This is a genomic window from Amycolatopsis sp. NPDC049159 (assembly GCF_040648295.1).
GTDB lineage: Bacteria > Actinomycetota > Actinomycetes > Mycobacteriales > Pseudonocardiaceae > Amycolatopsis > Amycolatopsis pretoriensis_A.
The window spans coordinates 530,097-586,554 of record NZ_JBEZDL010000002.1 but is presented as its reverse complement, the minus strand read 5'-3'; the positions used below and the strand labels follow the sequence as shown (position 1 = coordinate 586,554).

Annotated in this window: 55 protein-coding genes (2 of these 55 only partly in view); 24 read left to right on the top strand and 31 right to left on the bottom strand. The window is 72.1% G+C overall.

Annotated features, from left to right (window positions below):
* Positions 1-294: the 5' portion of a sigma-70 family RNA polymerase sigma factor gene (locus AB0B33_RS05970; RefSeq protein WP_281506174.1), read on the bottom strand. 219 nt of this gene lie to the left of the window's left edge; the window shows 294 of its 513 coding nt (coding positions 1-294); it begins with the start codon at positions 292-294; the stop codon falls past the left edge of the window.
* A 5-nt stretch (positions 295-299) separates the two neighbouring features.
* Positions 300-668: a hypothetical protein gene (locus tag AB0B33_RS05965; RefSeq protein ID WP_360767376.1), complete on the bottom strand. Its 369-nt coding sequence runs from the start codon at positions 666-668 to the stop codon at positions 300-302.
* Positions 669-773: 105 nt separating this feature from the next.
* On the opposite strand from AB0B33_RS05965, the gene AB0B33_RS05960 reads away from it, so the two are divergent.
* Positions 774-1,208 carry a Rieske (2Fe-2S) protein gene (locus AB0B33_RS05960; RefSeq protein ID WP_247011671.1) on the top strand — a complete coding sequence of 145 codons (435 nt, stop codon included), beginning with the start codon at positions 774-776 and terminating at the stop codon, positions 1,206-1,208.
* Between the two features lie 72 nt (positions 1,209-1,280).
* On the opposite strand, the gene AB0B33_RS05955 is transcribed toward AB0B33_RS05960, so the two are convergent.
* Positions 1,281-1,736: a PTS glucose transporter subunit IIA gene (locus AB0B33_RS05955; protein WP_360767373.1), complete on the bottom strand. Its 456-nt coding sequence runs from the start codon at positions 1,734-1,736 to the stop codon at positions 1,281-1,283.
* Positions 1,733-1,972 carry a glucose PTS transporter subunit EIIB gene (locus tag AB0B33_RS05950; protein ID WP_247011672.1) on the bottom strand — a complete coding sequence of 80 codons (240 nt, stop codon included), beginning with the start codon at positions 1,970-1,972 and terminating at the stop codon, positions 1,733-1,735. Before AB0B33_RS05950 ends, AB0B33_RS05955 begins: the two co-directional genes overlap by 4 nt.
* Positions 1,973-2,216: 244 nt before the next feature.
* On the opposite strand from AB0B33_RS05950, the gene AB0B33_RS05945 reads away from it, so the two are divergent.
* The 5 genes from AB0B33_RS05945 (at position 2,217) to AB0B33_RS05925 (ending at position 6,910) form a co-directional block, all read left to right on the top strand.
* On the top strand, positions 2,217-3,005 hold the full coding sequence (locus tag AB0B33_RS05945; RefSeq protein WP_247011673.1) for a GntR family transcriptional regulator: 789 nt from the start codon (positions 2,217-2,219) through the stop codon (positions 3,003-3,005).
* Positions 3,002-4,237 carry a PTS transporter subunit EIIC gene (locus AB0B33_RS05940; RefSeq protein ID WP_360767368.1) on the top strand — a complete coding sequence of 412 codons (1,236 nt, stop codon included), beginning with the start codon at positions 3,002-3,004 and terminating at the stop codon, positions 4,235-4,237. The genes AB0B33_RS05945 and AB0B33_RS05940 overlap by 4 nt, the downstream gene beginning before the upstream one ends.
* A gap of 39 nt (positions 4,238-4,276) precedes the next feature.
* On the top strand, positions 4,277-4,543 hold the full coding sequence (locus tag AB0B33_RS05935) for an HPr family phosphocarrier protein (protein ID WP_013224593.1): 267 nt from the start codon (positions 4,277-4,279) through the stop codon (positions 4,541-4,543).
* Positions 4,544-4,619: 76 nt separating this feature from the next.
* On the top strand, positions 4,620-5,435 hold the full coding sequence (locus AB0B33_RS05930; RefSeq protein WP_360767365.1) for a serine hydrolase domain-containing protein: 816 nt from the start codon (positions 4,620-4,622) through the stop codon (positions 5,433-5,435).
* Positions 5,432-6,910: an alpha/beta hydrolase gene (locus AB0B33_RS05925; RefSeq protein ID WP_360767362.1), complete on the top strand. Its 1,479-nt coding sequence runs from the start codon at positions 5,432-5,434 to the stop codon at positions 6,908-6,910. Before AB0B33_RS05930 ends, AB0B33_RS05925 begins: the two co-directional genes overlap by 4 nt.
* Positions 6,911-7,211: 301 nt before the next feature.
* On the opposite strand, the gene AB0B33_RS05920 is transcribed toward AB0B33_RS05925, so the two are convergent.
* Positions 7,212-8,144: a D-2-hydroxyacid dehydrogenase family protein gene (locus AB0B33_RS05920; protein ID WP_360767359.1), complete on the bottom strand. Its 933-nt coding sequence runs from the start codon at positions 8,142-8,144 to the stop codon at positions 7,212-7,214.
* Between the two features lie 182 nt (positions 8,145-8,326).
* On the opposite strand from AB0B33_RS05920, the gene AB0B33_RS05915 reads away from it, so the two are divergent.
* From AB0B33_RS05915 to AB0B33_RS05905, 3 genes are all read left to right on the top strand, one after another.
* Entirely contained in the window at positions 8,327-8,731 is a 405-nt protein-coding gene (locus AB0B33_RS05915; protein WP_360767356.1) for a hypothetical protein, read from the top strand.
* A gap of 25 nt (positions 8,732-8,756) precedes the next feature.
* Complete coding sequence (locus tag AB0B33_RS05910; RefSeq protein WP_360767353.1) at positions 8,757-9,416, top strand: TetR family transcriptional regulator; 660 nt, start codon at positions 8,757-8,759, stop codon at positions 9,414-9,416.
* Positions 9,417-9,478: 62 nt separating this feature from the next.
* A complete protein-coding gene (locus AB0B33_RS05905) occupies positions 9,479-12,160 on the top strand; it encodes an NACHT domain-containing protein (RefSeq protein ID WP_360767351.1) in 2,682 nt (893 codons plus the stop codon).
* Here AB0B33_RS05905 and AB0B33_RS05900 read toward each other — a convergent pair.
* From AB0B33_RS05900 to AB0B33_RS05870, 7 genes are all read right to left on the bottom strand, one after another.
* Complete coding sequence (locus AB0B33_RS05900; protein WP_360767348.1) at positions 12,105-13,391, bottom strand: GrpB family protein; 1,287 nt, start codon at positions 13,389-13,391, stop codon at positions 12,105-12,107. The two genes, AB0B33_RS05905 and AB0B33_RS05900, sit on opposite strands and share 56 nt — an antisense overlap.
* Positions 13,392-13,433: 42 nt before the next feature.
* Positions 13,434-14,288: a shikimate dehydrogenase gene (locus AB0B33_RS05895; protein WP_360767345.1), complete on the bottom strand. Its 855-nt coding sequence runs from the start codon at positions 14,286-14,288 to the stop codon at positions 13,434-13,436.
* Positions 14,278-16,611, bottom strand: coding sequence for an endolytic transglycosylase MltG (gene mltG, locus AB0B33_RS05890; RefSeq protein WP_360767342.1), 2,334 nt, complete (start codon positions 16,609-16,611; stop codon positions 14,278-14,280). The genes AB0B33_RS05895 and mltG overlap by 11 nt, the downstream gene beginning before the upstream one ends.
* Entirely contained in the window at positions 16,608-17,036 is a 429-nt protein-coding gene (ruvX, locus tag AB0B33_RS05885; RefSeq protein ID WP_315863291.1) for a Holliday junction resolvase RuvX, read from the bottom strand. Before ruvX ends, mltG begins: the two co-directional genes overlap by 4 nt.
* A gap of 64 nt (positions 17,037-17,100) precedes the next feature.
* Positions 17,101-19,761: an alanine--tRNA ligase gene (gene alaS, locus AB0B33_RS05880; RefSeq protein ID WP_360767339.1), complete on the bottom strand. Its 2,661-nt coding sequence runs from the start codon at positions 19,759-19,761 to the stop codon at positions 17,101-17,103.
* A 74-nt stretch (positions 19,762-19,835) separates the two neighbouring features.
* On the bottom strand, positions 19,836-20,141 hold the full coding sequence (locus AB0B33_RS05875; RefSeq protein WP_360767337.1) for a hypothetical protein: 306 nt from the start codon (positions 20,139-20,141) through the stop codon (positions 19,836-19,838).
* Positions 20,138-20,524, bottom strand: coding sequence for a DUF948 domain-containing protein (locus AB0B33_RS05870; RefSeq protein ID WP_247011689.1), 387 nt, complete (start codon positions 20,522-20,524; stop codon positions 20,138-20,140). Before AB0B33_RS05870 ends, AB0B33_RS05875 begins: the two co-directional genes overlap by 4 nt.
* 129 nt (positions 20,525-20,653) lie before the next feature.
* On the opposite strand from AB0B33_RS05870, the gene AB0B33_RS05865 reads away from it, so the two are divergent.
* Positions 20,654-21,532, top strand: a complete 879-nt coding sequence (locus AB0B33_RS05865; protein ID WP_360767333.1) for a hypothetical protein — start codon at positions 20,654-20,656, stop codon at positions 21,530-21,532.
* Here the strand turns inward: AB0B33_RS05865 and AB0B33_RS05860 are convergent.
* From AB0B33_RS05860 to AB0B33_RS05850, 3 genes are all read right to left on the bottom strand, one after another.
* The gene (locus tag AB0B33_RS05860; protein ID WP_360767330.1) at positions 21,529-22,374 is read right to left on the bottom strand and encodes an NAD(P)-dependent oxidoreductase; all 846 of its coding nucleotides are present in this window, start codon (positions 22,372-22,374) and stop codon (positions 21,529-21,531) included. The genes AB0B33_RS05865 and AB0B33_RS05860 overlap by 4 nt on opposite strands.
* Positions 22,375-22,400: 26 nt before the next feature.
* Complete coding sequence (locus tag AB0B33_RS05855; RefSeq protein WP_247011692.1) at positions 22,401-22,778, bottom strand: VOC family protein; 378 nt, start codon at positions 22,776-22,778, stop codon at positions 22,401-22,403.
* Positions 22,779-22,907: 129 nt separating this feature from the next.
* Complete coding sequence (locus AB0B33_RS05850) at positions 22,908-24,284, bottom strand: replication-associated recombination protein A (RefSeq protein WP_247011693.1); 1,377 nt, start codon at positions 24,282-24,284, stop codon at positions 22,908-22,910.
* Positions 24,285-24,425: 141 nt separating this feature from the next.
* Here AB0B33_RS05850 and AB0B33_RS05845 point away from each other — a divergent pair, with 141 nt between their 5' ends.
* The 3 genes from AB0B33_RS05845 to AB0B33_RS05835 all read left to right on the top strand — a co-directional run bounded on the left by AB0B33_RS05845 (position 24,426) and on the right by AB0B33_RS05835 (position 27,159).
* A complete protein-coding gene (locus AB0B33_RS05845; RefSeq protein ID WP_360767327.1) occupies positions 24,426-25,160 on the top strand; it encodes a TetR/AcrR family transcriptional regulator in 735 nt (244 codons plus the stop codon).
* Positions 25,157-26,368, top strand: coding sequence for a cytochrome P450 (locus AB0B33_RS05840; RefSeq protein ID WP_360767324.1), 1,212 nt, complete (start codon positions 25,157-25,159; stop codon positions 26,366-26,368). Before AB0B33_RS05845 ends, AB0B33_RS05840 begins: the two co-directional genes overlap by 4 nt.
* A gap of 62 nt (positions 26,369-26,430) precedes the next feature.
* The gene (locus AB0B33_RS05835) at positions 26,431-27,159 is read left to right on the top strand and encodes a metallophosphoesterase family protein (RefSeq protein WP_247011697.1); all 729 of its coding nucleotides are present in this window, start codon (positions 26,431-26,433) and stop codon (positions 27,157-27,159) included.
* On the opposite strand, the gene AB0B33_RS05830 is transcribed toward AB0B33_RS05835, so the two are convergent.
* The 11 genes from AB0B33_RS05830 to AB0B33_RS05780 form a co-directional block, all read right to left on the bottom strand.
* Complete coding sequence (locus tag AB0B33_RS05830; protein ID WP_360767476.1) at positions 27,131-27,985, bottom strand: SGNH/GDSL hydrolase family protein; 855 nt, start codon at positions 27,983-27,985, stop codon at positions 27,131-27,133. The genes AB0B33_RS05835 and AB0B33_RS05830 overlap by 29 nt on opposite strands.
* 179 nt (positions 27,986-28,164) lie before the next feature.
* Positions 28,165-29,349: a phosphotransferase gene (locus AB0B33_RS05825; RefSeq protein ID WP_360767321.1), complete on the bottom strand. Its 1,185-nt coding sequence runs from the start codon at positions 29,347-29,349 to the stop codon at positions 28,165-28,167.
* Positions 29,350-29,428: 79 nt separating this feature from the next.
* On the bottom strand, positions 29,429-30,376 hold the full coding sequence (locus AB0B33_RS05820) for a DUF389 domain-containing protein (RefSeq protein ID WP_247011699.1): 948 nt from the start codon (positions 30,374-30,376) through the stop codon (positions 29,429-29,431).
* Positions 30,376-32,151, bottom strand: a complete 1,776-nt coding sequence (gene aspS / locus AB0B33_RS05815; protein ID WP_360767316.1) for an aspartate--tRNA ligase — start codon at positions 32,149-32,151, stop codon at positions 30,376-30,378. The genes AB0B33_RS05820 and aspS overlap by 1 nt, the downstream gene beginning before the upstream one ends.
* Before the next feature lie 120 nt (positions 32,152-32,271).
* The gene (merB, locus tag AB0B33_RS05810) at positions 32,272-32,874 is read right to left on the bottom strand and encodes an organomercurial lyase (protein WP_247011701.1); all 603 of its coding nucleotides are present in this window, start codon (positions 32,872-32,874) and stop codon (positions 32,272-32,274) included.
* Positions 32,875-33,040: 166 nt separating this feature from the next.
* Positions 33,041-34,936, bottom strand: a complete 1,896-nt coding sequence (locus tag AB0B33_RS05805; protein ID WP_360767313.1) for an intein-containing Rv2578c family radical SAM protein — start codon at positions 34,934-34,936, stop codon at positions 33,041-33,043.
* 346 nt (positions 34,937-35,282) lie between these two features.
* Positions 35,283-36,695, bottom strand: a complete 1,413-nt coding sequence (gene sthA, locus AB0B33_RS05800) for a Si-specific NAD(P)(+) transhydrogenase (protein WP_360767310.1) — start codon at positions 36,693-36,695, stop codon at positions 35,283-35,285.
* Between the two features lie 66 nt (positions 36,696-36,761).
* On the bottom strand, positions 36,762-38,066 hold the full coding sequence (locus AB0B33_RS05795; protein WP_360767473.1) for a glutamine synthetase: 1,305 nt from the start codon (positions 38,064-38,066) through the stop codon (positions 36,762-36,764).
* On the bottom strand, positions 38,063-39,793 hold the full coding sequence (locus AB0B33_RS05790) for an IucA/IucC family protein (protein ID WP_360767307.1): 1,731 nt from the start codon (positions 39,791-39,793) through the stop codon (positions 38,063-38,065). The genes AB0B33_RS05795 and AB0B33_RS05790 overlap by 4 nt, the downstream gene beginning before the upstream one ends.
* On the bottom strand, positions 39,790-41,067 hold the full coding sequence (locus AB0B33_RS05785) for a SidA/IucD/PvdA family monooxygenase (RefSeq protein WP_360767304.1): 1,278 nt from the start codon (positions 41,065-41,067) through the stop codon (positions 39,790-39,792). The genes AB0B33_RS05790 and AB0B33_RS05785 overlap by 4 nt, the downstream gene beginning before the upstream one ends.
* On the bottom strand, positions 41,064-42,812 hold the full coding sequence (locus AB0B33_RS05780; RefSeq protein WP_360767300.1) for an aminotransferase class V-fold PLP-dependent enzyme: 1,749 nt from the start codon (positions 42,810-42,812) through the stop codon (positions 41,064-41,066). The genes AB0B33_RS05785 and AB0B33_RS05780 overlap by 4 nt, the downstream gene beginning before the upstream one ends.
* Positions 42,813-42,955: 143 nt before the next feature.
* On the opposite strand from AB0B33_RS05780, the gene AB0B33_RS05775 reads away from it, so the two are divergent.
* The 3 genes from AB0B33_RS05775 to crcB are packed head-to-tail and all read left to right on the top strand — an operon-like array spanning position 42,956 to position 44,066.
* A complete protein-coding gene (locus tag AB0B33_RS05775; protein WP_360767297.1) occupies positions 42,956-43,363 on the top strand; it encodes a CrcB family protein in 408 nt (135 codons plus the stop codon).
* A complete protein-coding gene (locus tag AB0B33_RS05770) occupies positions 43,363-43,695 on the top strand; it encodes a DUF190 domain-containing protein (RefSeq protein ID WP_360767294.1) in 333 nt (110 codons plus the stop codon). The genes AB0B33_RS05775 and AB0B33_RS05770 overlap by 1 nt, the downstream gene beginning before the upstream one ends.
* A complete protein-coding gene (gene crcB, locus AB0B33_RS05765) occupies positions 43,692-44,066 on the top strand; it encodes a fluoride efflux transporter CrcB (protein ID WP_360767291.1) in 375 nt (124 codons plus the stop codon). Before AB0B33_RS05770 ends, crcB begins: the two co-directional genes overlap by 4 nt.
* Before the next feature lie 726 nt (positions 44,067-44,792).
* Here crcB and AB0B33_RS05760 read toward each other — a convergent pair.
* The 3 genes from AB0B33_RS05760 to AB0B33_RS05750 are packed head-to-tail and all read right to left on the bottom strand — an operon-like array spanning position 44,793 to position 48,717.
* Positions 44,793-45,743, bottom strand: coding sequence for an LLM class F420-dependent oxidoreductase (locus AB0B33_RS05760; RefSeq protein ID WP_247011712.1), 951 nt, complete (start codon positions 45,741-45,743; stop codon positions 44,793-44,795).
* Positions 45,740-47,845: a prolyl oligopeptidase family serine peptidase gene (locus AB0B33_RS05755; RefSeq protein ID WP_360767288.1), complete on the bottom strand. Its 2,106-nt coding sequence runs from the start codon at positions 47,843-47,845 to the stop codon at positions 45,740-45,742. Before AB0B33_RS05755 ends, AB0B33_RS05760 begins: the two co-directional genes overlap by 4 nt.
* Positions 47,846-47,865: 20 nt before the next feature.
* A complete protein-coding gene (locus tag AB0B33_RS05750) occupies positions 47,866-48,717 on the bottom strand; it encodes a PPK2 family polyphosphate kinase (RefSeq protein ID WP_247011716.1) in 852 nt (283 codons plus the stop codon).
* Between the two features lie 161 nt (positions 48,718-48,878).
* Here AB0B33_RS05750 and rocD point away from each other — a divergent pair, with 161 nt between their 5' ends.
* Both rocD and AB0B33_RS05740 read left to right on the top strand, forming a co-directional pair.
* On the top strand, positions 48,879-50,111 hold the full coding sequence (gene rocD, locus AB0B33_RS05745; protein ID WP_360767285.1) for an ornithine--oxo-acid transaminase: 1,233 nt from the start codon (positions 48,879-48,881) through the stop codon (positions 50,109-50,111).
* Between the two features lie 81 nt (positions 50,112-50,192).
* The gene (locus AB0B33_RS05740; protein WP_360767282.1) at positions 50,193-51,551 is read left to right on the top strand and encodes a DUF2252 domain-containing protein; all 1,359 of its coding nucleotides are present in this window, start codon (positions 50,193-50,195) and stop codon (positions 51,549-51,551) included.
* On the opposite strand, the gene AB0B33_RS05735 is transcribed toward AB0B33_RS05740, so the two are convergent.
* Positions 51,540-52,418 (bottom strand): FAD-dependent oxidoreductase, encoded by an 879-nt coding sequence (locus AB0B33_RS05735; RefSeq protein ID WP_360767279.1) that lies wholly within the window; start codon positions 52,416-52,418, stop codon positions 51,540-51,542. The genes AB0B33_RS05740 and AB0B33_RS05735 overlap by 12 nt on opposite strands.
* 133 nt (positions 52,419-52,551) lie before the next feature.
* Here AB0B33_RS05735 and AB0B33_RS05730 point away from each other — a divergent pair, with 133 nt between their 5' ends.
* Positions 52,552-53,118 (top strand): phosphatase PAP2 family protein, encoded by a 567-nt coding sequence (locus tag AB0B33_RS05730; protein WP_360767276.1) that lies wholly within the window; start codon positions 52,552-52,554, stop codon positions 53,116-53,118.
* Here the strand turns inward: AB0B33_RS05730 and zapE are convergent.
* Positions 53,072-54,091, bottom strand: a complete 1,020-nt coding sequence (gene zapE / locus AB0B33_RS05725) for a cell division protein ZapE (RefSeq protein ID WP_360767273.1) — start codon at positions 54,089-54,091, stop codon at positions 53,072-53,074. The genes AB0B33_RS05730 and zapE overlap by 47 nt on opposite strands.
* A gap of 89 nt (positions 54,092-54,180) precedes the next feature.
* On the opposite strand from zapE, the gene AB0B33_RS05720 reads away from it, so the two are divergent.
* The 5 genes from AB0B33_RS05720 to AB0B33_RS05700 all read left to right on the top strand — a co-directional run.
* Positions 54,181-54,918, top strand: a complete 738-nt coding sequence (locus AB0B33_RS05720; protein WP_360767270.1) for a pyrimidine reductase family protein — start codon at positions 54,181-54,183, stop codon at positions 54,916-54,918.
* Positions 54,915-55,463 (top strand): sigma-70 family RNA polymerase sigma factor, encoded by a 549-nt coding sequence (locus AB0B33_RS05715; protein WP_247011726.1) that lies wholly within the window; start codon positions 54,915-54,917, stop codon positions 55,461-55,463. Before AB0B33_RS05720 ends, AB0B33_RS05715 begins: the two co-directional genes overlap by 4 nt.
* Positions 55,463-55,876: a hypothetical protein gene (locus AB0B33_RS05710; protein ID WP_360767267.1), complete on the top strand. Its 414-nt coding sequence runs from the start codon at positions 55,463-55,465 to the stop codon at positions 55,874-55,876. The genes AB0B33_RS05715 and AB0B33_RS05710 overlap by 1 nt, the downstream gene beginning before the upstream one ends.
* A 90-nt stretch (positions 55,877-55,966) precedes the next feature.
* Positions 55,967-56,404, top strand: coding sequence for an Asp23/Gls24 family envelope stress response protein (locus tag AB0B33_RS05705; protein ID WP_360767264.1), 438 nt, complete (start codon positions 55,967-55,969; stop codon positions 56,402-56,404).
* Positions 56,401-56,458, top strand: partial view of a hypothetical protein gene (locus AB0B33_RS05700; protein WP_247011729.1) — the 5' portion only. 176 nt of this gene lie beyond the right edge of the window; the window shows 58 of its 234 coding nt (coding positions 1-58); it begins with the start codon at positions 56,401-56,403; its stop codon lies beyond the right edge, outside the window. Before AB0B33_RS05705 ends, AB0B33_RS05700 begins: the two co-directional genes overlap by 4 nt.

Here is a 56,458-nt window from a genome sequence, read left to right as displayed (position 1 = left end):
GTCGGCGACGGCGAGTTCCGGTGGCTCGTCCGTCACCACCTCCGACCGGGACGACGCCGAGCGCCAGCCGTCGATCGCGATGCGCCGCGCCACCGTGAACAGCCACGCGCGGGCCGACCCCTGGGACTGGTCCAGCACCGCCGTCGAGCGCCAGGCGCGCAGCAGCGTCTCCTGGACGACGTCTTCGGCGCGGATCCGGTCGCCGGAGGTCAGGTGGAGCGCGTAGGACCACAACGCGGCCGCGTGTTCCTCGTGCAGCGCGCGCATCAGCGCCTCTTCGGCGACTTCCCCCACGGAACTCAGGCCGCGACTCGGCGCCGGTCCTTCACGAACAGCAGCGCCAGGCCGCCCAGGATGCAGACCGCCTCCGTGATGACGCCCCAGTACTCGGGCTGGCTGTTGAACTGGTCGTGGTTGCCGGCGAAGCCGACGGTCGCGGCCAGCACGTACGCGCCCAGCGTCAGCACGCCGAACCCGAGCGCGCCCAGGGCCGGCAGCCAGTGCCGCCAGGCCAGCACCGCGATCGCGAGGACCAGGCCGCCGATCGCGTCCAGCAGGAACAGCGGGCCGACGATGCCCGGGTAGTCCTCGGTCCACAAGAAGTAGTGCACGCCCGCCGAGCCCAGCAACGCGGCCGCCACGACGATGCGCAGAACCCATCCCACCATGATCGTTCCTCCACTCCACACCCACTCGGCTACATACACGGAACAGGGGCCGATCCGGTTCACCGCGGATTGAACCGATGCGGTGTCGATCTCGTTGGTAAGGGCATGACTGCCGAACTGCACTCCCGCCGCACCGTCCTGACCACCGGTGCCGCCGTCGCCGGTGCCGCCGTCGGCGCCGTCGCGCTCACCGCCTGCTCCTCGGACGACGCCAAGTCCGGCACCGCGCAGGCGCCGATCGCCGCCGGAACACCACTGGTCGCGCTCGCCGACGTCCCCGTCGGGGAGGCGAAGGCGGCCAAGGCCCCGGACGGCTCCGACGTCATCGTGGCCCGGCCGTCCGAGTCGGCCGCCGCCGCGTTCAGCGCGATCTGCACGCACCAGGGCTGCACCGTCGCCCCCAAGGGCGCCGACCTGATCTGCCCCTGCCACGGCTCCGTCTTCAACGCGCTGACCGGGGAAGTCAAGCAGGGACCGGCGAACAAGCCGCTGCCGAGCGTGCCGGTCAAGGTGGAGAACGGGAAGGTCGTCACCGGCTGACGAGCCGGGGACGCCGAAGGGCCCTTGCGGACGAGCACCGTCCACAAGGGCCCTTCGCGTGACAGAAAGTCCTCAGGCGTCCCAGGCGAACAGCTTTTCGCCCGCCGCGACGTCGCGCTCGGCGTCCAAAGCGGACAGCACGTCCGCCGACGCGTCCAGCGCGACCACCGGGACGATCGCCGAGTAGCCCGCCGCGGTCACCGCTTCCGGGTCCCAGCTGACGACCGGCTGGCCGGCCCGCACCTGCTCGCCCTTGACGACGTGCAGCGTGAAGCCCTCGCCCTTCTCCTTGACCGTGTCGATGCCCAGGTGCACCAGCACGGCCTTGCCGTCCTCGGTCGCGATGACGTAGGCGTGCGGGTGCAGCGTGGCGACCGTGCCGTCGACCGGCGCCACCGCGTCCGAACGCCCGCCCGTGGGCTGCACGGCGATGCCCGGGCCCACCATGGCCTGCGCGAACACCGGGTCCGGGACCTCGGTGATCGGCACCACGCGCCCGGCGACCGGGCTGAGGACCTCGAGGCTCACAGCAGGTCCTCGATGTCGCTGGCGATCGTGTCCGCCTCCGGCCCGACGATCACCTGCAGGGCCGAGGACCCCATCTTGACGACGCCCATCGCGCCGGCCTTCTTCAGCGCCGCTTCGTCGACGAGGCTCATGTCCTCGACCTCGCAGCGCAGCCGCGTGATGCACCCCTCGACCTCGGTGAGATTGCCCGCGCCGCCGAGTGCCGCGAGGATCTTTTCGGGCCTGTCATCCGCCATCGCGGTCTCCTTGATCACTGTTTGTTCCCAACCTGACGCGAACCGCGTGTCCACCTGTACTACGCCGTTCGTCGGCATGCACCCCGCCGCGGGCCACGAACGGATAACGGTGGGTTGACACCCGTCCGCGCGGCGGAGCATCCTGCCCCATCAGATCATTGGTCTAGACCGGAACGTACCAATGTTCCGGGCCGGACGCGAGCACCGGTCCCCCGGTGACACGAGAACGAGGAGGGTGACGCCGATGAGCGCGGCCGCGCACGTCCCGCCACCCGACCGGGTCGTCAACGGGCCCACGCCCAAGCACGCCCAGCTGCGGGAAATCCTCCGCCGCACAGTGGAGCGGGAGCTCCCGCCGGGTGCGCCGATCCCGTCGGAACGCGAGCTGGCCCAGCGCTACGGCGTGTCGCGGCTCACGGTCAGATCGGCGATCGGCAAGCTGGTCGAAGAGGGTCTGCTCGCCCGGGTCCGCGGCAAGGGCACCTTCACCGCGGCCCGGCGGATGGAACTGCAGCTCTACCTCATGTCGTTCACCGACGACATGAGGCGGCGGGGGCTGACCCCGACGACCGAGGTGGTCTCGGCCGCCACCGAGGTCCCGCCCACCGCCTCGGCCCACGCCCTCGGCCTGGCCGAGGGCACTCCCGCGCACCACCTGGTGCGTTTGCGCCACGCCGACGGCGTTCCCCTGGCCGTCGAGCGGGGCTGGTACCACGCGGGCCGGGCTCCCGGCCTGCTCGAGCTCGACCTGACCCAGTCGCTCTACGCGCAGCTGGCCGAGACGTACGACGTGCGTCCCGACCAGGCGTGGCAGACGGTCTGGGCCGAAGGAGCGGATCGCGAGACGGCCCGGCTGCTCGGCATGCGCGCCGGCAGCCCGCTGCTCGTGTTCCGCAGGGTCTCCAGCGCGAACGGCGACCCGATCGAAGACATCACTTCCTGGTACCGGGGAGATCACTACCAGGTGACCATGCAGTTGGACCGGAACACCCCGGAACCCGGTCAACCACCCCACTATGGAGGATCCAGATGAGCTCCACCACCGCGGAGGGGGCGAAGAAGAGCGGCAGCGGTCTCGCCGGTCTTCAGCGCTTCGGCCGTAGCCTCATGCTCCCCATCGCCGTGCTCCCGGCGGCGGGCATCCTGCTGCGGTTCGGGCAGGACGACATGCTCGGCAAGGACGGCCTCGGCTGGAACAAGGTCGCCTCGGTGCTGGGCGCCGCGGGCGGCACGCTGTTCAACTGGCTGCCGCTGCTGTTCGCGGTCGGCATCGCGGTCGGCTTCGCCAAGAAGGGCGACGGCTCGACCGCCGTCGCGGCCGTCGTCGGCTTCTTCGTCTTCAGCTCCGTCGTCCAGGTCTTCGCCCCGCTGAGCGACCTGCCCGGCTACAAGGCGGGCGCGACCGAGCTGGCGCCGATCAAGTGGCCGTACTCGGTGCTCGCGGGTGTCGTGGTCGGCATCGTCGCGGCGCTGCTGTGGCAGAAGTACCACCGCATCAAGCTGCCCGCCTACCTGGCGTTCTTCGGCGGCCGCCGGTTCGTCCCGATCATCACCGCGGTGGTCATGGTGATCCTCGGCGTGCTCTTCGGCCTCGTCTTCCACTGGGTCGACCAGGGCATCCAGGCCGCCGGTGACGCGGTCACCGCCTCCCCGATCGTCGGTGGCGGCATCTACGGCGCGCTGAACCGCCTGCTCATCCCGGTCGGTCTGCACCAGCTGCTGAACGTCCCCGTCTGGTTCATCTTCGACGGCGGTGACATCAACAACTTCGTCGCCGGCAAGATGTCGGCCGGTGCGTTCACCACGGGCTTCTTCCCGATCTTCATGTTCGCGCTGCCCGCGGCCGCGCTCGCCATCTGGCAGACGGCCCGCCCGGCGCAGAAGAAGGTCGTCGGCGGTGTGATGATCGCCGGCGCGCTGACCTCGTTCCTCACCGGTGTGACCGAGCCGATCGAGTTCTCGTTCATGTTCGTCGCGTGGCCGCTGTACCTGTTCCACGCGATCATGACCGGCACCTCGCTGGCGATCTGCAACGCGCTGGGCATCCACCAGAGCTTCAACTTCTCGGCCGGCGCGATCGACTACCTGCTCAACTTCGGCGCCCCGGCGGCGCAGAAGCCGTGGCTGCTCATCCCGATCGGCCTCGTCTACGCGGTGATCTACTACTTCGTGTTCCGGTTCGCGATCATCAAGTTCAACCTGCGCACCCCGGGCCGCGAAGACGACTCGATCGAGGCCGACCTCGACCGCACCGCCGCCGCGTAACATCCGTATCGACGTAGTACCCCGTTAGAGAGGACGAACATGCCGGAGAAACGCGTCGCCGTGGCGAGCAAGGTGGGTCTGCACGCCAGGCCGGCCGCGCTGGTGGCGAAGGCGGCCGCGGCGCAACCCGTCGCGGTGCAGATCGCCAAGGCCGGCGGGAGCCCGGTGGCCGCCGGCAGCGTGCTCAACCTCATGACGCTCGCCGCCGGGTACGGCGACGAGGTCGTCATCAGCGCCGAGGGCGAAGGCGCCGAGGAGGCCGTCGAAGCGGTCGCCCAGCTCGTCGCCACCGACCTCGACGCCTGAGGCAGCGAAACCCGCGAAGGCCCCCGCACCGGTCCCCGACACCGGTGCGGGGGCCTTCGTTTCGTAGGGTGGGCGCATGGAGAGCCTGCGCCTGATCGACGAGTGGCCGGTGGACAACGCCGCGACGGCCGTGGTGTCCGCCGACGGGGCCGTGCAGGGCCGCCACGGCGACACCGCGCGGAAGTTCCCGCTGGCCTCGGTCAGCAAGCCGCTGACCGCCTACGCCGCGCTGATCGCGATCGAAGAGGGCGTCGTCGAGCTCGACACCCCGGCCGGGCCGGAGGGCTCGACCGTGCGGCACCTGCTCGCCCACACCTCCGGGCTCGCGTTCGACACGCACAAGGCGATGGCCGAGCCAGGCACGCGGCGGCTCTACTCCAACGCCGGGTTCGAGCAGCTGGCCGACGCGCTCGCCGAGCACTCCGGCATCCCCTTCGCGCAGTACCAGGCCGAAGCGCTGTTCGCCCCGCTCGGGATGACTTCGACCACCTTGACGGGTTCGCCCGCGTCGGGCGCGGTGTCCACAGTGGACGACCTGGTCGCCTTCGCCGCCGAGCTGCAGGCACCCGAGCTGCTCGACCCCGCGACCGTCGCCGAGGCCACGAACGTCGTCCTCCCCGGCCTGTCCGGCGTGCTGCCCGGCTTCGGGCACCAGAAGCCGAACGACTGGGGCCTCGGCTTCGAGATCCGTGACCACAAGAGCCCGCACTGGACCGGCGCGAACAGCTCGCCGCGGACCTTCGGGCACTTCGGCCAGTCGGGCACGTTCCTCTGGGTCGACCCGGCCGTGGGCGCGGCCTGCGTCGCCCTCACCGACCGCGCGTTCGGCCCGTGGGCGGCCGAGGTCTGGCCGCGCTACACCGACGCCGTGCTGGCGGAATTGGGCGCGTGAAGCGGGTCCTCCTCGCGGCCGTTCTGCTGGTGGCCGCCTGCAGCGCGCCCCAGGCCGCGCCGGTGCCAGCTCCCTCGCCTTCGCCGCAAACCGCTCCCCCGGCGCTGGGCACGAACGGCGCCGCCGTACCCGCGCTGCGCTGGACGCCGTGCCACGGGCCGTTCCAGTGCGCGGGCGCGGCCGTGCCGCTGAGCTACCGCGAGCCGAAGGGCGCCTCGATCACGCTCTCGGTGATCCGGCTGCCGGCGAGCGACCCCGGACGGCGGCTCGGCTCGCTGTTCTTCAACTTCGGCGGCCCGGGCGCGGACGGCGTCGGCGAGCTGACGCGCTTCGCCGCTCGCTACCCCGACGAGCTGCGCGCCCGCTTCGACCTGGTCAGCTTCGACCCGCGCGGGATCGGCGGCTCGTCACCGGTCAGCTGCCCCGGCGCCGACCACCTGCCGCCCGCCGGGTCGCCGCTGCGGCAGCCGGACGCGTTCTTCGCGGCGAGCGCGGCGACCGGCCGGGCCTGCGCCGCCTCGGGTGCCCTGCTGAGCCATTTGTCGACCGCGAACGTGGCGCGGGACCTGGAGCTGCTGCGCCAGGCCGTGGGCGACCCCGCGCTGAACTTCTACGGCTACTCCTACGGCACGTACCTGGGCGGGACGTACGCGAACCTGTTCCCGGACAAGGTGCGCGCGATGACCCTCGACGGCACGCTCGACCTCGTCGCGAACGCCACCGGGAAACCGGGCCAGGAGCAGCAGCCGGTGGACGTCCGAGCCGACGTCGCCGGGGCTCAGCAGCGGGAGCTGGACGAGTTCTTCGCGGTGTGCGCCGCCGCCGGGCCCCGGTGCGCGTTCTCCGCGGGCGACCCGAAGCAGCGGTTCGCCGGGATCTTCGCCCGCGCGTCCCGCGGCCAGGGCGTCGGCTCGCTGATGCGGACGGTCGACACCGCGCTCTACCAGTCGGGCCGGTGGAAGCGGCTGGCCCAGACCCTTTCCGCGATGCCGTCGGACCCGGGGCCCGCCGCGCCGGTGCTGGACCCGTACGTGCCGACGCACTCCGCCGGGTTCCTGGCCGTCCAGTGCGTCGACAGCGACAACCCTTCTTCGGTCGCCGATTACACCGCGCTGGCCGCTCGCGAGAGTGCGCGTCAGCCGTACTTCGGGCTGGGGTCGGTGTTTTCGATGGCCCAGTGCGTCGGCTGGCCGGCCCACGACGCCGATCGGTACACCGGGCCGTGGAACCGGGCGCGGAAGAACCCCGTGCTGGTGCTGAACAACCGGTTCGACCCGGCGACGCCGCTGCACAACGCGGAAGCGACGGCGGCGGAGCTGGGTGACGGGCGGGTGCTCGTCGTCGAGGGTTACGGCCACACGTCCCTCGACGCGCCCAGCGCGTGCGCCTCGGCGGCGGTCGTGCGGTACCTGACGGAGCTGAGCGCGCCGGCCGCCGGGACCACCTGCGCGCCGGACGCGGTCCCGTTCTCGTGAGCCGCTGACCGGAATCCGGTAGAACGCCCCGGGCCGAGGGGGCCGCCGGCCACCAGCGTCACGGCCGCGCCGGCCTTCGCGGAAGGGCAGTGGCCCGCGACGACCTCGTGAGTGGGAAACAGTGTTCCAACCCTGTTTCCCACTCACAACCCGGGCGCACGCGTCGTTCAGCCGAACGGACCCGCCGACAGGGTCTTTGGACCCTGCCGGGGGCGCCGCGCGGGTGGTGTCATGGTTCTCGTGCGGGCCCGCCGCCGGGCCGGTGCGGGGACCTCGGGCCCCGGCGGGCCGCACGCCAAAGCTAGTCCATCAGCCGGATCGGTTCCCCCGCCTGGTAAGCCGCGATGTCCTCGACCGCGTCGCCGTAGAAGATCTCGTAGGTCTCGCGCGCGACGAAGCCGAGGTGCGGCGTCAGGACGGCGTTGTCGAGTGTCCTCAGTGGATGGTCGGACGGGAACGGCTCGACGTCGTAGACGTCCAGCGCCGCGACCCGGATCTCGTTGCGCCGCAACGCGTCCACGAGCGCGTCCTCGTCGACGATCGGGCCGCGCGAGGTGTTCACCAGCATCGCGCTCGGCTTCATCGCGGCGAGTTCGGGCGCGCCGACGAGCCCGCGGGTGCGGTCGCTGAGCACCAGGTGGATCGACAGCACGTCCGACCGCGCGAACAGCTCCTCTTTCGACACCGCCGTGACGCCGTGCGGCTCCGCCTTCTCCGGCGTCAGGTTCTGGCTCCAGGCGATGGTCTCCATCCCGAACGCCTGCCCGATCTTCGCCGCACCGGCGCCGAGCCTGCCGAGGCCGAGCAGGCCGAGCGTCTTGCCGTGCAGCATGGTGCCGACGGTCGTCTGCCAGCCACCCTCCCGCATGGACCGGAACTCCCGCGGCAGGTTCCGCGCCGCGGCGAGGATCAGCGCCCAGGTGTGCTCGGCGGTCGGCTCCCCCAGGTAGCCGGTCTTGGACACGACGACGCCGTTGCGCCGCGCGGCCGGGACGTCGATGGCCGCGTTGCGCGGGCCGGTGCTGACCAGCAGCTTCAGGTCCGGCAGCCGGTTCAGGACCTCGGCCGGGAACCGGGTGCGCTCACGCATCGCGACGATCACTTCGAAGCCCTGCAGCTGCCCCACGACGTCGGTGAGGGGCTCGGTGAAGACCGTGATGTCGGCCTTCAGCGAGTCCCAGTCACCGAAGGTCAGGGCGACGTCCTGGTAGTCGTCGAGGATCGCGATGCGCATGACCTCACCGTAGTGGGACGACGACGTCCCCGCGGACCAAGCGGTGATCGGCGGCGTCGTTCAGCCGGGCCGGCCAGGTTGCCCGGGGTGACATCGCCGGAGTCGGCGTGACCCGACTCTCTTGAACGCGTTCAAAAAGCGCGCTACCGTCTTCCTGAACACGTTCAAAACTTGGAGGAACCATGGACCCCGTCGTCCTCGCATACGCGCTCTACCTGCTGATCAGCATCCCGCTGACCGTTCTCGTGGCCCGGACGCTGAGCAAGCACGGCCGCACCTTCCTGACCGAGGTCTTCGCCGACAGCCCGGGCCTCGCCACCGCCGTCAACCAGCTGCTGGTCGTCGGCTTCTACCTGATCAGCCTCGGGTTCGTGACACTGTTCCTGACCAGCCGGGCGACCGTGCTCAGCGCGCGCGAGGTGTTCGAGCTGCTCTCGGTGAAGGTCGGCGTGGTCGCGCTGATCCTCGGGGTGATGCACCTGACGAACGTGCTGATCTTCAACGGCATCCGCCGCCGCCACCTGGCCCCGAAGCCCGTGCCGGCGCCCCTCCCCTATCCGGGGATGCCGCCCTTCCCGCAGCACTGACGGAACCGGCGCTAACGTGCAGCCCGTGGCCAAGAGCGAGGAAACGCGGTCCCTGATCGTCACGACCGCGATGCGGCTGTTCACCGAGAACGGCTACGACCGCACGACGATGCGCGCTATCGCCGCCGAAGCGGGCGTCTCGGTCGGCAACGCGTACTACTACTTCTCGTCGAAGGAACAGCTGATCCAGGGCTTCTACGACGAGATCGCCCGGCAGCACCTCGAGACGGCCCGCCCCCTGCTGGCCGGCGAGCAGGCGTTCGCGGCGCGCCTGCGGGCGGTGCTGTTGTGCTGGCTGGACATCGCGGAGCCCTACCACCGCTTCGGCACGCAGTTCTTCGTCAACGCGGCCGACCCCGAGTCGCCGCTGAGCCCGTTCAGCGACGACTCGTCGGCCGCAAGGGAGGCGTCGATCGGCCTGATGCGCGAGGTCATCGACGGCTCGGACGTGAAGCTGGACCCGGAACTGCGGGCGCAGCTGCCGGAGTTGCTGTGGCTGTACCAGATGGGCGTGGTGCTGTTCTGGGTCCACGACCGGTCGGCGGGGACGAAGCGGAGCCGGATGCTGGTGGAGCGGAGTGTACCGCTGCTGGCGCGGGTGGCGGCACTGTCGCGGCTGCGGATCTTCCGGCCGGTGAGCCGGGAGATCGTGGACCTGATCCAGGAACTGTCTAAGCGGGAGTAACACTCCGCGGCCGGTGCGCGACCCTTTTCACGGCCTGTACGCCTGCGGAGAGGTGGCTCGCGGTGCCACTAAGTCTCACCCAGATCGTCAGCATCGCGTCGGGTCTCCTCGTCGCGCTCACCGGCTTTCTGTACCAGCGGCGCAAGTACCTCAAGTCGGTGACGCGTGATCTCGGGCTGGAGGCGTTTCCGCAGTACATCATCCGCGGAATCGGTTCACGGCTGGTACGCCGACTCCGACCGGCTGTCGCCGCCCGGCTCAGCCTGAGAGATTTCGCGCTGAACCGGCTGGCGGCGAGTTCGAACACGTTGCTGGTGCCCGCCGCAGTCCCGGTGAAGCTCGTGCTGGATGACATGTTCGTCCCGCTGACCGCTACCACTTCCGACCGAACCAGGATTTCCGCCGACGAGATCATCGAAGGCGACTATCCCCGAACCTTGCTCATCGGCGACCCCGGCTCAGGAAAATCGACCCTCGTGAAACGGATCTACCGTGACATCTGCCGGGCCGCGATCGCCGGTTCCGCGGTCGGGCCGACGCGTATCCCAGTCCTCGTGGAGCTGAAGAACCTTGCCGCGGCAGACTCGACCAGCAGCCTCGTCGAGTTTGTCGAACGTCAGGTGACCTCGATCAACGCCTACGCAGGCAAGGACCTCTTCGACTCCTTCCTCGGCACAGGCCGGGTCACCGTCCTTCTCGACGGCTTGGACGAAGTGAACACCAGCGACTTCTTGGCCGTGTCGAACGAAATCGTCAAACTCTGCGACCACTTGGCGAAGAAGCACCCCGCCAACCAGGTCGCCTTGACCACCCGGCGCCAACTCTACGTCAACCTCTCCCCCGACTTCGCCGACATGTTCGACGCACACCTGACCCTGGAGCCGTTCACCGCGGACGACACGTACGAATTCCTGAGCAAGTGGCCGTACCGCAGCGACCCGGATCGGCATCTCCCGCGCATCTTCGGCAACCTGGCATCCCAGCCCAATATTCGCAGCATGTGCGAGACACCACTCATCCTGGCGATGTACGTGGCGACCGACCAGATGGCAGGCGGCGAAGGGCTCCCCGAAACCCGGCCGGACTTCTACCGCTCGGTGGTCGACGAACTGCTCGTCCGACGCGGAAGCCGGCAGCGCGGGCTGACCACGGGCCTGAACGTCCTGCGCCGGACGCGACAACAACTCCTCGGCCGAATCGCCTTGGAGCACCTTCTCGACGGCAGCCAGTCACGGAACGCTTTGGACTGGGACAAGGCGGTGGCGATCGTCCGGGACGAGGAGAAACTCTCGGAAAGCGAAGCCGGACAAAGACTCAGGGAGCTCTCGCGGGACACCGGCCTGTTCACCGAGGAACGAAAGGAGGAGAGCATTCGGTTTGTGCATCTGACGTTTTGCGAGTTCCTCGCCGCGGGCGCGGTCGACCGCGGCGACGACGAGGCCTGGCGACGCATCAGTTCGGCCCTCGAAGGCGACAACGACGAAGCCCTCAGGTTCGCGGAACGACTGGCCGAGGTGATCGTGTTTTCCATCGCGCTGCAGAAGAACGACCGCGTACGCCAGAAGCGACTGCTGTGGACCACGCTCGTCGGCGGCGTCGAACTCGGCCTGCGCACCATCGTCGACTGCCAGCCCTACGAAGACGCAGTCGTGATGCTGAAACTGGCGGACATCGCGAACTCACTCAGCCGGGCGACGGAGCGAGACGAGACCTGGTTCCCCCTGTTTCGCCTCGTCGCCCTCGCTCTCCGAGACCGCGAACTTGCCGAACGCTCGATCACCGGACACAGGCCCAGCCACCTCAAGCCGTTCTTCCTCGCCGCAACCACAGGCGCACAGGACGGTTTCGACGCGCTCTTCGTTTCCTACATGCGGCTCGACCCGGCCGCGGCGCTGGAACTCGCCCGGTCGACCGGCATCGAGATCGCCGACGACCGACCCGAACTGCTGATCAAGGTCCTGGATGAGCCCGCCGTGCTCGCCCAGGCCATCGCCCAGTTTCAGGTGAGCGAAGAAAACGCACGGAGATGGGGCCGGATCTTGGCACTGGGGATGTTCTACCATCAGAGCGTATACACCCGGTTGAACTCGACTCCTCCCATCAGCCCAGCCCCCAGCTGGCTGCTGCCGCGAGCAGATCGGCGCACCTGCTGGTATCACGACTACCGGTTTCGAAATTCGATCATCGGCGTGGTACTCGAGGCCGGTTGCCGATGGCATGGATCGTCCACGACACTCAATTTCGCCGACACTCTCGCCATTCGCAAATCGCGCACTGTCTCGCGACTCCGATTCGCGATTTCGCTCCTCGTCTTGACCACACTTGTGAGCGCATGGTGCATTGCCTGCGCAGGCGCCGTCATCATACATTTCAAACCAGAAGCAGCCGTGATAACAGCTACGGTGTTTTCACTCGCCTTCACCACCTCTTCGATCGCCGCCTACCGTCGGAGCTTCGACCCCAAAGATGGTGCAGCGTACGCTGTTCACAAGATAAAAGGAGAGCCCGGAGTCCAGGAACTACTGGACCTGATAATTTCGAATCCCCGGATTCGCACGTACGACATAATCAAACGTGTACGCCGGAATACACGCGAAGCACAAGACGTCTCCAATGGCTTCCTCGACAGAGTTCGAGCCTCCGCGCCGACGGCCATGATCTTGAACCCGAACAGCAGATTCACCGCATTCAACCTGCTGTTTGAGCGTCTGGTGGAACTGGAAGTCGATCCAGAACGGGACTGACCGCCCGGAAGTACAGGAACCGGGGTTTCGTGCGCAGGTTCGCCGCCCACTTCGGGTCGGCTTCCTCCGCCTCCGCGGCCGGCATCGGCTCCTCCAGCCGGTCCACCTCGAAACCCGCCTCACGGACCGCGGTGAACGTCCAGCTCAACGGGCGCCGGTAGAAGCGCACCACCTGTCCGGCCGGGAACTCGTCCTCCAGCAGCTCCAGCTCGAAGTAGTTCTCCCGCTCGAACCAGCGCCAGTCCTCGCCCGGGTGGTGCACCGAAAACACCAGAACACCTCCAGGCCGGAGAACCCGCCGGAACTCCGCCAGCATCGGCGCCCAATCCTTCACGTAGTGCAGCACCAGCGAAGCCGTGATCACGTCGAAGGAACCGGACTCGAGGGCAAGCGGCTCGGTCACGTCGGCGACTTCGAACCGTGCCACCGAACCGAACTTCCGCTGGGCGACCGAAACCATCCCCGCGCTCGCGTCCACCCCCAAGACTTCCGCGCCCCGCGCGGCCAGCAGCGCGCTCAAGTGCCCCGCCGCGCAGCCGACGTCCAGTACCCGCCGGCCCGAGACGTCGCCGGCCAGCTCGACGATCGCGGGCCGGTCGTACCACGCGTTCGTCACCGACTTCTCCGCGTGCGTCGCGTAGGACTCGCTGAACGCGTCGTACTGGGCCGCGCGAGCCCGGCTGATGATCTCCTCCACCACCTCGGTCTTCGCGTCCGCGTAGTGGCCGATGTACTTCCACGTCCGAGCGGCCAGTTCCCGCTTGGTCGCCGCGTACAGCTCGAGCTCGGACGGGTGCGAACGCAGGCGGTCGCGGAACAGGCGGTACCTGGGCGTCTGGCCGTTGCCCGGCGAGTACACGTGCAGGTTGACGTTCGTGTCCGGGCCCTTGAAACACCGGTGCTTCTCCCAGTCCGGCTCGCGGATCACCAACCGGTAGCCCGCCGCCTCCAGGGCCGGGACGTACGTCTCCTCGTCGGCGGAATCCGGGACCTCCAGGAGGATGTCGATGATCGGCTTCGCGCACAGGCCGGGTACCGACGTCGAGCCGACGTGCTCCAGCACGAGCACCCGCTCCCCCAGCACCCCCCTGATCCGCGCGGCTTCGCGCTCGAACAGCGCCGGCCACCGCGGGTCGTAGTCGACCAGCGTGACCGTGGAGTTGAGTTCCGGTGGTTCGCCGACCCACGCGGCGTTGATCTCGGCCTCGCTCTGTGCTTCCCGGCTGCTCATCCCGTGCAGACCCCTTCTTTTGGGCAGTCCACCAGAATAGCGTCAGCCGATCGGCAGCGGCAGCAGATTTCCGGTCGCTTCGCGCAGCGCGTCCCGCATCGCCGCGCGGGGGGCCGGCCGGCCGGTGAAGTGCTCGGCCTGGCCGAACGCCTGGTGCAGCAGCATGTCCAGCCCCGTCGCGAGGCGGCCGCCGCGGGCGGCCACCGCTTCGGCCAGCGGGGTCGGCCACGGGTGGTAGATGACGTCGAGGACGTGCGCGATCGCCGCCAGCTCCGCCACGTGCGGGGCCACCGCGGCCGGCGGGACCGTGTTCACCAGGACCGCCGACGACGCCAGCGCGGCGAAGTCCGTTTCGGACCAGCGGAGGACGTCGACGTCGAGGGAAGCCCGCTTCGCCGCGTCGAGAGTTTCCGTCGCCCGGGCCGGTTCGCGCACCACCAGGCGGACCTGCCGGATGCCGAGCTCCGCGAGGCCGACCACCGCCGCCGCCGCGGTGCCGCCCGCGCCGAGGACGACCGCCGTGTCCGCCGGAGACGGCTCGTAGCCGCCCGCCGCGCGCAGGGCACCTGTGACGCCGTCGACGTCCGTGCAGTCCGCGAGCCAGCCTCGGGCCGTGCGGACCAGTGTGTTGGCCGCGCCGACGGCGGCCGCGCGCGGGGCCACCTCGGCCGCGTGGTCCAGGGCCGCGCGCTTGCCCGGCATCGTGACCGACAGCCCCGTCCACTCCGGGCCGAGGCCGTCGACCAACGCCGGGAGCTCGTCGGCGCCGGTCTCGATGCGCTCGTACGTCCAGCCGGTCAGGCCGAGCGCGGCGAACGCGGCGCCGTGCAGCACCGGGGACAGCGAGTGCGCCACCGGTTTCCCGAGGACCGCTGCCTTGCGGGACTCAGATGACACCGCGTTCCTCGGCCAGGGCGCGGTTCTTGTTGTGCTCGTCGTTGGTGACCGCGAAGCAGGACAGGCCGTTCTTCTCGCACTTGACGAAGTAGACCCACTCCCCGGCCGGCGGGTGCACCGCGGCCTGGATCGCGTCCGCGCTCGGCACCGAGATCGGCGTCGGCGTCAGCCCGGCGTTCTTGTACGTGTTGTACGCGCCGGACTTCACGCGGTCGCCCTCGTTGGTCAGCAGCGTCGGGCGGTCCAGCACGTAGTTGACCGTGGAGTCCATCTGCAGCCGCATGTTGATCGCCAGCCGGTTGTAGATCACCCGCGACAGCTTGCCGAAGTCGGCCTTCACCGCCTCGCGCTCGATGATCGACGCGATGATCAGCGTCTGGTACGGCGTCACGCCCGGACCGGTCGACTGCGGGCTCAGCCCGGCGTTCTGGATCGCCTCGGTCGAGCTCTTCACCAGCTGACCGAGGATCTCCTGCGCGTTCGCCCCCGGCTTGACGTCGTAGAGGCCCGGCGCGATCAGGCCTTCCAGCCTGCGGTCCTTGCGGTCGGCCTTGTTCGCCGGCTCGATCGCCCAGTCCGGCACGCCGAGCGTCTTCAGGTCCGCCGCGTCGACGGCCTTGCGGAAGTCGTCGGCGGACACGCAGGTGCTCTTGCCGTCCAGCTGCGCGCACGACGCCTTCGCCAGCAGGCTGTACACGCCGGGCGTGACCTTGCCGTCGGGCTGGGTGATGTCGTCGAACTGCGTGTACGGCCGGACTTCCAGCTGGCCGACGCGCGAGGTCGGCGCGGTGATCCGGTCGACCGCGCTGGCCCCGGACATGTGCGTCTTCATCACGTAGAAGCCGTGCTGGATCCGGGCGAGCTTCGGGTTGTCCTCGCCGGCCTTCACGAACGCCTTGCTGCTGGCGACGATGCCCGCCGTGGTGAGCTTCGCGCCGATCGCGGACGTCGAGTCGCCGTCGTCGACCTGGAACAGCACGTCGCCGTCGCCGGCGCCGTCGAAGTCCTCGTAGCCGAAGAACTTGGTGAAGCCGTAGTAGGCGCCGCCGGCGAGCAGCGCGATCACCGCGATCGCGGCGACCCAGCCCAGGAAGCGCTTGCCCTTCTTCTTGCGCGGCTTGGCCGGCTCGTCCTCGTAGTCGTCGTACTCCTCGTCGTACTCGGACTCGTCGTAGTCCTCGTACTCGTCGTACTCCGCGTATTCGTCGCCCTCGGCGAAGAACTCTTCGGGCTCTTCGGCGGCCGGCTCGGCCGGGGGCTGCGCGGGGATGATGTCGGTCGGCGGGTCGTCGCGCACCGGCGGGGGCGGCGGACGGCGGCGCCGCGGCGCTTCGGCCCCGGGTTCGGGCACGCCGACAGAGCGGTCACCCGGCTGGCGGGGCCGCCGCGGGGGTTCGCGGCGGGGGTCGAACTCGACTTCGGGGTCGAGGGCTGCCTGGCGGCGGCGCGACTCGGCTTCGGGCTCGGCGGCCCGGCGGCGGCGTGGCTGCGACACCTCGGCTTCGGCCGGGTCGGGCACCGGACCGCGGCGCGGAGCCTGCCCGGCCTCGGGTTCACCACGACGGCGGCGCCGCGGCGGCTCGGCGTCGGGCACCCCGCGCAGCCGCGCGACCTCGGCGCCCTCGTCGACCGGGCCACCGCGCAGACGGGCGGCCTGCGCTTCGGCGGCTTCTTCGAGGTCGAGCATCGCCTGGTGACGGCGGGCAGCGTCGGCTTCGGCCAGCTCTTCCGGGCTGGGCCGGCGACGGCGCGCCGGTTCGTCGTCCGCTTCCGGGTCGAGCATCGCCTGGCGGCGGCGGGCGACCTCGGCTTCGGCCAGCTCCTCCGGGCTCGGCCGGCGACGACGAGGCTGCGACACCTCGGCCGGCTCTTCGGGGCCGGGACGGCGACGCCGCGGGGGCACCTCGTCCTCCGGCGCCGGAGGACGGCCCGGGGCACGGCGCCGGGGCTCCTCGCCGGGTTCGGGGGCCGCGCGACGGCGGCGTGGGGGCGGGCCGTCGGCGCCCGCGTCGAGGCCGTGGCGGGCACGGGCGGGGCCGGCGCGCTCGGCGTCACGGGGGTCGTAGTCGGCTTCGGCCGGGGGCAGCTGCGCCGGGGGCTCCAGGCGGCGGCGACGGCCGGCCGGCGGGGCGTCCTGGCCGCGGCGGGACGGCTGGGGCAGGTCGTACTCGCCGCTGTGCCGCGAAGCCTGCGGCAGCTCGTGGTACCCGCTCGCGCGCGGGTCTTCGCGGCGAGGTGCGGGACGGGACGGCGGCGGGGTGGCCGGTCCCGGTTCGCGCAGTCGCCTGCGTCCGCGGGGCAGCTCGGGGTGCTGCTCGTTCATCGGTCTCCCTCCCGGGCGCGGTGCGCAGCGGCGGCGTCGATCCAGGCCTGCAGGATCTCGACGGCGGCGGCCTGGTCGACCACCGCACGCTGCTTGCGGCCTTTGACCCCGCGCTGGGAGAGGATGCGGGATGCGGTGACCGTGGTCAGCCGCTCGTCGCCCAGCCGGACCGGCACGGGCGCTATCCGCCCGGCCAGGCGTTCAGAATACGCGATCGCCAGCTCGGCCGCCGGACCCTGCCGGTTGGCGAGCGTCCGCGGCAACCCCACGATCACCTCGACCACCTCGTGCTCGGTGACGAGGGCGGCCAGCTGGTCCAGATCACTGTCGTCGGTCGCATCGCGGGAGAGGGTAACCAATGGCGAAGCGAGCACGGGGGCCGGATCGCTCAGCGCCACCCCGACCCGGACGGATCCGACATCCACTCCGAGCCGACGGCCGCGGCCCGGATCGTCCTCACCCGGCCGATCCGGGCCGCGGTTCCCGCGGTTAACCAATGCCGGCAATCGCCGAGCGGAGAGCCGTGACCGCCTCGGCCGCGCCGGCCGGGTTCGTGCCACCGCCCTGGGCCATGTCGGGCTTGCCGCCGCCCCGGCCGCCGATCTTCTCGGCGAACGACGGGACGAGCTTGCCCGCGGCGATGCCCTTGTCCTGGGCCGCCTTGGTCGTCGCGACGACGAAGCTCAGCTTCTCGCCGGCCGGCGAGAAGAGCGCCACCACGCCGGGCCGCGAGCCGAGCCGGCCGCGGATGTCGGAGGCGAGCGCGCGCAGGCCGTTGCCGTCGACGTCGGGGACGACCTCGGCGACGACCGTGACTCCGCCGATCTCCTGCGCCTTGTCCACCAGCGCGCCCGCCGAGCCCAGCACCTGCTGGGTCTTGAGCTGCGCGATCTCCTTCTCGGCGTTCTTCAGCCGGGTCAGGACGTCGTCGATGCGGCCCGGCAGCTGGTCCGAGGGCACCTTGAAGGTGTTGGCCAGCTGCGAGACCAGCAGCTGCTCCTTGCGGACGTACTTGAGCGCGTCCGTTCCGACCAGCGCCTCGACGCGGTGCACGCCCGAGCCGATGGAGGCGTCGGAGACCAGCTTGACCAGGCCGAGCTGGCCGATCCGGTCGACGTGCGTGCCACCGCAGAGCTCGCGGGAGTACTCGCCCATGTCGACCACGCGGACGTCGTTGCCGTACTTCTCGCCGAACAGCGCGACCGCGCCCAGCTCGAGCGCCTTGTCCTTGGTCGTGGTGAAGCTGTTCACCTCGACGTTGGTCTGCAGGTAGTCGTTGACCTCCTGCTCGACCTCGGTCAGGACGTCCGCCGAGACCGAGCCCGGGGTGGTGAAGTCGAACCGCATGCGGCCCGGCGAGTTCAGCGAGCCCGCCTGCGCCGCGCGCTTGCCGTACGCGCCGCGGACGGCCGCGTGCACCAGGTGCGTCGCGGAGTGCGAGCGCTCGATGGACAGGCGGCGGTGCGCGTCGACCGAGCCGGTGACCTTGGAGTCCAGGCCGACCTCGCCGTCGACCACCTCGACGCGGTGCACGAACAGGCCGGGGACGATCTTCTGGACGTCCAGGACCTTCAGCTCGACGCCGTCGCCCAGCAGCACGCCGGTGTCGGCGACCTGGCCACCGCTTTCGGCGTAGAACGGCGTGCGGTCGAGGACCAGCTCCGCCTTCTTGCCCGCGGCGACGCTGCGGACCGGCTGCCCGTCTTCGAGCAGCGCCACGACCTTCGCCTCGGCCTGCAGGTCGGTGTAGCCGAGGAACTCGGTCTCGCCGTGCTGCTCCAGGACCTTCCGGTACTCCGAGAGGTCGCCGTGGCCGGTCTTGCGGGCCGCCGCGTCCGCCTTCGCGCGGGTGCGCTGCTCGTTCATGAGCGTGCGGAAGCCGTCCTCGTCGACGGTCAGGCCCTGCTCGGCCGCCATCTCGAGGGTCAGGTCGATCGGGAAGCCGTAGGTGTCGTGCAGCTGGAACGCCTTGTCGCCGGCGAGCACGTCGCCGCCGCCGCGCTTGGTCTCCTCGGCCGCCATGTCGAAGATGCGCGAGCCGCTGGTCAGGGTCGAGAGGAAGGCCTCCTCCTCGATCCGGACGACCTCGTTGATCCGGTCGAAGCCGCTGACGAGCTCCGGGTAGGTCGGGCCCATGGTGTCGCGCACGACGCTCGCGAACGACTGCAGCACCGGCTCGTGCACGCCCAGCAGGCGCGAGGAGCGGATGATGCGGCGCAGCAGGCGGCGCAGCACGTAGCCGCGGCCGTCGTTGCCGGGGGTGACGCCGTCGCCGATCAGCAGCACGCCGGTGCGGGCGTGGTCGGCGATGACGCGGAAGCGGACGTCGTCGGCGTGGTTCGAGCCGTAGCGGCGGCCGGAGAACTCCTCCGCGCGGCCGATGACCGGGCGCACGAGGTCGGTCTCGTAGACGTTCTCGACGCCCTGCAGGATCGTCGCGACGCGCTCGACGCCCATGCCGGTGTCGATGTTCTTCTTCGGCAGCTCGCCGATCGGCTTGTGCCCGAGCTTGGGGCTCAGCTCGCCGCGGACGTCCTGCATGAAGACGAGGTTCCAGATCTCGATGTAGCGGTCCTCGTCCGCGACCGGGCCGCCCTCGCGGCCGTACGCCGGGCCGCGGTCGTAGTAGATCTCGGAGCACGGGCCGCCGGGACCGGGCACGCCCATGTCCCAGTAGTTGTCCTTGCCGTCGCGCGACTGGATCCGCTCGCCGGGCAGGCCGGTGAGCTTGCGCCACAGGCCCGCGGCCTCGGAGTCGTCCTCGTAGACCGTCGCCCAGATGCGGTTCGGGTCGAGGCCGTAGCCGCCTTCGCTCTGGGGCTTGGTGATCAGCGCCCAGGCGTTCTCGATGGCGCCTTCCTTGAAGTAGTCGCCGAAGGAGAAGTTGCCTGCCATCTGGAAGAACGTGTTGTGCCGGGTGGTCTTGCCGACCTCGTCGATGTCCGGCGTGCGCACGCACTTCTGCACGGAGGTCGCGCGCGGGTACGGCGGCGGCGCCTCACCGAGGAAGTACGGCTTGAACTGCACCATGCCGGCGTTGACGAACAGCAGGTTCGGGTCGTCGAGGATCAGCGGCGCGCTGGGCACGCGCGTGTGGCCCTTGCTCTCGAAATGGCGCAGGAAGCGATCGGTGATTTCGTGTGTGTCCACGGGTCAGGTCCTTGTGCTGGTGGTGCAGAACGGGGTCGGACGGCGGCGGCGGAAGGGTTCCGGGCAGGCCCGGATCAGCCCTCCGCCCGGCGAGCTCGCCGGACCGGGCGCCGCGCGGCGGCGGCGTGCCGTCCTTCGGCGCGGGGTGCCGTGACACCCGAGCGCTCCTCGACCATGTCGTGCAACTCCTGCTCCCGCTCGTTCATGCCCGCGCGCACTTCGGCGCCGAACGAACCCACGGCGCCGGCCAGCTCGCGCACGGCCTCGCCCAGGTTCGATGCTAACCCCGCCGGGGTGGCCTGACGAGCGGTTTCGGCGGCCTTGCGGGACAGCGCGACGCCGGCGACCACGCCGACGCCGAGCCAGAACAGCCGCCTCATTTGCCGGCCTTCTTCGCGGCCTTCAGCGCGTTCTTCTTCTTGCGCGCGCGGATCGCCTTGCTCAGGCCGTAGGACAGCGCCGCGGTCTTCACCAGCGGGCCGCCCAGCGTCGCGGTGAACACCGACGTCAGCGCGGAGACGTTGCCGGTGACGGCCTGCGCGTTCGACGTGATGCCGTCGACCCGCTCCAGCTGCGTGTTCACGTGCGTGATCGTCTGGTTCGCGCCGATCAGCAGCGGGTCGGTGTTGCTGTTGGTGCGCTCGATCGCTTCCGTGGCCGCGTCCAGCGTCTTGCCGAGCTTGATCAGCGGGATCGCCAGCAGGACGACCAGCACCACGAATGCTCCTGCGGCGATCAACGCGGCGATCTGCCCTGCCGACACGGGCCCTCCTCGGTTCACGGTTCTCGGGTGCTGGTGAGGTTACCGCCTGGCCGGGTCCCCGACCGTGTCACCCCGCCGGGCCCGGAAAACGCCTCGCGCCGGGCCGCCGCGGGGCGGTACACCTGGGCGGTGGCCCACGACGACGGACCAGGCAGGCGGGTGCTCGCCGGACCGGGCGGCGAGGCGGCCGACGTGCTCGCCGCGTTGCCCGGCGCCGACCTGACCACGGTCCAGCTGGAGGTCGCGCGCCGCCGCGCGGCCCGGCTGAGCGGACCGGACGTGCTGCGCCGGCACCGGGCCGACCGGTTCGTGGCGCCGAGCCCGCTGCCGGCCGGGCTGCTGCGGCGGGTGGAGGACACCCTGCTGGCGGCCGCGTCCGGGTTCGACCTGGTCACGCTCTCGCCGCTGACCCCGCTCGGGACGCACTCGGCGGTGACCGGCCTGGCGCAGCACCGGGTCGTGCCGACCGGCCGCGGCACCGAGGTCGCCGCGGACCCCACGACGGGACTGGCCCTGGAAGCGGCCGTCCGGCGCGCCGGACCCGATGCGGTCCGCCTGGCGGCGGTGCAGCGGGTGGTGCGCGCCCAGCAAGCCGGCGCGGGGCTGTTCGCGCACTTCTCGCTGTTCGGCGCGGTGACGGCGGGCCGGGACACCGGCAACCTCGGCTTCGAGCGGCAGCACGCCGCCGAGCACGCCCGGCTGCTGGCCGCGGGGTGCCGGGCGCTGGGTGCCACGGAGGTCTCGCTCGGCGTCACGGTGCTGGACCCGCGGTTCGAGGGCCTGCTCGACGACGCCGGGGTGCCGGTCCACCCGTTCCCGGACCGCGAAGGCGGCCGGGGCGGGTACTACGAAGGCCTCTGCTTCAAGGTGTACGCGGCCTTCGGCGGCGAACTCACCGAAGTCGGCGACGGCGGCTTCACGCCGTGGACGCGACGGCTGCTGGGCAACGCGAAGGAGCGGCTGATGACGAGCGGCCTGGGTGTGGACCGCCTGGCGACGCTCCTCTAACGCTCCTTCAGCACCGCGCGGTAGAGGGCCGCCATGTCCTCGTCGCCGTGGCCCGCTTCGACGGCCGCCTCCAGGTGTGCGAGGACCGCCTTCGCGCCCGCCACGTCGACGTCGTCGCCCGCGGCCGCCACCACCAGGCGCGCGTCCTTCGCCGCCAGCCCGGCCGGGAACGAAGCCGGGTAGTCGCCCGCCAGCATCGCGCCGCCCTTGACGTGCGCGTAACCGACGTCGAGGCCGCCGCCCGAGATCGTCTCCAGGAACAGCGCGGGGTCGAGGCCCAGCGCCTTGGCCAGGCCGAGGCTCTCCGCAGTCGCGTTGGTGAGCGCCAGCACCCAGGCGTTCATCACCAGCTTCAGCCGGCTGCCCCCGCCCGCCGGCCCGAGCCACTGCGTCTTGATGCCGACCGCGTCGAACACCGGGGTGGCCTTGGGCCGGGCTTCCTCGGGACCGGACGCGAGGACCTGCAGCTGCGCCTGCTCGGCGGGCCGGCGGGTGCCGAGCACGGGGGCGTCGACGAACACGACGCCGGCCTTCTCCGCGGCCGCGGCCAGGCGGTCGGTCCAGTCGAGGCCGACCGTGCTCATCTGCAGCCACAACGTCCCCGAAGCGGGCGAAGCGGCTTCGAACGCTTCGGCCACGGCGGGTCCGTCGGCGAGCATCGTGACGAGGATGTCCGCGCCCTCGGCCGCTTCCGCCGCCGAACCGGCGACGGTGGCGACGTCGGCGAGGGGTTCGGCCTTGGCCCGGGTCCGGTTCCAGACCCGGACGTCCAAGCCCGCCTTCGCGATGTTGGCCGCCATCGGCGCGCCCATGATTCCGGTTCCGAGAAACGCGACGCTCATGCCCTCATCGTGCCCGGAAACCGCGCTCAGTAATCGCCCAGCAGGCAGAACGGGTGGCCGGCCGGGTCGGCGTAGACGCGCCAGCCGCGGCCGCCGAGGTCCGGGTCGAGGAGGCGGCCGCCGTGCTGCAGGACGCGGCGGTGGGACTCGCGGAAGTCGTCGACCTCGAAGTCGAGGTGGAACTGCTGCGGGAAGCCCGGGTCCGGCCAGCGCGGCGGCCGGTAGTCGAAGGACCGCTGGAAGCCCAGGACCAGCCCGTCGAGGTGCAGGGTCGCGAAGTCTTCGTCGACCCGCCACCGCGGATCGGGCCGGTCCACCTCGCCGCCGGCCAGCGCCTGGTAGAAGCGGGCGAGCACGACCGGTTCCGGGCAATCCAGGACGATGCACTGCAGCGTCGCGGGCACGGGTTCGCCTCCTGCGGTCACCGGGACCCGGATCCGGCTCCCGTCGAGGCGCGAAGCTTACGAAACCCGATGATCTTGGACGCCCCGGCCCGTCCGGTGATCAACCACCCGGGTTTTGTTCCGCCGCGGTCACTTTTCCCCGCGGATCGTCCGGCGCAGCTTCGGGACGCGCTCGGCGAGCGTCCGCTCCGCGCCGCGCTGGGTGGGCTCGTAGTAGTCGCGGCCCACCAGCTCGTCCGGCGGGTACTGCTGCGCCAGCACGCCCTCCGGGACGCCGTGCGGGTAGCGGTACCCCTGCGCGTTGCCGAGCTTCTTGGCGCCCGCGTAGTGGCCGTCGCGCAGGTGCGGCGGGACGGTGCCGGCGAGCCCCGCGCGGACGTCGGCCAGCGCGGCGTCGATGCCCGTGATGACCGCGTTCGACTTGGGCGCGGTGGCCAGGTGGATCGTCGCCTGGGCCAGCGCGAGCCGGCCTTCCGGCATGCCGATGAACTGGACCGCGTGCGAGGCCGCGACCGCCGCCTGCAGGGCCGTCGGGTCGGCCATCCCGATGTCCTCGCTGGCGTGCACGACCAGCCGCCGGGCGAGGAACCGCGGGTCCTCCCCCGCCTCGATCATCCGGGCCAGGTAGTGCAGCGCGGCGTCGACGTCGGACCCGCGGATGGACTTGATGAACGCGCTGATCACGTCGTAGTGCTGGTCGCCGTCGCGGTCGTAGCGCACCGCCGCCTTGTCCACTGTGGACTCGACGATGGCGAGGTCGATCACCTTCGCCTCGGTGGCCGAGGCCGCGTCCGCCGCCGCTTCGAGCGCGGTCAGCGCGCGCCGCGCGTCCCCGCCCGCGAGCCGGACGAGGTGGGCGCGCGCGTCCTCGCTCAGCGTCAGCTCGCCGCCGAGGCCGCGCTCGTCGGCCAGCGCGCGCTCCAGCAGCTGCGTGATGTCCTCGTCGGTCAGCGGGCGCAGCTGCAGCACCAGCGACCGCGACAACAGCGGCGAGACGACCGAGAACGAGGGGTTTTCGGTGGTCGCCGCGACCAGCAGCACGGTGCGGTCCTCGACCGCGCCGAGCAGCGCGTCCTGCTGGGTTTTGGAGAAGCGGTGCACCTCGTCGATGAACAGCACGGTGTTTTCGGTGTTGTACTGGCGCCGCCGCCGGGCCTCCTCGATGACCCCGCGGACCTCCTTGACCCCGGCCGACAACGCGGACATCGCGACGAACCGGCGGCCGGTGGCGATCGAGACGAGGTTGGCCAGGGTGGTCTTGCCGGTGCCGGGCGGGCCGTAGAGCAGCACGGACGCCGGCGCGGCCCCTTCGACCAGGCGCCGCAGCGGGGCGCCTTCGCGCAGCAGGTGCTGCTGGCCGACGACCTCGTCGAGCGAGCGCGGCCGCATCCGGACGGCCAGGGGCGAGCTCGCCGGGTCCGCCTGGGGTTCGCCCGCGTTCGACCCCGTCGGCGCCGGCGGGGGCGCCACATCGGCGTTCACGGTGAAGAGCTCGTCCTGTGCCACACCGATGACGTTAACCGACGGCACCGACAAGACCTCTTGCCGTGGCACCGGCGGCCGCGCTACCGTCACGCTGACCGGTTGACCGAAAGTGCGATTCTGGTCAACAGGTCAAACGTTCAACGAATCCGCAGGTGGAACCGCATGAGTCATCCGAACCGCGAGCGCGCCGACCGCATCCTGGACGCGGCGGGCGAGCTGCTGCTGCGCATGGGCTACCGCAAGGTGGCGATCGACGACATCGCGCGCGCGGCCGGCATCGGCAAGGGCACCGTCTACCTGCACTGGCGCACCAAGGAACTGCTGTTCCAAGCGCTCATGATGCGCGAGTCGGCCGACCTGACCGACGAGATACTGGAGTCGATCAAGGCCGACCCGGCGATGATCCTGCCGCACCGGATGATCTCGTCGTCGTTCCTCGTCACGCACCGCCGTCCGCTGGTGATGGCGATGCTGCGCGGCAACGCCGAGATGTTCGGTTCGCTCGGCGACCTCGCCCTGCGCAAGCAGCAGGACGAACTGCGCGGGCAGTTCGAGGACGCGATGCTCCGGCGCGGGCTGATCCGCGCGGACGTCCCGAACGTCAGCTACGCGCTGAACGCCGCGACGCTCGGCTTCTACCTCGGCGACACGCTGTCCGACGAGTTCGAGGGGATCGCCCTCGAGGAGAAGGCGGCCGTCCTCGCGCACATCATCCGCACCGCGTTCGAACCGGCGGGGGAACCCGATCCCCGGGCGGTCGCGGACGTGGCGGCGGAACTGGGTTCGGCGCTCGAGGCACTCGTTTCGGGCTACCGGAAAGGGATCTACGCGCACGATCCCGCCAAGGCCCCCGGTGCGATCCCGGGGCCGCACAGGGGAAAGAAGGGGCGGACATGACCACCACACTCGCCGACACCTGGGGACTCCACGAATCCCAGTTCTGGCTGCGGGGGAAGCAGCCGGAGGCCCGGGTGCAGCACGCGCCCGAGCTCGGCTTCTGGAACGTCTACGGGCACCCGGAGGCCGAAGAGGTGCTCCGCGACCCGGCGACGTACTCCTCGGACACCACCCGGCTGGTGCCGCAGGAAATGATGAAGGACGCCGACCTGAAGGAAATGTCGGCGGGCAACCTGCTCCAGCTGGACCCGCCGCTGCACAACAAGATGCGCAAGCTCGTCAGCCGCGCGTTCACGCCGAAGGTCGTCGCCGACCTGGAACCGCGCATCGCCGCGGTGACCCACGAAATGCTCGACGCGGCCGGCGGCGACGGACGGCTCGAACTCGTCGAAGATTTGGCCTACCCGTTGCCGGTGATCGTGATCGCGGAGCTGCTGGGGGTCCCCGCGAGCGACCGGTACCTGTTCAAGGGCTGGGTGGACAAGCTGTTCGACTCCTCGGAACAGTTCTCGCTGAAGGAGCAGACCAAGTCCCAGGAGGAGTCGGTCCAGAAGTCCCTGGAGGGCCAGAAAGCGCTTGCCGAGTACCTCGCCTCGCACGTCGGCGAGCGGCGCAAGCAGCCGCGGGAAGACCTGCTGACGAAGCTCGTCGAGGCCGAGGTCGACGGGGAACGGCTGACGCGCAACGAAGTCGTCAACTTCGCGAACGTCCTGCTGCTGGCCGGGCACATCACCACCACGATGCTGCTCGGCAACGCGGTGCTGTGCCTGGACACGCACCCGGAGTGGGACCGGCGCGTCCGGGCGGACCGGGCGCTGCTGCCGTCGACGATCGAGGAGTCGCTGCGCTACCTCTCGCCGTTCGCGGCGGTGGCCCGCACCGCGACCCGCGAGGTGGAGCTGGGCGGGGTGCGGGTGCCGCCGGACCAGATGCTGCTGGTGTGGGTGGCGGCCGCCAACCGGGACGAGCGGGTGTTCGCCGACCCGGACGCGTTCAACCCGCTGCGCGACCCGAACCCGCACCTGGCGTTCGGCCGCGGGATCCACTTCTGCATCGGCGCGCCGCTGGCCCGGCTCGAGGGCCGCGTGGCGCTGAACATCCTGTTCGACCGCTACCCGGCGCTGCGCACGATCCCGGGTGAGCCGCCGAAGTTCCAGGTCAACCCGAACATGACCGGGGTGCGCGAGCTGCCCCTCTCGGTCAGGTAGCACCGGTTGCGCCCTGGGCGAAAACCCTCGCCCGGGGCGCCGCCGTGCCCGATGGTGGACCGATGACGGTGGCGGTGTTGTCCGACGTCCACGGGGTGCTGCCCGCGCTGGAGGCCGTCCTGGCCGAGCCGGACGTCGTGGCAGCGGACCGGATCGTGCTGCTCGGCGACGCGCTCGCCGGGCCGATGCCGGTGGAGACCTTGTCGCGCCTGGAATCGCTCGGCCCGCGGGCCGTGTGGGTGCGCGGCAACGCCGACCGCGAGCTGGCGGCGTCCGCGCGCGGAGCCGGCGACTTCGTCCCGGACCCGATCTTCCCGTGGGCGGCGAAGCAGCTGCGTCCCGGCGATCTGCCGTTCCTGGACGCCCTTCCCCTGACGGTGACGCTGGACGGCGTCCTGTTCTGCCACGCGACCCCGCGCGACGACGCGGAGATCGTGCTCGTCGACAGCCCGCTCGAACGCTGGGCGGAGGTCCTCGACGGCGTCACGGCCCGCACGGTGGTCTGCGGCCACACGCACATGCCGTTCGTGCGGCTGGCCGACCGGCGGCTGATCGTCAACCCGGGCAGCGTCGGAATGCCCTACGGGGCAAGGGGTGCGCACTGGGCGCTGCTCGGCGACGGCGTCGAGCTGCGGCGCACGGAGTACGACGTCGAAGCGGCGTGCCGGTTCCTCGCGGAGCACTGCGCGTACCCGGCCATCGAGGAGTGGGCGGACTTCTTCGTCCGCGATCCGGCTTCGGACGCGGAAGCGCTGCGGGTGTTCAGCGGGCGCGGAACGAGTTCCACATGATGACCGCGGCGTAGGGCAGGAACTCGCGGCCGCGGCGCCAGAGCCACGGGATCCCCTTGAGCACCAGCCACCCCACGTGCCCCGCGGCGCTGGGTTCGACGCCGCCGCTGCAGGTGAGGCTCACCGGTTCCGGCACGGCGAACCCGGCCCCGGCGAGCAGCCCGGTGAAGCCTTCGGCGAGCATGCGGTGGCCGAGCTCGGACGGGTGCAGGCGATCGACGCTCCACGACTCGAGTTCGTAGGCGCCGGGAAGCCGGTCGAGGTCGAGGCAGGGGACGCCTTCGCGGGCGACGACCTCGTCGATGGCCGCGTTCAGCTCGGCGACGCGGGCGCTGAGGGCGCGCTTGAGCGACGGCGGGAGGCGGAAGACCTTGCTGTGGTCGTGGAACCGGACGGGCACGACGGTCGTCCCGGCTTCGCGGAGCCGGTGGATCACCTCGGTGAGGTCACCGGCGATGCGGGCGGCGTCGAAGTCCGGCCGAAGGGTGTCGTTCATCCCGGCGACGAGCAGGGCGGCATCCGGCCGGTGCGCGAGGGCGGCGGGCACCTGCTCGGTGAGCACGCACCGCATCCGCGCCCCGGTGAAGGAGGGATTCAGGTACCCCTCGGGCCCCACTCCCAGCGCGGCGGCGACCAGCGGGCCGACCCCGCGCCACCCACCCCGCCGGGGCAGCGGGTCCCCGAGCCCGACGGCGGTGGAATCCCCGAGCACGACGAGCCGCCGCGCGCGCTTGGGTTCGGGTTGCGGCTCCGGTACGGCGGCGAGCACGGGCCGGGAGGGTTCGGGAGTGACTTCGACACTCAGCACGGTCACGCCCCCGACCATCGGCCACGGAGGCTCACGGCCGGTGAGGACGAGGTAACGCGACTTCGACACCGCGCCTAATTCTTGACGCTCACCTCACGGGCGCCGGAAATGTCCCGTTCGCCGACGGAAGAGACCAGCGCCCCCATGTGGCTTTGGTTGCGTCAGACGCACCGAAGGCCACATCGGGGGGCTCGAGGTCAGCGGAACGCCGGGTAGAACGCCAGGTCGGCGTGCGGACCCAACCGGGCCGCCAGTGCCGCCGCCACCCGGGCCGCGAACTCCGACACCGCCGTCATCCGCACGTACCCCGCGTGCTTGGCCAGGTCCCGCCACCAGGTCACGAAAGCCGCTTCACGGCTCACTGGAGCCGCGTGCCGGGACAGATCCAGCGACGCCAGCTCCTCCCCCGTGATCAGCCACACCCGCAGCAGCTCGCTGGTCGTCAGGTGCTCGGCCAGCGCGTCGTCATCGGCGAACGCCGGCCAGACGCCCACCACTTCAGCGCGCCAAGCCGCGATCATCGCCTCACTCATGCCCGCCGGGAGCGCCAGCGCGTCCGGCCAGCTCGCGAACGGCAGCCTCAGGTGCGCCGCGTCGACCAGGGCCGAGCGGACGCAGCCGTACTCGAAGTCCAGGAAGCGGACGCCCTCGCCCGTCACCAGGTTGTTGTCCGGGCTGAGCTCGACCGGGCTGAACGCACGGAAGCCCGCCGAACGGGACTGCTCCAAGGCCGCCGTCACCTGGGTGTGGACCTCGGCCGGGACCGGGATTCCCAAGCGCTCCTGGATCAGGGACGGCACGGCCGCGCACAGCTCGTCGACCGCGCTCTCGTCGCCCTTCGCCGGGGCGCCCAGGCGGCGCAGCAAAGCGTTGAAGTCCGCTTCGCGGCCCGCGGTGCTCGCGTGCAGCCGCCCCAGCGACCGGGCCCAGGACAGCAGCGCGCGCTCGGCCGCGCGGGAATCACGCGCGTAGAGCTTGTCCTCCAGCGTCGGTGTGCCGCCGAGGTCCTCCAGGACCAGCGCGCGGTCGCGGCCGTCGTGGGCCAGCAGCTCCGGGCACATCCGCTCGTCCGGGGCCAGCGCCGTGAACAGCTGGTAGCTGACCGCCTCCTGGGCGAACGGGTCGGCGCCGGGCCCCGGCGGATCCGGGTAGTGCTTGACCACGACCGTGCGCGGCAACGCGAACGAAGACGACACCACCCTGGCGCGGACCACCGTCGCCGGTCCGCTCCCCGCGAGGTCCTCGGGGGCGACCAGGGTGATCGCGCTGCCGAACCGGCGCGAAAGAACAGACTCGCCCGCCGCGACCGCCGCGGCGACGGCGAGCTGCTCGGCTCCTGCCCCGACCCCAGCGTCGCCGGAGGAGGAGGTGTCGACTGTCATTGTCACCGACCCTACTCGTGACTGAGCAACCATGACTACTGACATCCGGACAAGAAGACGCATCCCACCCGGATACGGGTCACCCGCGTGAAAGCGGACGCATCCCCACCGGTGAACGTTGCCCATTCCGGCGCACGATCAACACAATGGCCGCTGCTGCAACGATTCCGAGAAGGTTGACGAGCAGCTGACCCACCGATTGGACGCATCGGCCCCACTCCCCCGCCACGGCCGCCACCATCGCGTAACCGGCGGCGGGCACGGTGGTCACGGAGATGAACACGCCCACCAGCGCCGCCGACTTCGCCGACGTCATGGCGAGCATCCCCGCCGCGCCCGCGAGCATCGCGACGACCAGGGACGGCACCCCGACGGAGAAGACGAAATCGACCTCGTTGTGCTGCTTGAGCTCGAACGCCTGCGCCCCGAAGACGTCGGTCACCTTCACCAGCAGCGCCCCGCCCAGCGTGACGACCATGGCGAGCGGGAAGCCAACCCCCAGCGCCGCGCCGGCCAGCCGGACGAGGTCCCACCGCCGCAGCACCAGGCCCACCGCCAGAGCGGCGAGCGGCCCGAACTCCGGGCCGACGACCATCGCGCCGACGATCGTCACCGCGGAGTCGGTGAGGACCCCGACCGCGGCGAGCAGGCAGGCGATGGTGAGGAACGCCAGGAACGTCACGTTGAGCCGCGACTCTTCACCCGTGCGGCCGAGCAGCTCCTGCCACACGACGGCGTCCGCGCCCTCACCCGGCGCGGCCTCCTCCGCTTCGTCGGCGGCGTCGGAGAGCGCGGTGTCGAGCGCTTCGAGCGTGATGCCGCCGGAGTGGTCGAGGCCGAGCCCGCACAGCGCCTCGACGATCTCGTCGGCCGCCTCGCGCGCGATGTCGGCCTCGACCAGGTCGCCCGCCGGCTCCACGGCGGCACCGCGGTGCACGATCAGGTGCGCGGTGCCGGCGTGCGCCCGCAGGACGTCGAGCGCCTCGGCGGTCTGGTCCGGCGGGCACACGGCCCTCAGGTGCAGCACTAGCTCTGCGGGGCGGGGGCCGGCTTCGCGTCGATGCCGGCCTCCTTGCGCTGCTGCGCCGTGATCGGCGCCGGCGCCGCGGTCAGCGGGTCGTACCCGCCGCCGGTCTTCGGGAACGCGATCACGTCACGCAGCGAGTCGGCCTTGGCCAGCAGCATGACGATGCGGTCCCAGCCGAACGCGATGCCGCCGTGCGGCGGCGGGCCGAAGGCGAAGGCGTCGAGCAGGAAGCCGAACTTCTCCTGGGCCTCCTCCTCGCCGAGGCCCATCAGGCTGAAGACGCGCTTCTGGACGTCGCCGCGGTGGATACGGATCGAGCCGCCGCCGATTTCGTTGCCGTTGCAGACGATGTCGTAGGCGTAGGCCAGCGCGTTGCCCGGGTCCTGCTCGAACTTGTCGATCCACTCCGGGGTCGGCGAGGTGAAGGCGTGGTGCACGGCGGTCCACTTGCCGGAGCCGACGGCGACGTCGTCGCCGATGTCCTCGACCGGCGCGAACAGCGGCGCGTCGACGACCCACACGAACGACCAGGCGTCTTCGTCGATCAGGCCGAGGCGCTTGCCGATCTCGTCGCGCGCGGCGCCGAGCAGCGGCTGCGTCGACGCGGCCTTGCCGGCGGCGAAGAAGATGCAGTCGCCGGCCTGGGCGCCCGCCGCGGCGGCAACGTTCTCGCGCTCGGTCTCGGACAGGTTCTTCGCGACCGGGCCGCCGAGCGTGCCGTCTTCGTTCACGAGGATGTACGCGAGGCCGCGCGCGCCGCGCTGCTTCGCCCACTCCTGCCACGCGTCGAGCTGGCGACGCGGCTGGTCGGCGCCGCCCGCCATCACGACCGCGCCGACGTACGGGGCCTGGAACACGCGGAACGGCGTGTCGGCGAAGAACTCCGTCATGTCGGTGATCTCGAGGTCGAAGCGCAGGTCCGGCTTGTCCGAGCCGTACTTGGCCATCGCCTCGTGGTAGGTGATGCGCGGGATCGGCCGCGGGATCTCGTGCCCGATCAGCTTCCACAGCGCGGAGACGATGTCCTCGCCGAGCGCGATGACGTCGTCCTGCTCGACGAAGCTCATCTCGATGTCGAGCTGGGTGAACTCGGGCTGCCGGTCGGCGCGGAAGTCTTCGTCGCGGTAGCAGCGGGCGATCTGGTAGTACCGCTCCATGCCGCCGACCATGAGCAGCTGCTTGAACAGCTGCGGCGACTGCGGCAGGGCGTACCAGGAGCCGGGCTTGAGCCGGGCGGGCACCAGGAAGTCGCGCGCGCCTTCCGGCGTCGAGCGGGTCATCGTCGGGGTCTCGATCTCGACGAAGTCCTGGGCGTGCAGCACCTCGCGCGCGGCGCGGCTGACCTCGCTGCGCAGGCGCATGGCCGCGGCCGGGCCGCTGCGGCGCAGGTCGAGGTAGCGGTGCTTGAGGCGGATCTCCTCGCCCACGTCGACGCGGTCGTCGATCGGGAACGGCAGCGGCGCGGCTTCGGACAGCACCTCGAGTTCGGTCGCGAGGACCTCGATCTCGCCGGTGGGGATCTCGGCGTTCGCGTTGCCCTCGGGGCGCTTCGCGACCTCGCCGACGATCTTGACGCAGAACTCGGAGCGCAGCGCGTGCGCGCGCTCGGCCATCTCGCCTTCGCGGAAGACGACCTGGGCGACGCCGCTGGCATCGCGGAGGTCGATGAAGATGACGCCGCCGTGATCGCGCCGCCGGGCCACCCATCCGGTGAGGGTGACGGTCTGTCCGGCCTGTCCGGCACGCAGGGTGCCGGCTTGGTGGGTGCGGAGCACTGCGACTGCTCTCCTTCGAGATGGGCGTTCAGCGGCGGTTGTCGCCGCTCAAAGGCTAACGAACAGCCCAGCCTACGACGTCGGCAGGCTCGCCTGCGGCGGTGGGCAGCGGTGCCCGCGTCAGAGCACGAACCGGGGCCGGGCCTCCAGCGCCGCGACCAGGCGGTGCGCCTGGGCCAGGTAGGCCGCCACCTGGTAGATCCGGCCGCCCGGGTGCCCCACCAGCCAGCTCGCCGCGGCCGACGCCGAGGCGAAGAACGGCTGGCCCGCGCAGGCCACCGCGTCGACGTGCGCCAGGCCGAAGCCGAGGTCGACGGCCGCCACCACCGCGGTCGGTGGGTCGGCCTGGAGGATCCCGTGCGCCACCAGGTCGATCCGGATGTGCGTGCCGGTGACCGGGCAGACCGCGGCCGCGTGCACGCGCTCGCCGGTGGCGATGGCCAGCAGGAACATGTCGACCGAACCGTCCGGGCCGGCGCCGAGGGTGCCTTCGGCGGGCGCCAGCCGGTGGTGCGCGCCGCGCGGGGCCGGGCCGGTCGAGACGAGGTCGCGGTGCAGCGTGAAGCCGATCAGCTCGACCAGCCGCCGGGCTTCGGCGGGGGTGACGCCGACGATCGCGGCCAGGCGGTCGACGCCCACCGGGTGCCGGCCGGCCCGGGTCAGCTTCAGCGCGGCCCAGGCGAGCCGGGCGGCCGCGACGCGATCGGTCTGCGAGGTCGTCACCGTCCGCTCCTTCCCGGGTCCATCCCTTCGACGTTAGGCGCCGGTGACGCGGGACGACAACGACACGATCGGACATTTTCCCGCAAGCCCAGGACAGCGCCGCGCACCGGGGCGAGGATTACGTCGAACGGCCCAGCGCGTCACCCGGATGGTCCACAATGGACCGTCAGAGCAGGCGCAGCTGTTCGGTGGGCGCGGGGGGTTCCGCGGCGGGCGCCGGCCCGGGGTCGCGCGGGTCGTACCCGGTCTTCGGCGCCAGCCCGTGCCGCCGCAGCAACGGCGCGACGCGCTCCGCGAGCCGCTCCCGGTAGGCCTTCTGCACGTAGCTGCCCCGCGCGTACAGCTCCCGGTACCGCGGGACCAGCGCCGGGTACGAGCCGGCCAGCCAGCGGCCGAACCACTCGCGGGCGCCGGGGCGCAGGTGCAGCGGGAAGACCGTCACGCTCGACGCGCCGACGTCGGCGAGCTGCGCGAACAGCGCGTCGAGGGCCTCGGCGGAGTCGGTCAGCCACGGCAGCACCGGCGCCACCAGCACCGAGCACTCCAGCCCGGCGTCGCGGGCCTTGCGGACCAGCTCGAGCCGCGCACGCGGACTCGGCGTCCCGGGTTCGAGGCGGTGCTGGAGCTCGCCGTCGAGCAGCGCGATCGACACCGCGAGCCCGACCGGCACGTCGGCGGCGACGTCCTGCAGCAGCGGCAGGTCGCGCGCCAGCACCGTGCCCTTCGTGAGCACCGACAGCGGCGTGCCGGAGCGCGCCAGCGCCGTGATGATGCCCGGCATCAGCCGGTAGCGGCCCTCCGCGCGCTGGTAGGGGTCGGTGTTGGTGCCCATGGCGACGTGCTCGCGCCGCCACGACGGCTTCTTCAGCTGCGCGGTGAGCACCTGCGGGGCGTTGACCTTGACGACCACCTGGGTGTCGAAGTCGCGGCCGGCGTCGAAGTCGAGGTAGGTGTGGGTGTTCCGGGCGAAGCAGTTGTGGGACACCATGCCGTCGGCGATGAAGTCGCCAGTGCCGGTGGTGATGTCGAACAGCGGCAGCTGCAGGCCCAGCGGCTCGATCGCCTCGACGCGGCGGCGGCTCGCGCCGATCACCGCGCCGTCCAGCGACCGCTTCCAGGTCACCGCCGGGTTGCTCACGTGCAGGAACCGCAGGACTTCGCCGGCGCCGCCGAGCAGCCGGACCTCCTGGCGGGTCGGGAACTTCGGCACCTCGTCGACCTGGCGGGCGAAGCCGAACCGGGCGAGCGCGGCGGCGACGGCGTCGGTGATCTCCGGTTCGTCGTGCGCGAAGGTGAGGATGCCGCGGCCGTAGCCGCCCGCGATGTCGAAGACGCCGGCGAGGAACCCGCGCTGCCAGTGCGCGTCCGGCTCCGACGGCACCTTCAGGAAGCCGACGGACGCCCCGAAGTCGGGCAGGTACGCGAGCGCGCGGGCGGCGGCGTCCGGCTCCGCGGCGAACCCGCCGGAGCGCAGCATCCCGCAGAGGTAGCCGGCGCGGTACCCGAGCGTCTCGTCCGGCGTCGGCTCGAACCGCCCGACCCCGATCAGCTCGGTCCCGGGCTCGAGGTGCGGCCGCTGGGCGGCCCCGAACTTGCTGCCGGTGACGTGCTTCCAGCCCTTGCTCGTCAGGAACCGGTGATCGCCGCCGGCGACGAGCCGTGTGCCGTCCTCGAGGGTCACCCGGTACGCGGCGCGCAGAGTGGTCCAGTGCGCCTCCACGCGGGTCGGCACCAGCCGCCGGGCCGCGCCGTGGCCGCGGGTGCCGTAGATGGCGTCCCCGACCTTCAGCTCCGACAGCGCCTTGGTCCGGCCGTCCGCCAGGAGGATCTCGGTGCCGCCTTCGAGGCAGTACGTGCAGGCGTGGGAGCAGCCGCGGTAGGGGTTCACGGTCCAGCCGAAGGGCACGCCGGAGCCGGCGGGCACCTTGTTCAGCACCGAGCGCGCGCGCACCTCGTGAAAGGTGACGCCGTCGAATTCCGGTGACCGCACGGAACGCACCAGGCCCTCCAGCCCGGGCAGTGCCGGCTCACCCTCCCCTGCTCGCTGCCGATCCCATCGCACGCCGTCAGTCGAACATACGTTCTAGTCGAGTGTCAAACGGGTTCGCGGCAGGTGGATCGGGTGGTGCCGGTGTGGTTCTTGAGGCGGTACACAGGGGCCTTGGACGAGGTGCGGGGCGTGGTTCCCGGCCCGGAGCGTCGCGAACGGTCCTTTCGCGACGCCCGCGGCCGGGGGGGCGGCCCAGGCTCGGCACGCGAACGTCATGAAAGGGTCGTTCACGGCGTCGGAGTCCAGGGCCCCGGCAAAGCCACGTCGGTGCGGGCCCCTCGCCGTGATGTCGTGAACGACTCGTTCATGTCGTCTGGTGAGGTGAACGACCCTTTCAGGGCATCCCGCCCCGAACCGGTCAGGACGAGAAGCGGTCCAAGGCCCGGATCTTGTTCGTCGCGTCCAGCGCCGCCACCTTGTACGCCTCCGACAGCGTCGGGTAGTTGAACACCGCGTCCACCAGGTAGTCGACCGTGCCGCCGCAGCCCATCACCGCCTGTCCGATGTGGACCAGGTCGGTCGCGCCCGTGCCGAACACGTGCACGCCCAGCAGCTTGCGGTCCGTCGTGGACACCAGCAGCTTGAGCATCCCGTAGCTGTCGCCGGTGATCTGGCCGCGCGCCAGCTCGCGGTAGCGCGCGATGCCGACCTCGTACGGCACCGACGACGACGTCAGCTGCGCCTCCGTCGAGCCGACGTAGGAGATCTCCGGGATGGTGTAGATGCCGATCGGCTGCAGCGCGCCCAGGCCGTTCGCCGGTTCGCCGAACGCGTGGTAGGCCGCCAGCCTGCCCTGGTCCATCGACGTCGCCGCCAGTGCCGGGAAGCCGATCACGTCGCCGACCGCGTAGATGTGCGGGACCTCGGTGCGGTAGTTCTCGTCGACCACCAGCCGGCCGCGCGCGTCCGCGCTCAGGCCCGCCGCCTCCAGGTTGAGGTCGCCGGTCATGCCCTGGCGGCCCGCGGAGTACATGACGCCGTCGGCCGGGATGCGCTTGCCGCTGACCAGGGTCGTGATCGTGGCGTCGTCGGACACCGCGACGTCGGCGACCTTCTCGCCGAAGCGGAACGTGACGCCGAGGTCGCGCAGCTGGAACTTGAGGGACTCGACGATCTCCGGGTCGCAGAAGTCGAGCATCTGGTCGCGCTGCTCGACCACCGTCACCCGCGAGCCGAGCGCGGCGAACATCGACGCGTACTCGATGCCGATCACGCCGGCGCCGACCACCACGAGCGACGACGGGATCTGCTCGAGCCGCAGGATCTCGTCGGAGTCCAGGACGCGGGCGGCGTCGAAGTCGACGTGGCCGGGCCGCGCGGGACGGGTGCCGGTGGCGATCACGACGTGGTCGCCGCTCAGCGTCCGGCGGTCGCCCGGGTGCTTGCTCTCGACGACCACGGTGTGCGCGTCGGCGAACGAGCCGAGGCCGGGGATGAGGTCGACGTGGTTGCGCATCAGCTGCGCGCGCACGACCTGGACCTCGCGCCCGACGACGTGCTGGGTGCGCGCGAGCAGGTCGGCGATGGTGATGTCCTGCTTGACGCGGTAGCTCGCGCCGTAGAGCTCGCGCTGGTTCATCCCGGTCAGGTAGAGCACCGCTTCGCGCAGCGTCTTCGACGGGATCGTGCCGGTGTTGACGCACACCCCGCCGACCATGTCGTGCCGGTCCACGACCGCCACCCGCTTGCCCAGCTTCGCCGCGGCGATGGCGGCCTTCTGACCGCCGGGGCCCGAACCGATGACGATGAGGTCGTACTCGTGCTCGCTCACGACGTCGAGCCTGCGCACCCGGACGCCCCCGCGCAACCCCTCGCCGGGGAAATCCGGCCGGATCGTTCAGCCGCGCAGGGTGCCGCGGCGCCGCTGCCAGTCCGTGACCGCCTCCAGGCCGGACTCGACCTCCTCGGTCAGCAGCGCCGTCAGCTGGGCCGCGACGTCCTCGCCCAGCAGCTCCCCCACCCGGTCCATCGACGACAGCGCTTCCCAGGGTGAGCCCGCCAGCGAGCCCGTGGTGACGCCCGGCTCCGGCGGCGTCAGCCCCTCCTCCAGCCCGAACCGCCCGGCCGCGAGCAGCGCCGCGAGCACCAGGTGCGGCTGGGCGTCCGCGCCGGCGAAGCGGAACTCCAGGCGGGGGTCCGACGGCGGCCCGGCGACGCGCACCGACGCCGTCCGGTCGTCGTGGCCCCAGCGGATCTCGCGCGGGGAGAACGGTGCCGTGCGCAGCCGCACGTAGCTGTTCCACGTCGGCGCCCACACCGCCGTCAGCGCCCGCGCGTCGCGCAGCACGCCCGCCAGGAAGCCGCCCAGCAGGTCCGGCGGCGATCCGTCCACAGTGGACAGCGACAGGTGCACGTGGCCCGAATTCCCCTGCCCCGGCGCGGGTGCGGCCAGGTAGGACGCTTCCACCGAGTGGCGCGCGGCGACCCGGCGCACGATCAGCTGCTGCAGCAGCACGTCGTCGCACGCGGCCAGCGCGTCGCGGTGGCGCAGCACGACCTCGTACTGCCCGGGGTGGCATTCCGCGCGGGCGGACTCGACACCCAAGCCGGCTTCGTCCAAAGCGGACCGGAGGTCGGCCAGCAGCGGCGCCAGGCGTTCGGTGCCGCCGAGCGCGTAGTCGGTGCCGTGCGCGGTGAGCGGCCCGGCGGCGTCGGCGAACACGACCTCGTGCTCGATGCCCACCGACGGCACCAGCCCTAGCCCCTCCAGCGCCGCGAGCTGCCCGCGCAGCACCTCGCGCGGGGCGAGCTCCGCGAGCTGGCCGGACGGCCACTCGGCGTCGCAGACCACCGCCCACGTCCGCTGGCCCCACGGGATCGCCGTCGCCGGGTCCGGGCGCATCCGCAGGTCGCCGAAGCCTTCGAGGTAGCCGCCCAGCACGCCGGACGCCGGGAGCGGCTCCCGGTCCGGCGACCACGCGAAGACGTAGCTGCAGACGCCGTAGCCGTCGTCGAGGACCGAGGCGGCGAACGGCGCGGCCAGCTCGACCGCGGCGAAGCGGGCGTGCGGGTCGGGCACCAGCAGGAGCAGGCGCGCGCCGTCCTCGGCGAGCACCCCGCGCAGCACCGCCTTTCCCGCGGCCGCCGCGGCCTGGCGCGCGGCCAGTGACCGCGGGCCGGCCGGCCGCGCGAACGGCGTCACCACGCGCCGCCGGGGTCGGCGGCGTGCAGCGGGTTCGGCACCCGGCCCCACCGGACGTCGAACTCGTCGTCGCGCTCCACCTTGTCGAACCCCTGGCCGGCGAGGTGCTCCCGGTTGAGCGTCACGCGCTCGACGTCCGGCGCGAACAGCCGGCACGCGTCGAACCGCGCGGCGACGTCCGGGTTTTCGGCGCGGTAGCGGCCCACGACCTCGCGCACGAGCGCCCAGAACCGGGCCCGGGGCAGGCCGGTCTCGTCGAGCAGGACCTCGGCCCAGAACCGGAACTGGCCGGAGAACACCGAGCTGAACAGCGACTGCGCGAGCAGGTGCGCGGGCCACCGCAGCATGTCCGCGTTCGCCTCGGGCGGGAGCGACTCGTAGCTCCCGACCGGCTCGTCGAGCAGGTCGACGCCCTGGGCGAAGTCCTTGATCAGCACCCGCTGGGGGAAGCCGGCGGCGTCGACGACCAGGACCAGGTTCTGGCCGTGCGGGCAGAACCCGACGCCGTGGCGCAGCAGCCACTGCAGCAACGGCGTGAGCAGCAGGTCGAACAGCCGGGCCAGCCACGCCTCGGGATCGCCGCTCGCGATGAGGTGCGCAAGCATCGAAACGCCGTCGGGACCGCAGTACGGCAAGGCGGCGAACGAAATCGCGCGTTCCCCGTCCGCGAGCCGGATCGGCTCGCGCCACAGCGCGCCCAGCGTCTCGTGGAAGCGGTACGGCAGCTCCTCCAGGTGCCCGAACAGCGGGTGTGTCACCGACACGCTCGCGACTTCGCCGAGCAGCCCGAACCGGTACCGCTCGCTCAGCAGCGGGTCGGCCGCGCTGATCCGGCGCAGCCACGACGTCACCGACGGCCCGGCGAGCGTCGCCGCCGAGTCGAGCCCGCGGTAGACCAGCGTGTTGCGCACCGAGACCGCGGTCTTGACGTCGTGGCGGCCCGGCGTGGTCACGTTGCCCAGCGTCCGGACCGTCTGGTGCGCGCGGTAGGCGTCGGCGCTCTCCCCGAGGTCGACCACGACGCCGGTGGCGAGCTCGGCGGCGTAGAGCGTGCCGAGGATTTCGTCGGCCTGCCAAGGGTGCACCGGCACCCAGACGTAGTCCCCGGGCACCTTCCGGGCGAATTCCGCCCGCAGCGCCCCGAGTTCGGCGTCCAGGAGCGCGTCCCGGCTCAGCTCGTCGACGCAGCGGAACTCGGCGTGGTCCGGGTGGACGGCGAACCAGCGCAGCCGGACGTCGGCGCCCGCTTCCGGCGCGTACCGGGCGCGGTCGCGCGCGGAGAACCCGACGCGGCCCTTGTTCAGCACCAGCCGAGGGTGGCCGGTGAGGTGCCCGTCGGCGACGTTGTAGTCCATTGTGGACAGTGCGGCCGCGGTCGGGGCGCGCCGCAGCCGGGCGGCCTCGTTGGCGACGGTCGAGGTCAGCTCGGCCAGCACGTCGGCCAGCCGCAACCCGCTCAGCCCCAGCACTTCCCGGGCGTCCACGACGAGGGTGCGCGGGTCGGTGACCGGCTCGCCGGAGCGGCGCGCGCTGCCCGGTTCGACCGTCCAGGCGTCGAACGCGCCCCGCCGCGCCCGGAACGCGTACGCGGCGCCGGGCAGCTCGAGCCGGTAGGAATCGCCGTCCCGAACGGGCTCCAGCAGGTGCTCGTAGGAGAGCTCCCCGAGCATCTTGTGCGCGATCAGGGCACCGGCCGCGCGCCAGGCGGCCGCCTCGTCGAGGGTCACTTGTCCTCCAGGCCGAACGTGGTGAAGGCGGTGCGGTCGGGCAGTGCGTGCACGGTCTCGCCGCACACGGCGTTGAGGATCACGGCCGCCCGCCAGGCGCCGAGCCCGAGGTCGGGGGCGCCGGGGCCGTGGGTGTGCCGTTCCGCGTTCTGGACGTAGAGCGCGCCCGGCACGTCGAGGCCGACGCGGTAGCCGGCGTCCACGACCAGGCGGCCCCGGCCGTCGCGGTGGACGGCGTCACCGAGCCCGGCCAGCAGCGGGCCGGTCGGCGCCTCCGCGTACCCGGTGGCCGCGACGACGGCGTCGGTGCGCAGGGTGCCCACGCGGCCCTGCTGCGCGTGCGTGACGCGGAGTTCGATCCGTCCCTCCACTGTGGACGAAGAGACGACTTCCACGCCGGGGGTCAGCACCGCTCCCGGCGGGCCGGCGATGCTGCGGCGGTAGAGCTCGTCGTGGATCGCGGCGATCGTCTCGGCGTCGATCCCCTTGTACAGCTGCCACTGCGCCGGCAGCAGCCGGTCGCGGACGGTTTCGGGGAGGCCGTGGAAGTACGCGGTGTAGTCCGGGGTGAACTGTTCGAGGCCGAGCTTCGAGTACTCCATCGGCGCGAACGCGGGGGTCCGCGCGAGCCAGCGCAGTCCGTCCACAGTGGATTTCGAGCGCAGCAGGTCGAGGAACACCTCGGCCCCCGACTGCCCGGACCCGACGACCGTGACGCTGTCGGCGCCGAGCAGCTTTTCCCGGTGCGGCAGGTAATCCGCGGAGTGCAGCGCGAGGACGTCCGGATCGGCGACGAGGCCGCGCAGCGGCTCCGGCACCGAGGGAACCGAGCCGACGCCGAGCACGACGTGGTCCGCGAGCACCGGCTCGGCCCCGGCGACGGTGAGTTCGAAGGCGTCGCCGTCCCAGCGGATGCCGGTGACCTCGTGCCCGAACCGGCACGACGGCAGCCGGGCCGCGGCCCACCGGCCGTAGTCGTCGTATTCGGCGCGCGGCGGGTGGAAGCGCTCGGCGAAGTAGAACGGGAGCAGCCGGCCGCGGTCGCGCAGGTAGTTGAGGAAGGAGAACGGGCTGGTCGGGTCGACCAGCGTGACCAGGTCGGCGAGGAACGGCACCTGCAGCGTCGCGCCCTCGACCAGCAGGCCGGGGTGCCAGCGGAACTCCGGGCGGGCGTCGAAGAACACCGCGTCCAGGCCGTCGACGCCGTCGGCCAGCGCCGCGAGCGAGAGGTTGAACGGTCCGATCCCGACGCCCGCGAGGTGGTGGCGCCTCACGAAGCGACCGGGCTTTCCCGGCCGGCGACGAGTTCGGCACCCGCGGTCGCGGCGATCCGGTCGAGCAGCGGCCGGTAGTCGGCGGCGGTGGCGTGCGGGTGCAGCAGCGTGAGCTTGAGCCACAACCGGCCGGCGCCACCGGGCCCGGTCGGCAGCGTGGCGCGGCCGATGACGGCGGTGCCGGCTTCGAGGAGTGCCCGGCGGACGCGCGCGACGAGTTCGTCCCCGCCGTCGGTGTCCGCGACGACCGGCCGCAGGACCACGGTGGACAGTTCCGGCCGGCCCCAGAGCCGCAGCCCGGGGTGCCGTTCGACGTTCGCCGCGACCTCGGCGGCGGTGGCGCAGCAGCGTTCGACGAGCGCGCCGAGCCCGTCGGTCCCGAGCGCGCGCATGGTGACGGCCATCCGGAAGGCGTCCGGCCGCCGCGACGTCCGGATTGACCGGCCGAGCAGGTCCGGCAGCCCGGCTTCGGTGTCGTCGTCGGCGTTGAGGTACTCGGCCCGCACGGTCAGCGCGGCGAGATCGGCGGCCTCCCGGGCGGCGAACAACCCGGCGGCGACCGGCTGCCAGCCGAACTTGTGCAGGTCGAGCGCCACGGAGTCGGCGAGTTCGAGCCCGGCGAGCTTGGCCTTGAGGGCGTCACTGCACAGAGCGGTGCCCCCGTAGGCGGCGTCGACGTGCAGGCGCGCTCCCGCGCGGCGGCAGATTTCGGCGATTTCGGGGAGCGGGTCGAGGGTGCCGGTGTTGGTGGTCCCGGCGGTGGCGACGACGACGGTGTGCGGCGTGACGACCTCGGCGAGGGCGGCGGGCAGCATGCGGTCGCCTTCGCAGGCCACGACGATCGGGGCGGGCAGGCCGAGCAGCCAGGCGGCGCGGGCGACGCTGTGGTGGGCGTTGGCGCCGCAGATGGCTTGGACGATGCCGGTCTCGCGGGCGAGGAGCAGGCCGAGGAGGTTGGATTCGGTGCCGCCGGTGGTGACGACGGCGTCCGGGTTTTCCTCGCCGGGGTAACACAAACGGGCGATCCCGGCGGTGAATTCGCGCTCGAGTTCACTGGCGACGGGGGCCTGGTCCCAGGAGTCCATGGAGGGGTTGAGCGCACTGGCGACGACATCGGCGGCAACGGAGACGGCGAGCGGCGGGCAGTGGAGGTGAGCGGCACAGGCGGGGTCGGCGGGGTCCGCGGACCCGGCGGCGAGGAGCCGGCTGAGCTCTTCGAGGGCGGCTTCGGCTCCGACGCCGTGACGAGGGAGGGTGCCGGTGGCGAGGGCGGGGGCGGGCCCGAGGGTGGCTCGCGGTGCGCCGGCGAGTTCGAGGGCGGTGGCTGCGGCCTGGTCGCGAGCCGCCGCTGGGCCGCCCAGCTCCGCTGAGCCATCCCCGGCCGCCGATCCGCAGGCCACAGCAGGGTCACCGAGCAACTCCACCGGGCCGGCGCCATCCCCGGCCGCCGGTCCCCGGGCCGCTGCGGGGCCTCCGAGCAACCCCGCCGAGCCATTCCCGACCGCCGATCCCCGGGCCGCCGCCGGGTCGTCGAGCGGCTCTGCGCCACCGGGGGCGGCCGCCGCGGGGGTTCCGGGGTCGCCGTGCTCGGCCATCAGGGCTGCGGCCACCGCTGCCGGGCCGCCGGCCGGGATGGGGCCGCCGCGTTCCGCTGCGCCCGCTGCCATGCCGCGTAGTGCTGCCGGGATCAGCTCGGCGAGCCGGTCCGCGCCGTCGTGGCCACCGGCCAGCACGTCTGCTCGCATGTACCCGCCCTTCCTTAGGGTTGCCTTGCCTACGCTGAGCAACAGTACGGCGACCGACGGCTGCCTGTCACCCGGCCCCGTCCAGCATGCTCGACCGGGTGGCGGGGACGCGTCGGCCATCGGGAGTAGGTTCGGCCGCGGAGGTGATCACCGTGCCCGCGACCCGGTGGGACGTCCTGCTGGCCATCGGCGCCGGCGGCGCGCTGGGCAGCCTCGCCCGCTACGGGCTGTCCGTCGCCATCCCGCACGCCCGCGGCGAGTTCGCCGTCGCGACGCTGCTCACCAACGCGCTCGGCTGCCTGCTCATCGGCGTCCTGATGGCCTTCCTCACGACCACCGCGCGCCCCCACCACCTGCTCCGCCCGTTCCTCGGCGTCGGCATCCTGGGTGGCTTCACGACGTTCTCCACGTTCGTGACCGACACCCTCGACGCGGCCACGACCGGGCGGATACTGGCTTCGCTGCTGTACGCGGCGGCGTCGCTGGTGCTGTGCCTGGCGGCGGTGGCCGCCGGACTGACGGCGACCCGCGCGATCCGGAAGGGACGCTGATGGAAGGACCGGCCACCCGCCTCACGATCTACCTCGGCGAAGACGACCACTGGCACCACAAGCCGCTCTACCACGAGATCGTCCGCCGAGCCCGCGCCGCCGGTCTCGCGGGCGCTTCGGTGCTTCGCGGCGTCGAGGGCTACGGCGCTTCGTCGCTGATCCACACGACGCGGATCCTGTCGCTGTCGGAGGACCTGCCGGTGGTCATCGTGATCATCGACGCCGAGGAGAAGCTCCGCGCGTTCCTGCCGCAGCTGGACGAGCTCGTCGGCGAGGGACTGGTGACCCTCGACCGGGTCGAGGTGGTCCGCCACGCGGGGCGGACGGAGTGACGCTGCTCCTGGTGGCCCTCGGCGGCGCGGCCGGCTCGATCCTGCGCTACCTGACCGACCGCCGGGTGCAGGCGTGGCGGGACTCGCCGTTCCCCTTCGGCACCCTGACAGTGAACATCGCCGGCTCGTTCATCCTGGGCTTCCTGAGCGGCTGGCTCCTGCACGGCGCGGAGCCGGCGTCGGTGCGCGCCCTGGTCGCGGTCGGCTTCTGCGGCGGCCTGACGACGTTCTCGACGTTCGGCTACGAGACGGTCCGGCTGTTCCTGGAGAAGACCCGGCTGTACGCGGTGCTCAACGTGGTTGTGACGGTGGTCGCGGGCCTGGCCGCCGGAGCCGCCGGGCTGCTGCTGGCCACCGCGGTGTGGTCTTGACGTGCCAGGCGCGCAACTTTCGTCCTCGGCGGCTTCACGGCTTTGCATCGTCAGCCACTTGCTCGTTGACGGCTCTGCTCCGGCAGCTCGTACAGGCTCCCGTTGGTACCGAACAAGTTGTCGAGAAACCTGACCGTTGTCCGGATGTGCCACCTGGCACATCCGGACTCTGAAGCCCTCGCTGCTCGACGACCGCCGCCGTCCACAGTTCCACTGCACGCACACGTGCCGGATCACCTCCGAGACCATGAGCAACCGCTTCGGCGACTGCACGACTGGGCATTTCGGGACCGGTGAATGCTTTGTAGATCGTCTGATGGCTGCAGTGCACCCTACCGGCGGGCCGGACATCGTCAGCCAACGATTTCCTGCTCTACCTGCGTCTTCGCGACTGATGCAAGACTGGACCCGGTCGAACTTTCGCAGAGGGGATCCGCCGTGAAGCGCATCTGCCGAGTCAAATTTCGCCTGAGCCGGAACCCCCACGGCCACCACGGGCCCGACGACGATCGCGACTCCGAGCGTACTGCTGCTCGCAGGCCGCGCAAGTATCGCCGCAATTCTGGCTTCGGCCGAATTCGCAGCCGTCGTCATGCGTTCTTGGTGGTCACGCCCCGGCCCTCCGGACTGAATTGCGACCAAACCGGGTTCTTGCGACCGAGCCGCTCATCCGATCCACCGCTCGCGACCGTCGCTTTCACGTGAAAGCGACGGTCGCGAACCCGGTCAGCGCGGCGCCAAGCCCCGCACCTGCTCGAACGGGTCACCGCCGGTCGGCAGGAGCGCGATGATCGGGGTCGTCAGCCCGTTGTCCACATAGGACTTGACCTGCTCCCGGCACGACTCCACGCTCCCGTGGATCACCAGCTCGTCCACCACCGAATCCGGGATCACCCGGTTCGCCTTCTGCCGGTCGCCGGCCGCCCACGCTTCGTGCATCGGGGCCAGTGCCTCGCCGCGGCCGAGCCAGTCGTGGAAGGCCGCGTACACCGGGACCGTCAGGTAGCTCGAGATCAGCATGCGGCCCAGGCCGCGCGCGGCTTCCGCGTCTTCCGTCGGGCAGACGAAGATGCGGGCCGCCAGCTCGGCGTCCGGTCCGATGACCGAGCGCACGCGAGGCACGTCCGACGCCGCCAGCCAGTTGGTGATCGCGCCGTCCGCCTCGCGCGCGGCCAGGCGGAGCATGCCGGGGCGCAGGGCCGCCAGCATGATCGACGGTGGCGGGTCGGCCGGGCGCTCCAGCCGGAACTTCGAGACGGCGAACGTGTCGTACTTTTCGCTCACCTTCTCCCCCGCCAGCGCCGAACGCAGGAAGCGCAGCGTGTCCCGCGAGCGCGCGAACGGCTCCTCGAACGGGGCGGCGTTCCAGTTCGAGACGATCACCGGGGACGACGCGCCGATGCCGAGGACGAACCGGCCGGGCGCCAGCTCCGCGACCGTCGCCGCCTGCATCGCCAGCAGGCCGGGGCCGCGGGTGTACACCGGCACGATCGCCGTGCCCAGGCGCAGCTGGGGCGCCCACTGCGAGGCCAGCACGAGCGGCGTGAAGGCGTCCGTGCCCGCCGTCTCCGCCGTCCACGCGTCGGTGTAACCCAGGTCCGGCAGCTGCTCGACCAGCTCGCGGTGCGCGGCGAGCGGCACCCCGGTCAGCGGAATCGTCAGGCCCCAGCGGCTCATGCGTTCTCCTTGTCGACGGCGACGGCGGAAAGCTCGCGCAGCAGCCAGTCCACCTGCGTGCGCATCAGGTTCTCCGCGACCTCTTCGGCCTGCGGCGTCATGTGGGTCGCGCCCGCCAGCGGCAGGAAGACGTGCGGGCGCCCCTTCGCCAGCAACGCCGACGACAGCCGCAGCGCGTGGGCGACGAACACGTTGTCGTCGGCCAGGCCGTGCACGATGAGCAGCGCGCGGCTCAGCTCGGCGGCGCTCTCGATCAGCGAGTTGTGCGCGTAGCTCTCCGGATCGTCCTGCGGTGTCCCGAGGTACCGCTCGGTGTAGTGCGTGTCGTACAGCGACCAGTCGGTGACCGGCGCGCCCGCGACCGCCGCGTGGAACACGTCCGGGCGCCGCAGCACCGCCAGCGCCGACAGGTACCCGCCGTAGGACCAGCCGCGGATGGCCACGCGCTCGAGGTCCAGCTCCGGGAACCGCGCGGCCGCCGCCTGCACGGCGTCCACCTGGTCGGCCAGGGTGACGTCGGCGAGGCGCCCGTGGATCTCGCGCTCCCACACCGCGCCGCGCCCGGGCGTGCCGCGGCCGTCCGCGACGAGCACCGCGAAGCCCTGGTCGGCCAGCCACTGCGAGGTCAGGAAGGCGTTGCGGCTCTGCAGGACGCGCTGGGCGTGCGGGCCGCCGTACGGGTCGAGCAGCACCGGCAGCTTGCCCTCGCTCGGCTCGTAGCCGCGCGGCAGCAGCAGCGCCGCGCGCAGGCCTCGCTCGCCCAGCGTCAGCCAGGTCAGGTTCGGCACGATCTCCGGGTCCACAGTGGACACCGAAATCGACGCCACCGGCGAGCCGTCGCGCAGCACCGAAACGCGCGGCCCGCTGTGCTCCAGGCTCCACGACGAAAGCACGGTGACCGCGGCGTTCCCGGCCCCGTGGTGCACGCCGTCCACAGTGGACAGGCGACGCACCGACGAACCTTCCGTCCGGAAGACGTGGATCTGCGTCGGGTCGTCCTCGGAGGCGCTGAAGAGGATCTCCTCGCCGACGTCGAGGACCGCCCGCAGCTGGAGCCCGGCCGGGGTGACGGCCTCGCCGCCGACGAACAGCCGGTGGTCGCCGTCGACCATGCCCTCGGTGACCAGGCGCCCGTCGGGCGTCCACGCCGGGACGCCGCCGACGATGTCGATCCAGTGCTGGTCGGTCGCGGTGTGCACGACCGACGTCGAGCCGTCGGCGACGTCGAGGGCGAGGACGTCCATCCGCTTCTGGTCGCGCGGCTGGACGGCCAGCAGCGGCGCGCCGCCCGCCGACCAGTGCACCGAGGCCAGGTACTCCCACTCCCCCGGCTCGACGTCGACGCGGGAGCCGTCCAGGCCGAGCACCGCCAGCGAAACGAGCGCGTTCGTGGTGCCCGCCGCCGGGTAGGCGACGACGTTGGCGGGGTTCTGCGGGTTGGCCGGGTCGGCGATGGTCCAGCGCGGCACCGGGCCGCGGTCCGAGCGCTCGGCCAGGACGCTGCGGCCGTCCGGGGCCCACCAGTAGCCGCGGGTGCGGTCCATCTCCTCGGCCGCGATGAACTCCGCGAGGCCCCAGGTGATGTCCTCACCGTCCTCCTCGACGAGCACGCGGTCGTCGCCGGTGGCCAGCTCCAGCACGTGCAGCCGCCGGTCCTGGACGTAGGCGACGTGCGTGCCGGCCGGGCTGGGCCGCGGGTCGATGACCGAACCGTCGACCCGCAGCGTCACCTCGCCGGACGCGAGGTCCAGCGTGTAGAGCTTGCCCGAGAGCGAGAACACCGCGACCGTGAAGCCCGCGTCGACGCCGTAGTGCACGACGCCGCCGCCGGTCTCGCGGGCCCGCTCCCGACGCGCGCGCTCCTCAGCGGGCAGCTCCTCTTCGCCGGGCAGCAGCTCGGCGGCGTCGACCAGCTTGGTCTCGGCGCCGGTGGCCAGGTCGGCCGACCAGAGGCTGTGCCGGGGGTCGGTGCCCGACTCCGCGCGCAGGAACAGCACGCGGGAGCCGTCCGGGGCGACCCGGAACTCCTTCGGCGCGCCGAGGGTGAAGCGCTGGGTACGGGCCTGTTTGCGGAGGAACGGGAGGTCGTCGACATCGGTCACGTCCGCACTCTTTCAGACGATCACTCCGGTACGCCAACGCCCTTCAGCTTGGCCAGCTCCTCCGCGACGTCGAAGCCCGGCTCCGGGTACACCGGCTTCAGCTCGCCGAGGGTCTCGATGAGCAGCTCGGCGACCGCCCAGTTCCGGTACCACTTGTGGTCGGCGGGCACGACGTACCAGGGCGCGTGACCGGTCGACGTCTTCTTGAAGATGTCGGCGTAGGCCTGCTGGTAGGCCGGCCAGTGCGAGCGGGCTTCGAGGTCGCCCGGGTTGTACTTCCAGTGCTTCTCGGGCGTCTCCAGCCGGGCCTTCAGCCGCTTGAGCTGCTCCTGCGGCGAGATGTGCAGGAACACCTTGACGACGGTGGTGCCCGCGTCCGCCAGCTCCTTCTCGAACTCGTTGATCTCGGCGTAGCGGCGGCGGCGCTCGGCCGAGGTCAGCAGCCCGGTCACGCGCGGGACCAGGATGTCCTCGTAGTGCGAGCGGTCGAACACGCCGATCTGGCCCGCCACCGGCAGCTGCTTGCGGATGCGCCACAGGTAGTGGTGGCGCCGCTCGGCGGGCGTCGGGGCCTTGAACCCGGCGTAGCGGACGCCCATCGGGTTGACCAGGCCGAGCACGTGCGACACCGTGCCGCCCTTGCCGGAGGTGTCCATGCCCTGCAGCACGAGCAGGACGCTGCGGGTGCCGCCGCCGACGCCCTCGGCGTAGAGGGCCTCCTGCAGCGACGACAGCCGCTCGCCGGCGCTGTCGAGCTTGGCCAGCGCCTTGGGCTTCTTGCCGGGACCGACCGGGGCCGACCCGGGGTCCGGCAGCTCCGCGCCCACGCGCAGCGCGTCCCGGACCCGGCTACCTGCGTCGTTCTTCGCCATCCCGCGAAACTACCTGCTCAGGCCGCGGCTTTCCTGGTGAAGGGTCCCGGCCCGCCTCCCGCAGCGTTTCGGGGGTCGACGCCCGGAAGTGCGCAACGAACAACGGGTGAAAGCAACGATTCCCGGCTGAATTCTGCGTGTCCTGCCTTTAACCTGAACGTATGACGACGTTCGCCGGCCGGGAGACCGCCGCCCCCTCCGCCGCGAGCTTCATCGAGCTCGACGAGCGGTGGAGCACGCACAACTACCACCCGCTGCCCGTCGTGATCGCCGAAGCCTCCGGTGCCTCGGTGACCGACGTCGAGGGCCAGTCCTACCTCGACTTCCTCTCCGGGTACTCGGCCATGAACTTCGGCCACCGCCACCCGGACCTGGTCGCCGCCGCCGTCGAGCAGCTCGGCCGCGTCACGCTGACCTCGCGCGCGTTCCACCACGACCAGCTGGGCCTCTTCTGCCGGGAGCTGGCCGAGCTCACGGGCACCGAGCTGGTGCTGCCGATGAACTCCGGCGCCGAGGCCGTGGAGTCCGCGGTGAAGATCGCCCGGAAGTGGGCCCACCGGATCAAGGGCGTACCCGACGGTACCGCCGAGATCATCGTCGCCGGCTCGAACTTCCACGGCCGGACCACCACGATCGTGTCGTTCTCGACCGACGAGACCGCGCGCGCCGACTTCGGCCCGTTCACGCCCGGCTTCGTCACCGTGAAGTACGGCGACGCCGCCGCGCTGCGCGACGCCATCACCCCGCGCACCGCCGCCGTGCTCCTGGAGCCGGTGCAGGGCGAGGCCGGCGTCGTGGTGCCCCCGGAGGGCTACTTCGCCGAGGTCCGTTCCGCCTGCGACGAGCACGGCGTGCTGCTGATCGCCGACGAGATCCAGTCCGGCCTGGCCCGCACCGGCACCGTGCTGGCGCTGGACCACGAAGGCGTCCGCGCCGACGTCTACACCCTCGGCAAGGCCCTCGGCGGCGGCATCCTGCCGGTGTCGGCGGTGGTCGGCCGCCGCGACGTGCTGGGCGTGCTGCAGCCGGGCGAGCACGGCTCGACGTTCGGCGGCAACCCGCTGGCCTGCGCGGTCGGCCGCGCGGTGATCCGCCTGCTGAGCACGGGCGAGTTCCAGCAGCGCTCCACCGAACTGGGCGCCCACCTGCACGCACGGCTGACGGAGCTGATCGGGCACGGGCTGTCCGAGGTCCGCGGCCGCGGCCTGTGGGCGGGCATCGACATCGCCCCCGGCGGCCCGTCCGGCCGGGCGGCTTCGCAGGCGCTGTCGGCGCGGGGCGTGCTGTGCAAGGAAACGCACGAGCGCACGCTGCGCGTCGCACCGCCGCTGGTGATCACGCGTGCGGAACTGGACCGGGGCATCGACGCGATCGCCGAGGTCATCCGCCCCTGAACCACCCGGATGCCGCCGGCTGTGCCTCCCGCCCCGGCGGCATCCGGGAGCACAACGTCCCCTTCGGACGTTGTGCCCGGTATGGGATCAGGGGAATGGGTGGAACGGCCGCTCGCCGGCACCGGCGGGGACACGCCCGCCGAGCTGTACGAGCAGGGCAAACGGCTCCGGGAGAAGACGCCGGCCGCGGCGCACGACCACGAGGCCGCGGGCGCGGACCGGCCGACGCCGGAGCAGTACTTCGAGGCGAGCAACGCCGGGCGGCTGCCGGAGCTGGCCGAACTGCGGCGGGAACGCATGCGCGCGTCGCCGTTCACGTTCTTCCGCGGCGCCGCCGGGCTGATGGGCGCCGACCTCGCCGGCACGCCGTCGGCCGGGCTCACCGCGCAGCTCTGCGGCGACGCGCACGCGGCGAACTTCGGGCTCTACGGCACGCCCGAGGGCAAGATCGTGATGGACATCAACGACTTCGACGAGACCGTGCCGGGCCCGTGGGAGTGGGACCTCAAGCGGCTCGCGGCGAGCCTGGTGCTCGCCGGCCGCGAGGGCGGCATCGGCGAGTCCGGCTGCCGCGAAGCCGCCGAAGACGCCGTGAAGTCGTACCGCCGCACCATCCGCGCGCTGGCCGACCTGCCGTTCCTGCGGTCGTGGAACGCCCTGCCGGACTCCTCGGTGCTGTCGAAGGCCCGCGCGGACGAGCTGATCGACGACTTCGCCGACGCCGCCGAGAAGGCCCGCAAGAACACCAGCGCGAAGGTCGCGGCGAAGTGGACCGAGCGCGTCGACGACCACCGGACCGGCCTGTCCCGGCACCGGTTCGTCGAGGACCCGCCGGTGCTGACGCACGTCGACGAGCGAACCGCCGAAGCCGTCGCCGCCGGCCTGGTGTCCTATGTGGACACGCTGCGCGAGTCGCGGCGGACGCTGATCGCCCGCTACCGGCTCGCCGACGTCGCCTTTCGGGTGGTCGGCACGGGCAGCGTCGGGCTGCGCAGCTACGTCGCCCTGCTGCACGGCAACGACGAGGAAGACCTGGTGCTGCAGGTGAAGCAGGCGCAACGGCCGGCCCTGGCGCCGTACCTCGGCCTGCCCGCGGCGGAGCACGAAGGACAGCGGATCGTCGACGGCGCCCGGCTCGTCCAGGCCGAAACCGACATCCTGCTCGGCTGGACGACCATCGACGGCGAGCCGTTCATCGTCCGGCAGTTCCGCAACCTCAAGGGCGACATCGACCCGGCGGAGCTGGAAAAGGACCACCTCGACGACTACGGCCGCCTGGCCGGGGCGCTGCTGGCCCGCGCGCACACGCGGTCGCTGCACCCGAAGCTCCTGGCGGGCTACTTCGCCGACGATTCCGAGCTCGACGAGGCGCTGGGCGCGTACGCGGTCCGTTACGCCGACCGGACCGAAGCCGACCACGCGGAGTTCTCAGGAGCCTGAGACGAGTCCGGCGACGTCCGCCGCGCAGCCCCAGGCGAGGGTGATGCCCGCGCCGCCGTGGCCGTAGCAGTGCACGACGTCGCCGGTCCGCTCCAGCCGCACCTCGCGCCGGAACGGGCGCAGGCCGACCAGCGACCGCAGCACCCGTGCGCCGGCGAGCCGCGGTTCCAGCTCGCGGGCGCGGCGCACGATGTCGGCCGTCACGCCCGGGTTGGGTTCGGTGTCGCCGCGGCCCGGTTCTTCGGTGCCGCCGCAGACGACGTGGGTGCCGTGCGGGATGACGTAGGTCGCGCCCGGGCCGGACTCGTCGACCGCGAACCCCGGCAGGCCCGGGTCGGCCAGGTGCACGACCTGGCCGCCGACGGGGACCATCGAGTCGTCCCCGGCCAGCCGGCCCGCGCCGAGCCCGGCCGCGTTGACGACCGGGCCGAGGCCGTCGAGCGAAGTCAGCGGCCGGTACTCGATGCGTACGCCCAGCGCGTTCACCCGGTTCAGGAGCCAGTCCAGGTAGACCGGGGTGTCGACGAGCGCGGTGGTGAAGTCCAGCCGGTCGCCGTCGCGGACGGGGTCGGTCATCGCGGTCAGCCACCACGGGTCCGGGGCGCCCGGCGCCAGCAGGACGCGGCCGCGGCAGAACCGCACGCCGGGCGCGTCCTGATCGCGCAGCACGGCGAGAGTCGCGGCGGTCCAGCGCACGATCCGCGCATCGGGACGGCGCACGGGCGGGTAGAGCACCCCACCGGCGACGGCGGAGGTCGTCTCCCCCGGCGGAGCGGCGGCGGCGAGGACGACGTCGTGGCCGGCTTCGGCCAGCCGGTGGGCACAGCTCAGCCCGATGATCCCGGCCCCGGCGACGGTCACCCGCATCCCGGCATCGTGACGCACGGACGCGGCGGGCCGCACCGAGGGGGCCGGACCACCCTCGCGCGGGTGAGGCCGAACGATCCCACCCGCCACGCTCGCCGGCCTACCCCGCGGGGCCGCGACTACCCTCGCGCGGGTGAGGACGATCCGGGTGGCGGCCGCGGTCTGCGGTCTGCTCGCACTGCTGCTGGGCCTGCCCTTCGCCGGCGGGACCGGCCCCGGCACCGTCGACCGGGCCGCCGCCGCAGCCGTCGCGCACCTCAGTCCCGGCGTCGTCGGGGCCCTCGTGCTCCCGACCGAGCCCTACGTCGTCCTCGCGCTCGGCGTGCTCGCCGTCGTCCTCTGCCTCCGCGCCGGACAACGCCGGGAAGCCGCACTGGCGCTCGCGATCCCCGTCCTGGCCATCCTGCTCACGGGCTGGCTGCTGAAACCCCTCTACGACCGCTGGAAGAACGACACCCTCGTCTACCCGAGCGGGCACACCGTGAGCCTCGTGGCGGTCCTGACCGTGCTCGTCCTCGTCACGCGCAAGGCCGTCGTGGTCGTGCTTTCCGCGCTCGCGCTCCTCGCGGCCACCGCCGGGCTCGTCGGGATGGGGTACCACTACCTGACCGACGTCGTGGGCGGGACGCTCTTCGCCGTCTCCGTCGTGCTGTTCAGCTGGCCTGCGCCGCGTCGCGTGCCAGTGCCGTCAGGCGGCTGACCGCGCGCAGGTACTTCTTGCGGTAGCCGCCGTTCACCATCTCCTCGGTGAACAGCGACGGCAGCGGCTCGCCCGAGACCACCACCGGGATCGCGCGGTCGTAGAGCCGGTCGGCGAACGCCACCAGCCGCAGCGCCACGTTCTGGTCCGGGGCCGGGTGGACGCCGCGCAGGTGCACGCGGGTGACGCCGTCCAGCAGCCGCCCGTACCGCGACGGGTGCAGCGACCCCAGGTGCTCGCACAGCGCGTCGAAGTCGTCCACAGTGGACCCTTCGTGCGTGGCGACCGACTCCTCCAGCACCTCGGCCGAAACCGGCGGCGGCGCGTCCGGCAGGCCGCGGTGGCGGTAGTCCGGGCCGTCGACGCGGACCACGCCGAACCGGGCCGAGAGCGTCTGGATCTCGCGCAGGAAGTCCTCGGCGGCGAACCGGCCCTCGCCGAGCTTCTCCGGCAGCGTGTTCGACGTCGCCGCGACGAACACGCCGGCGTCCATCAGCTCCTGCAGCAGCCGCGTGACCAGGGTCGTGTCGCCGGGATCGTCGAGCTCGAACTCGTCGATGGCCAGGAGCCGGTGCTCCGACAGCCGCCGCACGGCTTCGGGGAAGCCCAGCGCGCCGACCAGGTGGGTCAGCTCCACGAACGTGCCGTACGCCTTGGGCGAGGGCACCGCGTGCCAGGCCGAGGCCAGCAGGTGGGTCTTGCCGACGCCGAACCCGCCGTCGAGGTAGAGCCCCATCGGGCCGGCCGGTTCGGCCGGCCCGCCGAAGAGCTTGAAGCGCTTCTTCTCCTTGCGCGTCCCCACTTTCGCGGCGAACGCCGAGCACGACTCGACCGCGGCGGCCTGGCTCGGCTCGTCGGGGTTCGGGAGGTAGGTCTCGAACCGGACGGCGTCGAAGCGCGGCGGCGGCACCAGCGCGCCGATCAGCTCGTCGGCGGACAGCTCGGGACGGCGGCCGGTGAGGTGCGCGGGCATGGTCACGGAGCCTATCCGCCGCACTCACCCGTCCGGGCGCCCAGCCGCCCCGGTAGAGACGTGCTTCACGCCCGTGCTGGGATTGTCCCGTGCGTAGCGTGTGGCCCCTCTCGGCGGGCGAGCTGACCGGGGAAGACCTCGAAGAGATCTACGCCTACCCGGCGAACCTCGACCGGCCGTGGGTGCAGGTCAACTTCGTCGCGTCCGCCGACGGCGCCGTCGAGGTCGACACGACGTCGGCCGGGCTGTCCCACGCCGCCGACCGGCAGGTCTTCCTGCTCGGGCGCGACCTCGCCGACGTGATCCTGGTCGGCGCCGGCACCGCCCGCGCGGAGGACTACCGCGGCGTCGTCGCGGGACCGAAGCGCCTGGAGCGCCGTCGCCGCCTCGGGTTCGACGGCGTCCCGCCGATCGCCGTGGTGACCCGGACCGCGGACCTCGACCCCGCTTCCCGGCTGTTCACCGAGACCGTCGTTCCCCCGATCGTGGTCACCACGGAAACCGCGGACACCGCGGCGCTCGAAGCCGCCGGGGCGTCGGTGCTGCGGGCGGGCACCGCCGACGTCGACCTGCCGCGCGCCCTCGACCTGCTGGCCGAGCGGGGCCTGCGCCGGATCGCGTGCGAAGGCGGGCCGCGGCTGTTCGCGCAGCTCGTCGCGGCCGACCGGATCGACCAGCTGTGCCTGACCGTCGCGCCGCTGCTCGTGGCCGGGACGGCGGACCGGATCGCCACCGGTCCCGGCAGCGTTCCCCGCCGGCTCGCGCTGGCGTCGATCCTGGTCGAGGACGGCTTCACGTTCCTGCGCTACCGCCGGGCCGCCGGGTGAGCGCCGACGCCGACCTGGCCACCCGGGCCGCGGCCGGGGACGAAGCCGCGTTCGGCGCGCTCGTGCGCGAGCACACGCCCCGGATGTACCGGGTCGCGCTGCGGATCACCGGCAGCGCCGCCGAGGCCGAGGACGTCGTGCAGGAGTCGTGGCTCGCCGCGTGGCGCGCGCTCGGCACGTTCCGGCACGAGTCCGCGGTGTCGACCTGGCTCTACCGGGTCGTCACCAACAGCGCGCTCGCCCTGCTGCGCCGCCGCAAGCCCACGATCTCGCTGGACGAACCGGCCGGGCAGTCCACTGTGGACCTGGAGCTGCTCGCGGTCCCCGGTCCCGAAGGCCGCGTCGTGCGCGCCGAGGAGGTCGACGCGGTGCTGCGGGCGATCGGCAGGCTCGAGGTGTCCCAGCGGGTGCCGCTCGTGCTGCGCGAGCTGGAAGGCCTGAGCTACGAAGAGGTCGCCGAAGTGCTCGACGTGAACGTCGGCGCCTTGCGTTCCCGGCTGCACCGGGCCAGGGTGGCGCTGCTCGCCGAGTTGAGGGAGCGGTGATGGCCGAGCAGACCGACCCCGAGCGCGACCCGCGCTGGGACGCCGTGCGCGCCGCCGCCCGGCGCCGCGTGCCGACCCCGCCCGGCCTGGTCGAGCGCGTGCTGCGGGCGGTCGCGCGCGGCGGGCGGACGGCCGTCGCGGTGCCCGGCGACGACGGTGGCCTGCGGATCACCGAACAGACCGTCGTCCGCCTGGCCGGGACCATCGCGGCCGGCCGGGCGCCCGCCGGGGTACGCGTCTCCGCCGTGGCCGTCGAGGACGCCGTCGTGCAGGTGCTGGTGTCGGTCCGCTTCGGCGTCGTCGCCGACGAAGCCGCCGAAGCGCTGCGACGGGAGATCACCGCCGAGCTGTCCCGGCAGCTGGGTGTCGCGACCCCGGTGAACGTGCACGTCGTGGACGTCCACCCGGACTGAACATTCCCCCGATCGGGGGACCTTGCGTGAGGGATTCGCGCTCCCGGGCATCGTAAGGGCGAGAGACCGCCGCGAGAGGAGCCAGCACGCATGCACCCGGAACGGACCGAGAGCCCCGGCACGGTCACGCCGCTCAACGAGGAGGGTGCGGCCGGCCGCACCACGATCTCGTCGCTGGTCGTGCAGAAGGTGGCCGGGCTGGCCACCCGCGAGGTCGCCGGCGTGCACGCGCTCGGCGGCGGCGGGGTGTCCCGCGCGATCGGCGCGCTGCGCGAGCGGATCCCCGGCTCCGGCACGGTGACCACGACCGGGGTGTCGGTCGAGGTCGGCGAGAAGCAGACCGCGATCGACCTCGACGTCGTCGTCGAGTACGGCGCCCGCATCACCGACGTCGCCCGCGCGGTGCGGCGCAACGTGATCACCGCGGTCGAGCAGATCACCGGGCTCGAGGTGATCGAGGTGAACATCGCCGTCAACGACATCCACCTGCCGGGCGACGAAGAGCCCGAGTCCACGCGGGTGGAGTGACCGCGCGCGGACCGGACGACCCGGAGGGCCGCGCGGCCTTCCGGGCCTTCGTGC

Coding starts and splice junctions, on each gene's coding strand:
- AB0B33_RS05830 (WP_360767476.1), bottom strand. CDS start 27,985: ATGGTCGGGGGCGTGACCGTGCTGAGTGTCGAAGTCACTCCCGAACCC.
- AB0B33_RS05825 (WP_360767321.1), bottom strand. CDS start 29,349: ATGACAGTCGACACCTCCTCCTCCGGCGACGCTGGGGTCGGGGCAGGA.
- AB0B33_RS05770 (WP_360767294.1), top strand. CDS start 43,363: ATGGAAGGACCGGCCACCCGCCTCACGATCTACCTCGGCGAAGACGAC.
- rocD (WP_360767285.1), top strand. CDS start 48,879: ATGACGACGTTCGCCGGCCGGGAGACCGCCGCCCCCTCCGCCGCGAGC.
- mltG (WP_360767342.1), bottom strand. CDS start 16,611: ATGAACGAGCAGCACCCCGAGCTGCCCCGCGGACGCAGGCGACTGCGC.
- AB0B33_RS05915 (WP_360767356.1), top strand. CDS start 8,327: ATGGACCCCGTCGTCCTCGCATACGCGCTCTACCTGCTGATCAGCATC.
- AB0B33_RS05705 (WP_360767264.1), top strand. CDS start 55,967: ATGCACCCGGAACGGACCGAGAGCCCCGGCACGGTCACGCCGCTCAAC.
- AB0B33_RS05840 (WP_360767324.1), top strand. CDS start 25,157: ATGACCACCACACTCGCCGACACCTGGGGACTCCACGAATCCCAGTTC.
- AB0B33_RS05960 (WP_247011671.1), top strand. CDS start 774: ATGACTGCCGAACTGCACTCCCGCCGCACCGTCCTGACCACCGGTGCC.
- AB0B33_RS05920 (WP_360767359.1), bottom strand. CDS start 8,144: ATGCGCATCGCGATCCTCGACGACTACCAGGACGTCGCCCTGACCTTC.
- zapE (WP_360767273.1), bottom strand. CDS start 54,091: ATGCCCGCGCACCTCACCGGCCGCCGTCCCGAGCTGTCCGCCGACGAG.
- AB0B33_RS05965 (WP_360767376.1), bottom strand. CDS start 668: ATGGTGGGATGGGTTCTGCGCATCGTCGTGGCGGCCGCGTTGCTGGGC.
- AB0B33_RS05940 (WP_360767368.1), top strand. CDS start 3,002: ATGAGCTCCACCACCGCGGAGGGGGCGAAGAAGAGCGGCAGCGGTCTC.
- AB0B33_RS05930 (WP_360767365.1), top strand. CDS start 4,620: ATGGAGAGCCTGCGCCTGATCGACGAGTGGCCGGTGGACAACGCCGCG.
- AB0B33_RS05950 (WP_247011672.1), bottom strand. CDS start 1,972: ATGGCGGATGACAGGCCCGAAAAGATCCTCGCGGCACTCGGCGGCGCG.
- AB0B33_RS05750 (WP_247011716.1), bottom strand. CDS start 48,717: ATGGCGAAGAACGACGCAGGTAGCCGGGTCCGGGACGCGCTGCGCGTG.
- AB0B33_RS05740 (WP_360767282.1), top strand. CDS start 50,193: ATGGGATCAGGGGAATGGGTGGAACGGCCGCTCGCCGGCACCGGCGGG.
- AB0B33_RS05845 (WP_360767327.1), top strand. CDS start 24,426: ATGAGTCATCCGAACCGCGAGCGCGCCGACCGCATCCTGGACGCGGCG.
- AB0B33_RS05860 (WP_360767330.1), bottom strand. CDS start 22,374: ATGAGCGTCGCGTTTCTCGGAACCGGAATCATGGGCGCGCCGATGGCG.
- AB0B33_RS05935 (WP_013224593.1), top strand. CDS start 4,277: ATGCCGGAGAAACGCGTCGCCGTGGCGAGCAAGGTGGGTCTGCACGCC.
- AB0B33_RS05945 (WP_247011673.1), top strand. CDS start 2,217: ATGAGCGCGGCCGCGCACGTCCCGCCACCCGACCGGGTCGTCAACGGG.
- AB0B33_RS05760 (WP_247011712.1), bottom strand. CDS start 45,743: ATGAGCCGCTGGGGCCTGACGATTCCGCTGACCGGGGTGCCGCTCGCC.
- AB0B33_RS05835 (WP_247011697.1), top strand. CDS start 26,431: ATGACGGTGGCGGTGTTGTCCGACGTCCACGGGGTGCTGCCCGCGCTG.
- AB0B33_RS05875 (WP_360767337.1), bottom strand. CDS start 20,141: ATGAGGCGGCTGTTCTGGCTCGGCGTCGGCGTGGTCGCCGGCGTCGCG.
- AB0B33_RS05780 (WP_360767300.1), bottom strand. CDS start 42,812: ATGCGAGCAGACGTGCTGGCCGGTGGCCACGACGGCGCGGACCGGCTC.
- AB0B33_RS05735 (WP_360767279.1), bottom strand. CDS start 52,418: ATGCGGGTGACCGTCGCCGGGGCCGGGATCATCGGGCTGAGCTGTGCC.
- AB0B33_RS05900 (WP_360767348.1), bottom strand. CDS start 13,391: ATGAGCAGCCGGGAAGCACAGAGCGAGGCCGAGATCAACGCCGCGTGG.
- AB0B33_RS05710 (WP_360767267.1), top strand. CDS start 55,463: ATGGCCGAGCAGACCGACCCCGAGCGCGACCCGCGCTGGGACGCCGTG.